We start from the raw sequence: 57,671 nt of genomic DNA on the forward strand, positions 1-57,671 counted from the left end.
ACGCTCATCAGCGCCTATGGTTAATTCTAATGTTGCAAGTAAAGGTTTTTTAACGAAACTTACCCAACCACCTAAACCACCAGGACAAAAAGAGCGGGCAACTTGTAAAGTTTGTTCATAACCTTTAGTCGTTACTAGGCCTACCTTAGCTCCTTTACCTGTTAAAACAGCATTGGTTGCTACTGTAGTACCATGCATAACACGTTTAATATCGGTAGGCGTTACACCTGATTCATCACAAATTCGTGCAATACCATTTAATACACCTACAGAAGAGTCGTGTGGTGTAGAAGGCACTTTAGCAGTGTAAGTTTGGCCGGTCTGTTCATTGATGAGTAGCAAATCGGTAAAAGTGCCCCCAACGTCAACGCCTAAACGATAACTCATAATTCTTTTCCCCTCAATTTTGGCAAATCCAGGTAATAATTGATTAGATAACTGGCATGTCCTCCACGTTTTTTCGATGAGAGAACACTAAAAATCAACCAGTAATGAAAAGGGGTATTTTTATCCACCGCCTCATATTGCTAGCCTCAATGAATAAAACACTGAGTTAGTCTTAATTCATCATAGCTAGGCACTTGAGCAGCGCCATGACAAATGTCAACGGTGGAGCTTTTAGGTTTTATTATAAAAATTCTTCTATTTTTAATTTATGACAATTATCAATGATCTTGGATCTAGGCGAGATTATGGTTAATGAAGTTTAATAAATTATATGAATTGCAATTAAACTATTAACTCTAAGCCGTATGCAATTTCAGCTGAAAACCAGAAGGAGAAATATTAATGCTCAATTGTTTTCAACAAAATCGACACGATATGTTACCTAACATCACTCACGATGATGCATCACGTCAAGAGTTTGCTAAAAGCCTTAAAGGCTATATTCAACAATCTATGTTGCCCGGTTTACAGCCTATTTATGAAAATCGTGTGGCGAAGAATTTTGAACGTGAATATGGTAGACCACCAGAAAATAGACTCGACATTCGTAAAGGCATGTTGCCTGATAATTACTTCCAGCTTTATGCTTCTATTAATCGTATTTCTCAAGAGCTTTTATGGGAATCAGTAAACGTTAGTATTGATAGAGAGTTACCTGAATTAATTGAAAAAGCTAAAGAGTATTCAGCAAGCGCAACGAGTCAGTTAATTATACCTGAAGATTTTGTACCGCCACGTTATGTAAGTGCTTTAGATATTCACTGTATGCCAGGTGGTTATTGCTCTGAGGTTACTAAAGATGATGTTGCTGCAGGTGTTCTTTATGACCGTGGTGTTTATCTATATAGCATGGGGTATACAGGCCCTAATAATGATGATTTAGGTCGTTCTGTTTGTAACTATTTAAAACGTAACAAGCCTGACTTTAAACCACTAAGAATTTTAGATATGGGCTGTACTGTTGGTCATTCAACTTTACCTTATCAAGAGTATTTCCCTGATGCAGAAATTTGGGGAATAGATGTTGGCGCACCTGTTATTCGTTATGCACATGCTCGCGCCAAAGCTATGGGTCACGACATTAACTTCGCACAAATGAACGCAGAAGAAACCACTTTCGAAGATGGATATTTTGACTTAGTTGTCAGCCACATAATGTTGCATGAAACCAGTGCGGTTGCTATGCCTAAAATATTTAAAGAATGTGAAAGACTATTAAAACCAGGCGGCTTAATGATCCATGCTGATTTACCTCCTTTTGACTTAATGGACCCTTTCACTCAATTTATTCTTGATAACGAAACTTGGTACAACAACGAGCCTTTCTGGGGTGCTATGCGTGACATGGATCAAATTGAATTAGCTGAAAAAGCAGGATTTCCACGTAGCGATGTGCGTTTTGATACTGCACCAATGGCAGTAATGGAGTTTGCTGCTGCAGCCGCGGCTGGATATGACATTGATACGGCAGAAGCTGTTGCTGACCGAGACTTTACCGCAGGTGAGTTTGCGCCAGGTGGTGGCTGGGAAGTACTTATTGCACAAAAACCTTTAACTAAAAAGGAGGTAGCGTAATGTCTGATTATACTGCTGACGATCGTCCACACGTAATACAAGATGCCAAAGGCAAACGCCCACAGTTTTCGAACGATAAAGCCACCGATCAATTGATGTCGATGGTAATGGTACTTGCTAGTGAAATTAATGTTCTACACGATAGAATAGATTCGCAAGAACGTGTTGCTAAATTAAATGGCTTAGACCTAAGCGCTGGTATTGAAAAACTAGAGCTTGATGAAGCAGCATTACAAGAACGTGAACAATGGCGTCAAGACTTTATGGGGAGATTGTTTTATGTCTCACGTAAAGAAGCTAATGAAGCTGCTAACAATCAAACAACTCAAGGCTTTCATACAATAATTGAAGATATAGCGAAAAAATAAACGCTTAACTTTATCTATATCTCAATATTAGATTATCACTGAAAATTATGCCTTACCAAGCCAGTTATCTTGATAACTGGCTTTTTTGTGGATGATTATAAACACTAGTGTTTTGATCTTCTGTATAAAGTGCTTAATTTTTGAGAGAATAAGAATATAAGCTATTGAAAAAGGATTTTTATGAAATCTGAAAGTGAAAAGTTAATAAAAAAACACCATGAACTTATTCACACAGATAACCTTAAGGTTATCTCTCATGTTCAAAGAGAAGAAGATGATTGGTTTATTAATACGTTAATGTTTGAAAACATTGATGTGCCTTTTAAATATAAACGCAAACAGCTTTATAAATCGTTAATCAATAATAGAGTTAATGTGACTTATTATGTGAGTAAAGAAGAAGTTGCAGGATTTGAAATTGAGATAATGAACATCGTAAGAATAAAAGTAAGTTAACATGAACAGCTTAAAAGCCTCTAAAACCTATAGATTAAAGCATACTTAAAAGATCTGTTCTTAGATTATTTTATCAACATTTCTTGACCTTTGAGCGTCTATCTTACATAAATAAGAGTGTAAGACTCGATAACAATAAGAACTAAATAACAATAATTAGACAATAATAACTATTTATTCAACATCACTAACCGACATTGAGTTGAGTTATCCTCTGTTCGGCACTGTGGAAGGAGATTACGATGATACTAAATCATATATGGGGCTTGTACGCTCACCCCAAAGAAGAATGGCAGGTAATCGAAAAACGACACGAAAGTTTACTTTATAGCTTAATTCATATTTGCACTATCGCTTTAATTCCAAGTATTTGCGGATACTTTGCAGCAGCTCATATTGGCTGGACTATTGGTGTTGGCGACCCAATAAAATTATCAAATACAAATGCAATTGTTATGGCAGTGATATTTTATTTCACTTTAGTCATTGGTGTTGCAGCTTTAGCATATTTAATACATTGGATGGCAAGAACCTTCGATTCATCTCCTGATTTTACTCAATCATTAGAATTAGCCGCATATACTGCAACGCCATTACTGATGGTTGGTATTGTCGCGTTATATCCTGTTTTATGGTTTGTGGTACTTGCTTGTGTATGTGCCATGGCTTACTCGGTATATCTTTTATATTCAGGTGTACCTATCATGATGAATATTCCTGAAGAAGAAGGTTTTATATACGCTAGTTCCGTTGTCACCTGTGGTTTAGTATTGCTTGTTGGTTTACTTGCCGCAATGATCATTCTTTTTGGCGTTGGTTTAGGACCTGAAGTATTACATATATTTAATTAATTCAAATACGGTGATACTTAATCCCCTCCCCAAGATTAAATATCCTGTAGAATTAAATGAACAAATAATAGATATGAAAAAGGCACCCTGAGGTGCCTTTATTGTTTTTACAAGAAGGTTAATTGCAGACTATTCGTCAGCACCTTCGTTGTACATATCTATTATAGATTCTGCGTTTCGGTCAGAATTCTCTTTGGTTTCATTATTTCTTAAAGCATCTAACTTGTCTAAATAGCTTTGGTTAATATCATTCGTAATATATTGACCATTGAAAACAGAAGTATCAAACATCTTGATTTCAGGGTTAGCTTTGTTAACTGCAGACACTAAGTCATCAATTGATTGGAAAATAAGTTTATCTGCGCCAATAAGGTCACAAATATCATCTAATTCACGGCCATGCGCAATTAATTCGTTAGCACTTGGCATATCAATACCGTAAACGTTAGGGAAACGCACTTCAGGAGCTGCAGAGGCGAAATAAACCTTTTTAGCACCTGATGCTCTAGCCATTTCAATTATCTGGCCAGAAGTCGTCCCACGCACAATAGAGTCATCTACAAGTAAAACATTCTTACCTTTAAATTCTGCTTTAATCGCATTAAGCTTTTGGCGAACAGACTTTTCGCGCTGCTCTTGGCCAGGCATGATAAAAGTTCTACCAATGTATCTGTTTTTAACAAAACCTTGACGGTATGGTATGTTTAACTGGTGCGCGATTTCTAACGCTGAATCGCACGATGTTTCTGGAATAGGTATAACAACATCGATATCAACATCATCCCACTCTCTAACAATCTTCTCACCTAATTTTTTACCCATCTCAACGCGTGATGCGTAAACTGAAACTTTGTCCATTGTTGAATCTGGACGAGCAAAATAAACATATTCAAAAATACATGGGCAATACGTTGGATTTTCAGCACATTGCTTGCTAAAGAGTTCACCTGACTCTGTGAAATAAATAGCTTCACCTGGCGCAACATCTCTTACAAATTCGTAACCACAAGCATCTAGGGCAACAGTTTCTGAAGCAACCATATACTCTGAACCTGTTTCAGTTTCTTTTTTACCAAAAACTAAAGGACGAATACCATTAGGATCGCGAAATGCTAACATGCCGTGTCCAATAACTAAGGCAACAGTTGCATAAGCACCTCTTACTCGTTTATGTACATTGCTAATCGCATTAAACATATCATCAGGAGTAAGCTCTAAGCCTGTTGTACATTGCAGCTCATGCGCTAAGATATTCAATAATAATTCAGAATCAGACGTTGTATTTACATGACGTCTTGCTTGAAGGTTTAACCAGCTTTTTAGTTCATCAGCATTAGTTAGATTACCATTATGAGCTAATGAAATTCCGAATGGTGAATTTGCATAAAATGGTTGAGCTTCTGAAGAACTAGAAGAACCTGCAGTTGGGTATCTGATATGACCGATACCTATGCTTCCTTGTAATCTCAGCATATGGCGAGTATGAAAAACATCTTTCACTAAGCCGTTAGCTTTACGCAATCTAAAGGTGTTGTTATTAATAGTAACAATACCTGCTGCGTCTTGACCTCTATGTTGAAGTACCGTTAATCCATCATAGATTAATTGACTTACGTTACTTTTACCTACTATGCCAACAATGCCACACATGAAACTATTCTCCGCCGAGCTATGATTGTATTAAAAAACTTGATGACTGTTTAAGGTATTCAAAAAACCAAACAACAATCAATTTAAATTCTGGAATAAGTAATGAGTTAATCCACCATTCTGCCGATGCAGATGGGGTAAAAGCGTCTAATAAGAAGAGGATTGCACTAACAATTAAAACACCTCTTAGAGCGCCAAAAGCTAAACCTAAAACGCGATCTGTGCCTGAAAGGCCTGTTTTACTAACAAGTTGACTAATAACATAATTAATTAAAGCGCCAATAATTAGCGTGGAAACAAAAAGAATGGTTATAGCGGCTGCGTTTCGAAGGAATTGATCGGTAATATTTGAAAGATGTACAGCAAGATCCGTATAGAAAGTACTCGCAATAAAGAAAGCACCGATCCAAATAACAACTGATACAGCTTCTTTAACAAAGCCACGGACTAAACTAACTAGCGTTGAAATGCCTATTATTGCCAAAATGGCATAATCTACCCAAATCATCATTCGAATGTTCTCATTGATTAGAGGCGCGCATTCTACCAGATGCGAGCCAAATAAAGCTATTAATTTTGTTATTTAGTAGGATAAAAACGTGTAACTTTACCTTCAACATGAGTTAACTGTTTCAATGGGGTTATTTTGCTTTCTAAGGAAGTCTTATTAATATCAGGGCCTACAAATACTTTCGTTAAGGTGCCGTTCTTAGTTTTTATTGGACGGGTAAAGGTTGTATACCCGTGGTATTTTAATTTTGCAACTAAGTCTGAAACATTCTTTTCATGGCGAAAGCTTCCCAGTTGTATTACCCAAGCTTCTTTAGCGTCAATTTTCTTAGGAATTGTTTTAACTTCAACTTTAGGTTCTGGTTGCTTAACTTCTTCACCTAATTTTTCAGCTTTTGCTAAGGTTTTTACTTTAACAATATCGGTTGTTAATACAGGAGTTGTAAAGTCATCTTCAATAGTTTTAAGTGTATCTTCTTCTGAGGCAAGTTGAAGCAGATTGTCTTGCTCTTCTTCAATAACCTCTTCTGATTTAAGTTCAATATCTTCTAACTTCTCTGAAGGAAAAGGTTTTACAGAAGTATTAAGTTCAACTTTAGGTGATTGAGGAATATTTTCAAATTCTGCGTTATATTTCTTTTTATTTCCATCAAGAAAATCGGGAAGAAATATAATAGCTACGGCGGCTACAATAACAGTTCCAACTATTCGATTTTGAAAAGGTGTAGACAAACTAAACTCCTAAAATTAACAGACTATTAAAGGCTTACTCTTTAACAAGTAAACGCCTTATTTCGGCTACGGTATAAAATGATCCGTAAACTAAAATCAAATCATCTGAATTCGCTACAGAACTCGCCATTTTAAATGCTTGAGTGACATTGTCAAAGCAATTAACTGATTCATTAACGATGTTAAGTTTTTCACAAAGTTGTTGAGCAGTTGCGCCTCTTGCAACATTCAAGCTACCTAAAAACCAGGTATCAACATGTTCAATAAGTGGTGCTAATGCATTCGTTATATCTTTATCAATTAACATACCCGTTACAGCAAAAACTTTATTGTAGTTCATTTGCTTTAATTGGCTTGCTAAATATCGAGCTGCTTGAGGGTTATGCCCAACATCGAGAATAACATCACAGTTTTCAACAAAGCGTTCTGTTCGCCCTGCGACTTTGGTTAACTCAATAACATGATTAATTTTAGCTGAATCTAACTCAATACCTAACAGAGAAATAACCGTTAATGCTGTAGCGACATTATCAATAGGAATATGCGGTTTATTGAGTTGCTCAAAAACCTTACTATGCAATGTAAACGACCAAGCATTATCATCTTGTTTTAAAGAAAACTCTTGTTCTCGATATAATGCTTTTGCATTAATACTTGATGCATGAGTAATGACTGACAATGGCGTATCTAAATCCCCAACAACAGCAAATGTGTTGCTGCACATGATACCGGCTTTTTCAAAACCAATTTTTTCTCTGGTATCACCTAAGAATTTTTGATGATCAAGATCTATGGTGGTTAAAACAGCAATATCACAATCAACCATATTAGTAGCATCTAATCGTCCACCTAGACCTACTTCTAAAATAAGGTAATCTGGTTTGGATTCGCTTACAATAATTAGCGCGGCTAATGTGGTGTATTCATAATAGCTTAACGAAATATCAGCTCGTGCTTGCTCTATTTTCTCAAAAGCATTGATTAAAAGCTGATCTTCTATATCAGTCTTATTAATTCGCAAGCGCTCATTAAACTTTTCAATATGAGGAGAAGAATAAACAGCAACAGAAGCATCTTCATTTAATAAGAAGTTTTCTAAAAATGCGCAAGTTGTACCTTTGCCGTTTGTACCTGCAACCGTCACAACTTTTGAAGCACTTAAGTCGATAGATAAGCGTTCCGCAACTTGCTTAATACGAGTGAGCCCCATATCAATTTCAGTAAAATGAATACTTTCTATATAAGAAAGCCACTCATCAAGAGTGGATCTTAATGAGTGGCTTTTTAAATTTTCTTTCATGTATTTATGCTAAATTCTTAAGAAGCTTTAGGGCTTTCGTATCCCATAAACTTAGCTAACATACGCGATAGAGTAGAACGCATTTCTCTACGATCTACAATTATATCTATCGCACCTTTTTCTTTTAAGAACTCACTACGCTGGAAACCTTCAGGCAATTTCTCACGTACAGTTTGCTCAATAACACGAGGACCAGCAAAACCAATTAAGGCTTTAGGCTCTGCAACATTGATGTCACCTAGCATAGCTAAACTTGCAGATACGCCACCCATTGTAGGGTCAGTAAGTACTGACACATAAGGTAAACCTTTTTCGCTCATCTTAGCTAAAGCAGCACTTGTTTTTGCCATTTGCATAAGTGAAAACAAAGCTTCTTGCATACGAGCTCCACCACTTGCAGAAAAACATACAAACGGTAAGTTATGCTCTAAACAGTATTCAACACCTTTAACAAAACGGGCGCCAACAACTGATGCCATTGAACCACCTAAGAAAGCAAATTCAAATGCAGCAACTACAATAGGAGCACCATTTAATTCGCCTTTCATTACAACTAGGGCGTCTTTTTCACCTGTTGCTTTTTGAGCAGCACTTATACGATCTTTATATTTTTTAGAGTCTTTAAACTTTAAAATGTCTTTTGCTTCAAACTCTTCGCCTAATTCAACTCTGCCATCTGGATCTAAAAAGCCATCAATACGCTTTCTAGCGCTGATTCTCATATGGTGGTCACACTTAGGACACACGAACATTTGACGTTCTAATTCAACTTTATATAGTACTGCATTACATTCAGTACACTTGCTCCATACGCCTTCAGGAACGCCACGTTTTGATGTAGCCTTAGAATTGGCTTTCGGGAGAATTTTTTCTATCCAGCTCATAATTTACATTGCCTATTGCACAAGGAAAGAGGATTAAATTGATTAAAAATAAATCAAAACAATCGAAAATTTTTAAATAATCTTATATAACCCATAATTAAAACATATTTTACACTATTTTTAATACTAAAAGTTACGCTATTAGCGTAGTTTTTTCTTTAAGTTAAAAACAGAGGTCCTAAATGTCGTTTAGGGATATCGAATTCTTCAGGGTAATCTACGTCAACAAAATAAAGCCCAGCAGATGCAGCAGTCATTCCGGCAACACATCTGTTTTGAGCATCAAGCACTTCTTTTATCCAAGAAACGGGACGATCTCCTTGCCCCACTTCCATCAATGAACCAGCAATATTTCTAACCATATGATGAAGAAAGGCATTACCTTTTACATCAATAATCACATAATCGTTTAAACGAGATACATTGATATGATACAAGGTTCTGATGGCAGAATGAGACTGGCAGTGTACAGTACGATATGAAGTAAAATCATGTCGCCCCACAAGAAGTTGCGCTGCTTGATGCATTAAGTTTTCGTTTAACGGTTGATGACAAAAACTAATACCGTGATTTAATATCGCTGAACGCAATCTTGAGTTATAAATAATATAACGATAGTTTCTTGCTGTTGCGCTGAATCTAGCGTGAAATTCATCACTCACAGGTTTAACCCACGACACAGCTATATCTGCAGGTAAATGAGTATTTACACCTAATGTCCAAGCGACATCTTTACGAATTTGGTCGGTATCAAAATGTACAACTTGATTGGTTGCATTTACACCAGTATCAGTTCGCCCAGCACAAATCACTTCAATAGGCTCATTTGCTATTTTAGAGAGTGCCTCTTCAACTCTTTGCTGAACACCAATACCATTATTTTGGCGCTGCCAACCACAGTATCTACTGCCGTCGTATTCTATACCTAAAGCATATCGCATTAATTACTCCAATGTTTCGGGCGCGCATTGTCCTATATTTAAGCTCAAAATATCAATACTATTTTTTTCAGACTCACCATTTTTTTAATCATTTAGGCCTTTCTTGTACCAACGGATCAATTCTTTTTGATCTGCAGGCGGCTCTTGTCCTTGATTAATCATTTCAATGGCTTGTTCAGCTAATAGTGATTCAGCTTTTACTTCTATTTTTTCTAGCATTTCATAAAACAAAATTCTTTCTTGTTCTGTTAATACACTTTCAAGCTCTTGTGAACGCGGCTCTAAAGCAGCTGTCAGTTCACCATAAAGTTTTGCCCCAGCTTCATTGAGGCTTAAATTCTTAATATTTTTGCCAAATTTATCAGCTTCAATATCAATTAACTTTAGGGTCTGAAGTTTTTTTACTGCTCGGCTTACAGTGTAAGAATCTAATCGTGATTGATACGCTATGTCTGCAGACTTTATTGGCATATATGAACCAATATTCAACAACACACGCATCTCTCTTGGTTCTAAATTACATAAACCTCTAATCTTCCAATCACGATTTAATGCCAATAAATTACTCACTACGGCAACTCGAAACGGAAGATGAGTAGTTAAATTTAAAGGGCTGTTAATTTTATTGGAAAGCTTAAAGGCTTTTTTCCTGGCTGAAGATGAAATGCTGATGTTCTCAATAAAAATGAATAATATGACTGTAACATTTATCTATCTCAACTTGTATATAGCTCATCATATTAACCCTTAGAAATACAAACAAACGCAATACACTTATTGCAAATGCAACACTGTATATTTATGCTAAGTTCACTTAAATAATAAACAATATGGATGGAGGTAATTTATGCCTTTAGTTAAACCTTTGGCCTCAGATCATGATGATGAAGTTGCAGAACTTGCTCGATTTTTTAATGAAACATTAGGATTCTGCCCTAACAGTGTTTTAACCATGCAACGCCGCCCAGCAATTGCTAAAGCATTTATTAGTTTGAATATGGCTGTAATGGCCAATGAAGGCCGTGTAACAGCTGAACAAAAGCGCTTAATTGGTTACTTAACCAGTGCAAATACCGGTTGTCGTTACTGTGAGGCTCACACTATTTTGGCCGCTGAACGTTACGGTGGAACTGAAGAGCGTTTAGCAAATATTTGGTCTTTCCGTGAAAGTGACTTATATACTGCAGCTGAAAAAGCGGCATTTGAATTTGCTTTAGCGGCATCAAGTGTTCCTAATGCAGTGAACGATGAGGTTTCTGCTGAAATAAATAAATATTGGGACGAAGGTGAAGTTGTTGAAATCTTAGGTGTTGTAGCCTTATTTGGCTATTTAAACCGTTGGAATGATTCTATGGGGACAACAATGGAAGCTGGTGCAGTAGATGCTGGTGAACGTTTATTATCTGAATCGACTTGGACTCGTGGTAAACACGTTTAATGGCTCACTTATAAATAGAATTGTAGGTAGAGGCTTAATTTTAAAAATCATTAAGGGCCGCTACTTACTTCTATTTCAATTTAAGCGTTTTTCTCTTCTAAAAGCACAGTTTCTTGTATAAATTGTGACTGACGACGACCAATCGTTTTGCTTTTTTGACGATTTAGTTGTCTTCTTCTTTGCATACTTGTTAAACGTTTTCTTGTATTAAATGACATATTAAGTTCTCCTTTTAAGCTGTCATTATGGTGATGATTTATGAACTATTTATGACATTCATAAATTAATTTCTAAAACAGTCAATGTTTTGAAATTAAGAATCGCTAGAGGTGATTGGAGAGGTAATTTCAGTTGAAGTGTCTTCTTCTGTATTTTCATTCGTTTCAATCATTAACGACTCTGTTTCGCTGGTTTCAAGCTCTAGCAACTCTTCTTCATTTTGAGTCTGCTCAACCATCCAATCTAACGTATCATAGTAACGACGAATGTTCTCAACATAATTAACAGGTTCATCGCCACGTGCATAACCATATCGAGTAGTTTTGTAATATTTCTTTTGCTTTAGTAAGGGTAAACGTGATTTTACTTCAACCCAGCGATCAGGATCACCACCTTGGCGTTCAGTAATTATTCGAGCATCGTTCAAATGCCCAAAACCTACATTATATGAAGCTAATGCAAACCATAAACGATCAGGATATTGAATACGATCAGGCATTTTATCTATCATTCTTTTGATATATTTAGCGCCACCACGAATGCTTTGGTCAGGATCTAATCGACTTTCAATTCCCATTTGTTTAGCAGTTGGTAACGTCAGCATCATCAAACCTCTAACACCAGTATGAGAGCGTGCTTTAGGATCCCAATGAGACTCTTGATAACTTATAGCAGCTAATAGTTTCCAATCAACTTCTTGACCATGCTTTTCAAAAATTGGGCGAAATTCAGGTAGCGTATCTTCAATCGCTTTAATAAACATTCGAGTATCAACATAGTTGAATTGTTCGATATGTCCGTAATACTTATCGTCTAAGGCTAATAAAGTGCCGTCATGGTGAATTTCACCAAAAAACTCAACTAAACTGGCTAATATAGACGTATCATTTTCTTTACTTACTAACCAAGACAGTTGCTCTGACTCTTTAATAGTAAAACCGATACTAATTTCAGGATAATAACGACGACTAATTGCTAAGGCATTGCTGTCTATTACAGTGTAATCAATTTCGCCTTCTAAAACTTTAAGTAGTAATTCTTCAGCATCTAGATCTGAACTTTCTTGCCAAGACAAACTGTCGTTAGTCAATTTAAGTTTTGCCAAATTTTCTGCATGACTCGTTCTTGCAGTAACAACCAGCTTTCCAGTAAGTGCATCTAATGTACGTGGTCTTTTATTGCCTTGTTTAAAAACAAGTTTCTGACTAACGGTATCGTAACTTGGGGCGACACTATATTCTTGCAAGCGTTTATTCGTAACAGCCAAACCTGCAGCTACAAAATCAACATCACCAGAATCAAGCTTGGGAAATAAATCATCAATATGGTAGGCAGGAACAACAACCAGCTCAACGCCTAAATAATCGGCGTATTGTTTAGCAAGTTCATATTCAAAGCCAGTAGGTCCTTCAGCTTCAATATAATAGCTTGTTGCTCCATATAAAGTCCCTACTGTCACGTAACCACGATCAATGATCCGTTGAAGGCCAGAGACTTTGTTTACAGGCTGACAGCCAAACAAAAATATTGAACACAATAGAAGAAATGTTATTGGATACAATATATTGTAGGATGATTTTCGTAATTTATTTTTCATATCCCTATATTGTGTCGTTATTTACTCTATTTCGCAAAGATCTTTTTAATAAAATATATCTTTAATAGGTTTTAATTGTTGATTGTATTAGAAGAAAACTTAACTTTACACATTGTATTTATGACTGTTCTCAAATGATAATTAAAGTTCAACACTTGACCAGATTGTGAATTGTTAGCAAGAATAAATCACTAAACAAAATAACAAATAATGACTACATAAAAGAGTCAACAATAAGGTTAAGTATTGAACACCTATAGCCAGAGTAAACCGCAAGAAGCATTTCCTTTGTACTTCATGTTAAACCGCAATAATGAAGTTCTAATCACCTAGCATTAAAACCCATAAAACCTGAGCATTCGGTCAAGTTTCACGTCTTTATTTTTGCCTTTAAAATGGTACTGATTACTGTATCTTAAATTGATTTAAGTATATACTACGCGCGCTTTTTTCCTTATTAATCTAACCCGGTGAAATAGACTATGTCGATGTTGATGCAAACCCTTCGCGGCGCTCCTGCACTCTCTGAATTTAAAGTAAAGAAATTACTTATCCAATGTGCTGAGCTATCACTTCCTGTTACTGATATTTATGCAGAATACACTCACTTTGCTCATGTATCTGAAGAACTGTCCAGCGAAGAATCACACGTTTTACAACAGCTTCTTAAATACGGACCTACCATTGAAACACATGAACCCGTAGGTAACTTTTTATTAGTTACACCTCGTCCTGGCACTATTTCTCCATGGTCTTCCAAATCTACTGATATAGCTCATAATTGTGGATTAAATAAGGTTATTCGTTTAGAGCGTGGGATGGCTTATTACATTACCGCTGAAGAGCTATCAAACGAGCAACAAATTCAATTAAATAACTTAATTCATGACCGCATGATGGAAGTTGTCTATTCAGAAATGGAACAAGCGACCTTATTATTTGCTACGGCAGAACCTGGCGAACTATCTTCAATCGATATTATGAATGGCGGTAAAGGCGCATTAGTTGATGCAAACATTAACTTAGGTTTAGCGCTTGCTGAAGATGAAGTTAACTACTTATTTGAAAACTTCACCAAATTAGGCCGCAACCCTAACGACATCGAACTTTATATGTTTGCTCAAGCAAACTCTGAACATTGTCGTCATAAAATATTCAATGCAGATTGGACAATCGATGGCGTAAAACAGCCAAAATCATTGTTCAAAATGATCCGCAATACTCATGAACTTAATGCTGATTACGTACTAAGCGCTTATAAAGATAACGCTGCAGTTATGGTGGGTAATAAAGGCGGACGTTTCTTCCCTAACCCTGTAACGAATGAATATGGTTATAACCATGAAGACATTCAAATTTTAATGAAGGTTGAAACACACAATCACCCTACCGCTATTTCTCCTTACCCAGGTGCCGCTACTGGTAGTGGTGGTGAAATTCGTGATGAAGGCGCTACCGGTGTTGGTTCAAAACCAAAAGCAGGTTTAGTGGGTTTTTCAGTTTCAAACTTACGTATTCCTAACTTTGAGCAGCCTTGGGAAACAGATTTTGGTAAGCCATCACGTATTGTTTCTGCATTAGACATTATGCTTGAAGGTCCATTAGGTGGCGCTGCATTTAACAACGAATTTGGTCGCCCTGCGATTTTAGGTTACTTCCGTACTTACGAAGAAGAAGTTAATTCTTTTAACGGTAAAGAAGTTCGTGGTTATCACAAACCTATTATGCTTGCGGGTGGTTTAGGTAACATTCGTGACGAACACGTACAAAAAGGTGACATTGTTGTTGGCGCGAACTTAATCGCATTAGGTGGCCCAGCAATGAACATTGGTTTAGGTGGTGGTGCTGCTTCTTCAATGGCTTCAGGTCAGTCAGCTGAAAACTTAGACTTTGCATCAGTTCAACGTGAAAACCCAGAAATGGAACGTCGTTGCCAAGAAGTTATCGATAAATGTTGGCAGTTAGGTGATGCAAATCCAATTTTATTTATTCATGATGTTGGCGCTGGTGGTTTATCTAACGCATTTCCTGAATTAGTTTCTGATGGTGGTCGTGGTGGTGTCTTTGAATTACGTAATGTACCAAACGACGAACGTAGCATGGCGCCTCACGAAATTTGGTGTAATGAATCTCAAGAACGTTATGTACTAGCAGTTTCTGATGAACAATTAGAACAATTCACCAAGATTTGTGAACGTGAGCGTGCTCCTTTTGCTGTTGTTGGTAGAGCAACAAAAGAAGAACATTTAACAGTTACTGATTCACACTTTGCTGATGTTGATAACTTAAAAACTCCTATCGATTTACCACTAGAAGTACTTTTAGGTAAAACACCTAAAATTATTAAAAATGTTAAATCAGCCACTGCTGCTGGTGACGAACTAGCATTAGATAATATTACTCTTGAAGATGCAGCCCAGCGTATTTTAACGTTACCAACGGTTGCTGAAAAAACTTTCCTTATTACCATTGGTGATAGATCAGTAACGGGTATGGTTAACAGAGATCAAATGGTGGGTCCTTGGCAAGTACCTGTGGCTGATTGTGGTGTAACTGCATCTGCTCTTGATTCTTACCACGGTGAAGCTATGTCATTAGGTGAACGTACACCTGTTGCTTTATTAAACTTTGGTGCCTCTGCTCGTTTAGCCGTAGCGGAGTCTTTAACGAACATTGCTTGTGCTGACATTGGCGATTTAAACCGTATTAAACTTTCTGCAAACTGGATGTCGCCAGCGGGTCACCCTGGTGAAGATGCTGGTTTATACGAAGCAGTTAAAGCCATTGGTGAAGAATTATGTCCGGCATTAGGATTAACAATTCCAGTGGGTAAAGACTCTATGTCGATGAAAACTCAATGGGAAAGTAATGGAGAAAAGAAATCAGTAACCTCTCCTCTTTCATTAGTTATCACTGCATTTGGTGTTGTTGAAGATATTCGTAAAACAGTAACCCCACAATTACGTACTGATTTAGGTGAAACAGCCCTTATCGCAATTGATTTATCGCAAGGTAAAAATCGTTTAGGTGGTTCATGTTTAGCACAAGTTTATAAACAACTTGGTACTGAAACACCAGACGTAGATAGCCCAGAAGCATTAAAAGGCTTCTTTAACGCGATTCAAGCATTAGTTGCGCAAGAAAAATTAATCGCTTATCACGATAGATCTGATGGCGGTTTATTTACTACTGTTGCTGAAATGGCATTTGCTGGTCACACTGGTGTAGACATCGATTTATCAGCACTTAAAGGTAATGATTTAGAAATACTATTTAACGAAGAGTTAGGTGCTGTAATTCAAGTACGTGAAAGTGATTTAGACGCTGTTAACGCTGTATTTGCAGAACATAACATTGCCGATTGTTGTAACACTATTGGTAGCTTGAACAACGAAGATACCATTCGCTTTACTCGTAATGGTGAAGAAGTATTAGCTAACTCTCGTACTTATTACCGTACACTTTGGGCACAAACCACATTCAAGATGCAATCATTGCGTGATAACCCTGAATGTGCACAACAAGAACACGACGTTAAATTTGATACTGAAGACCCAGGCTTAAACGCTGAGTTAACATTCGATATTAACGACGATATTGTTGCTAACCTAATTGCTAAAGATGCAACGAATAACACCAACCCTAAGATTGCTATTTTACGTGAGCAAGGTGTTAACTCTCATGTTGAAATGGCAGCTGCATTTGACCGTGCTGGTTTTGTAGCAATTGATGTTCATATGTCTGACATTTTAGCAGGCAGAACAGACTTAGCTGACTTTAATGGCTTAGTGGCTTGTGGCGGTTTCTCTTACGGTGATGTTTTAGGTGCTGGTGAAGGTTGGGCAAAATCAATTTTATTCAACGCCAACGCTCGTGAAATGTTTAAAACATTCTTCCAACGTGAAGACACATTCAGTTTAGGTGTGTGTAATGGTTGTCAGATGCTATCAAACCTTAAAGAAATCATCCCAGGTTCAGAAGCATGGCCACGTTTTGTGCAAAACAAATCAGAGCGTTTCGAAGCACGTTTCAGCCTAGTTGAGATTCAAGAAAGCCCTTCAATCTTCTTTAAAGGCATGGAAGGTTCAAGAATGCCTATCGCTGTTTCACATGGCGAAGGTAGAACAGAATTTAGCTCAGATGAAGCGATTGATGCTGCTAACGCATCAGGTACTGTATCTATTCGTTATGTAGACAACTACGGTCAAGTAACTGAAACATACCCTGCGAACCCTAACGGCTCACCAGATGGGATTACATCACTTACAACAACTGATGGTCGTGTAACGATTATGATGCCGCATCCTGAACGTGTATTTAGAACGGTAGCCAACTCATGGCATCCAGACGAATGGCAAGAAGATTCGCCATGGGTAAGAATGTTCCGTAATGCGCGTAAGTTCATTGGATAATAAGTGATGAAGTGATGAGTAGTTTAGATAACGTTTAAGCTACTTGTTCTTTGATACTCTATTTTCAAATACAAAAAAGGCGTCTTATGTTTTCATAAGACGCCTTTTAAATTCTGAGGATTCTAATCAAATATAATTATTGATTAATACCCAATAATTCCACATCAAATATAAGTGTAGAGCCTGGAGTGATTTGACCCGCAGGTCGATCGCCATAAGCTAAACCTGATGGAATAAAGAAACGAAACTTATCGCCTACTGTCATTAGCTGTACGCCTTCAGTCCACCCCTTTATTACTTGGTTTAAACCAAAACTAATAGGTGTATTCCTATCAACTGAACTATCAAACACAGTACCATCTAATAAAGTCCCATGGTAATGAACTTTTACTTTGTCTGAGCTTGTTGGATGTACAGTTCCTTCACCTTTATTTAACACTAAATATTGTAGCCCTGAAGTGGTTTCAATAACGCCTTCAGCTGTTTTATTTTCAATTAAAAAAGCGCTTCCAGCTAACTTGTTTTTAACAGCCGCGTCTTTATTTGTGTTTGAACGCATATAAAGCAATACAACAACAGCAATAATAATTACCAATACAATAACTTTACCCATAATTTACTTTTATACCTTTTATTTGTTTTTATAAAATTGTCTTTAACGAATGAACTACAAGCTTACTTAACCTCAACTCGGGTTAATAGATTTAATAACTCATTGATTTATTAAAGTATCTTTTAGCTTTATCAAGATTAAGAACATAAAAGGCCTTAATTCTCTCTCAATGATGAAATTTATGTGATTATTAAGGCATTTTTATTCCTAATAAAAACCAAGTACCTGCATCCATGCAGGCAATGCAGATAGGTGCTTAAATAGCATTATTGAGTAAAATAACTTAACCCGAGCTGAGTTTACTTATATAAATCTGCAATATAACGTACAGCTGAATCACTCCATAAAAAGCGAGCTTTACTCGCATTCGTAGCAATGTCTTTAAATTGCTTTGGTTCATTTTTATAAAGCGACAAAGTATCTTTAAAGCATTTAATCATATTAGTAGCTTGATTCAATTGCGTATCGCCAGTAAATAAGAAACCATTGCTCTTATCTTCTATTGTATCAGTTAATCCACCTACGCTGTGAGCAATACAAGGCTGCCCTGCTCGCATCGATAACATTTGGCTAATACCACAAGGTTCAAAAGAACTTGGCATCATAAATAAGTCACCCATGCTATAAATTGCTTCCGAGAGGGCCTCTGAATAACCTTTTAAAAAGATAAAGTTTGAATTTTTCCCTGAAGTTTGAGTAAGAAACTGTTCAAAAGTAGGATCACCACTGCCCAGTAATAAAAAGATCCCTGAATCGCCCAACTCATTTAAAATATGTTGTAAGGCACTTTGCCCATCTGACATTTTTTGTTGTAGTAATAAAACTTTTTGGTTAGTGATACGACCAACAGACGTCATTATAAATGGGCGTTTTACAATCTTCTTAGCAGTTAACTTACCTAAACGAGCACCTGCGATATGATGTGCGCTTGAAAGTGTAGGTTGGTTACCTGCCCACTTTAATACTTCGGTTTCACATAACGAAAAGAAGTTATTGAGTGTTAACGATTTAGGCTTTGAATTGCTATATTCACAGCCATTTAAAATACCAAACAATCGGTTTTCATTTGCTGCATTTTGCAGATCTTTTTCTAAACCTTCACCACCAAAATATCCTTGTTCAATATTACTTGGCTTTAATATTTCTTGTGTGTAATTAGGCGATACAGCATGAACTTTATCACACAAATTTATTGCGGCTCTCATGGGATTAAAACAATGACTATATGTAGGATCGTTAATTGCGCTTGCATCAAAAGTCAACTCAGGAAACCATGAGTTAAGAGAAGAATCATCTCCTGATAAAGGACGTATACCTTGCAAAGCAAGATTATGAATAGTGTAGGCAGTTTTAATATTTTTTAATGCTTGGTATTCAGGTGAAAATGCTCTTAATACCGATAAAACAGCTGTATGCCAGTCATGTAAATGAAGAACATCCAGCTCACCAAATACCTTGTCTAAAATGCCTTTAGCTACAGCTGTATTAAATAATGCAAATTTGGTCGCATCTGTCGCGAATGGACGATTATTAGGATCATCACAATAAACACTGCCAACACCACAACTTGAAAAAATAGCATGATGAGCGATCCACTGCGTAACATGGCTATGGCTATTTTTCACGGTAAAGCGATAAAAGCCGACTTCTTCTTCTCGCCCTGCGAAAGTAATAGTGACGTTTTTTTCAAACTCTGCGTTTTCTAATTCATGTAAAAGCCCATAATTTGGCATAACAACATTAACGTGCTCACCTTGCTCAGCTAATGCTTTAGGCATGTCTCTTACTACATCACCTATACCGCCAACTTTACCACCAGGTAAGGCATCATTTTCAGCCGAGACCATTAATATATTCATGAATCACCTTTTTAAAACAATAAATAATAGCTAAATATACCAATAACTATTCTTAAATTTATTTGGGAATGTACTTCGAGCATATCTTTACTCGCTTTAAACCACGTTACAATAATTGATCTAAAAGAAGAACACATTTTAGGTTTATTTAGTGTGAAATGAAAACCTAAAACGTGTGTACAGGAGCGTAATGGTTATGCTTTTTGAATATCAAAAATAACAGTAGATAAAGGAGGAACAGAAATTTCTATCAGGTTCTTCTGACCATTATAAAGACCTTTTTGAGACCCAATAATAGGCGCATTTTTAACATGACTACCACCATATTTAGCATCATCTGTATTTAAACATTCCATATAACTACCAGCAATTGGCACACCTACTTTATAACTTTCATAAGTAGATGGCGTCATATTCACCACAACTAAAGCTTGGCCTTTTGCACTTTTACGAAGATAGATAAGTATTGATTCAGCGGCATTATCCGAAAGTAACCACTCAAAACCATTACCATCGCAGTCTAACTCATGCAAAGCAGCTGTGCTCTTATACACTGTATTCAAATCTTTAACTAAGGTTTGAATACCTTTGTGTGAGTCGTGTTCGAGTAAATGCCAATCTAAACTTTGATCGTGATTCCACTCATCACGTTGCGCGAACTCACCGCCCATAAAGAGTAGTTTTTTACCTGGGTGTGTCCACATGAAACCGTAATATGCACGTAAATTAGCAAATTTTTGCCAATCGTCTCCAGGCATTTTCTCTAATAAAGAGCGTTTACCATGAACGACTTCATCATGACTTAACGGTAATATAAAGTTTTCGCTAAAACCATAAACAAGACCAAAAGTGAGTTCATTGTGATGATGTTGACGATAAAGAGGATCTCTTTCCATATATTTAAGGGTGTCGTTCATCCATCCCATGTTCCATTTAAAGCCAAAACCTAAACCATCTTCACTAACAGGTTTTGATACTCCAGGCCAGGCGGTAGACTCTTCAGCCACCATCATAACGCCAGGGTAATTAAAATAGGCCCTGCTGTTAACTTGCCTTAATAGCTCAATGGCTTCCAAGTTTTCTCGACCACCATAAATATTAGGTATCCACTCACCTTCTTCACGGCTGTAGTCGAGATAAAGCATAGACGCAACAGCATCGACACGTAGCCCGTCAATATGAAACTTATCTAACCAGTACAGCGCATTACTTATGAGGTAACTAACAACTTCTGCCCTGCCGTAGTTATAAATAAGGGTTTTCCAGTCTGGATGAAAACCTTTACGTAAATCTTCATGTTCATAAAGACAACTACCATCAAGCTTTCCTAAGCCATGAATGTCTGTTGGGAAATGCCCGGGTACCCAATCAAGCAGTACGCCGATATTTTTTTCATGACAACAATCAACAAAATATTTGAAGTCTTCTGGTGAACCAAATCGACAGGTAGGAGCAAACATACCAATTGGTTGATATCCCCAAGAGCCATCAAATGGAAATTCACTTACTGGCATCATTTGAATATGAGTAAAGCCCATGTAGGCAACATAAGGAACTAATTGCTCGGCTAATTCTCGATAATTAAGGTAGTCGTTATATTCACCACCTTTACGACGCCAAGAACCTAAGTGCACCTCATAAATAGAGACTGGACCGTGATATTGATTACTATCTGCGGCTCTTTCCTCCATCCATTTTTTGTCTTGCCATTCATATTCGCTTTTATTAACGGTAACTGAGGCATTTTGAGGAGCCAATTGCATTTTATAAGCATAAGGATCGGCTTTTAACGGCAATGTATCCCCGTCTTTACCTCTAATTTCATACTTATAGTTAACATCGCCAGCAACGTTAGGAATAAAAATATCCCAAACGCCACCACCAGGATGTTTACGCATCATATGACAACGTCCATCCCAAAAGTTGAAATCACCAACCACCGATATACGACGAGCATCAGGTGCCCAAATAACAAAGTTAACCCCTTTTATACCATCAACTTCAGCAACATGAGCCCCCATCCATTGATAAGCCTGTTCATGTGTACCTTCACCAAAAAGATAAAGATCATCATTTTGTAATAACGATGGAAAGCGATATACATCTTCAACAATTAATTCAGATGATGGATATTTAACAAGTAGTTGGTAATCAATAGTCGACTCTTTGGTTTCAATAAAGCCTTCAAATAAGCCAGAAGCTTCTACTTGTACTAATGAGCACAGCTTTTCCTGAGTCTCCCTATCAATAACAGTAATCGCCTTAGCGGCAGGTAAAAAACTCCTTATGATTAGTCCAGTTTTTACAGGGTGAGGATGTATTCCTAAAACCGAAAACACATCTTCATGCTTAGCTGAAACTATGGCGTTAATAGCTTTTTCATTTAGAATACTCAACGCTTCTTTATTCATTTAGCTTACCCCTGATGTTTTAGTCATTACTTATTGCTGCAATCATATCTCGTGTCACTAATACTACACCTTTTTCAGTCACTCTAAATCCATTAGCTCTGTCAGCCTCATGGTCGATACCTATTTCCATCCCCTCAGGAATTTCACAACTACGGTCAATAATCGCTTTCGATATTTTACAATAGCGACCAATAATAGCGCCTGGAAGTATGACTGCACCATTAATTTCACAGAAAGAATTCACTCTAACCTTTGAAAATAACAAGGATTTTTTAACGGTAGAACCAGACACAATAACACCGCCAGATACGGTAGAGTCTACCGTCATTCCTCTTCTGCCATCTTCATCAAATACGAATTTAGCAGGTGCCGTTTGTTCTTGGTATGTCCAAATTGGCCAACTTTCATCATACATATCAAGCTGAGGTTCAGGGCTAACTAATTCCATATTAGCTTCCCAGAAAGAATCTAAGGTACCTACATCGCGCCAATAAGGTTGTTTCTCATTATTTGGGTCGCGAAATGGGAATGCAAATACCTTATGAGACTCTATAATTCTAGGAATTATATCATTACCAAAATCGCCACTTGAAGCGTCAATTGCATGATCTTTATCTAATTCATCAAATAGGAATTGTGTATTAAAAACATAATTCCCCATAGAAGCGAGTGTTATGCCTGGCTTACCAGGAACTTCTGAAGGATGTGCCGGCTTCTCATCAAAACGACAAACTTTATTATTTTCATCAACCGTCATCACACCAAAAGAACCAGCAGCTTCTTCAACTGGAACTTCTACACAACAAACGGTCATATCGGCACCGTTTTCAACATGTTTAGCTAATAAGTCACCGTAATCCATTCGATAAACATGGTCACCTGATAAGATCATCACATACTTAGGAAGTTCATGACGAATAATATCTATATTTTGAAAAACTGCATCAGCGGTACCGGCATACCAACCATCACCTTGACGCTGTGATGCTGGTAAAATTTCAACAGATTCACCGAGTTCTTTTTTGAAATGACTCCATGCTCTGTTGACATGGCGAATAAGAGAATGCGATTTATATTGAGTGGCAATACCAACTCGACGAATACCTGAATTGATACAGTTTGATAACGGAAAATCTATAATGCGGAATTTACCGCCAAAAAATGTGGCTGGCTTAGCACGCCAATCTGTAAGCTCGTGTAATCTTGAACCTCTCCCCCCAGCTAAAATTAATGCATATGTTTCTCGAGTTAAATTACTAATATAGCGTTTTTCTTGTACAGGCATAAAGCCTCCTTATATCGTATTAATTAACGTAAGCTGTTTTATATTTTTTATAATTAAAGCTTCCAAATCTCATCTCGATACTGCTTGATCGTGCGATCACTCGAAAATTTACCGCTTGCTGTTGTATTGATGATACTCATTTGAGTCCATTGTTTTTCGTTCTTAAAAACGCAATCTACTTGGCGCTGAGCTTCATAATATGAATCAAAATCGTAAGCGGTTAACCACATATCATCATGACTACGAATTGAATTAATGATGGAATCAAATATGCCAGGTTCAAATAAATTGAAATGTCCGCTCTCTAGTAGCTTCATAACAGCAGACAAATGGGGGGAATTATTAATAATTTTGTTTGGATTATAATCTTTTCGTATACTTTCTATTTCATGGGCTTGCGCACCAAATAAAAAGAAGTTGTCTTCACCAACTTCTTCTCTTATTTCTATATTCGCGCCATCTAATGTGCCAATAGTTAATGCTCCGTTCATCATGAACTTCATGTTACCAGTACCTGATGCTTCTTTACCTGCTGTTGATATTTGTTCAGATAAATCAGTTGCAGGGCAAATAACTTCCATTGCCGTTACGTTATAATTAGGTACAAAAGCTACGCGTAGGTATTGTGACACTTTAGGATCTAAATTGATGGTGTCTGCAACATTATTGATAAGCTTAATGATCTGCTTTGCCATAACATAACCTGGCGCTGCTTTACCGCCAATAAGTACACATCTTGGTGCTAAGTTATCTATATCACCTTTTCTGATTTGATCATATAAACCAATAATATGTAATACATTTAATAGCTGACGTTTATATTCGTGTATGCGTTTAACCTGAACATCAAACATCATATTAACGTCAAAGGTCACACCCGCACTTTTCTCTACAAACTCAACAAGTGCTTGTTTATTTTTAGTTTTACAGTCTTGCCATTGTTGCTGAAATCTTTGATCGTCGGCATATTCTTTAAGTTGATTAATCTGTGAAAAATCAGCTATCCATGCATCGCCAATTTTACTAGTAATAAGTGATGACAGACCTTTATTGCAATGAGACAACCATCTTCTAGGTGTTACGCCATTAGTTTTATTATTAAATTTTTCAGGCCAAAGTTGGTAAAACTGATTAAATAAACCTTCTTTCAAAAGCTGAGTATGTAATGCTGCGACACCATTAACCGAGTAGCTTCCTACTATGGCTAAATGAGCCATTCTTATTTGTGGTTCATAACCTTCTTCAACTAATGACAAAGATCTTTGTTTTTCAATATCACCAGGCCAAGCGACGGAAACCTGCTGTAAAAAGCGCGCATTAATCTCATAAATGATTTCTAAAATACGTGGTAATAAATGAGAAAAAATACGCACAGGCCACTTTTCTAAAGCCTCAGGTAACAAGGTATGATTTGTATAAGCCATGGTATGTGTAGTGATATGCCAGGCTTTATCCCAAGGCAAAGCGTAATCGTCTATTAAAATACGCATCAGCTCAGCAATAGCAATACTTGGATGAGTGTCGTTCAGTTGAAAAGATTGGTTGTCTATAAAGTGTTCGAAGCTATCATCAAATAGTTCAACATAGTTATTTATCGTATCTTGTAACGATGCACTCGACAGAAAATACTGTTGGCGAAGCCTTAATTCTTTACCATTTTCACTGCTATCATTAGGGTAAAGCACCATAGTTATTTGTTCAGCTAAATTTTTAGTGGCTACCGCTTCAGTGTAACTGCCTGCATTAAATTCATTTAAATCGAACTCATCAGTCGCTTCAGACTTCCATAACCTTAATGTATTTACGATACCGTTTTTATAGCCGGGAATAGGCATATCATAAGGAACAGCAAGAACATCTTGAGTATTATTCCATTGTCGATGCTGAGTACCATCTCGGTGAGATACAACATCAACTTGCCCAAAAAACTTCACTCTAATCGCTTTATCAGGTACGGCAATTTCCCATGGGTTACCTTCGCGCAACCAGCTATCAGGGTGCTCAACTTGTTCGCCATTTTTAATTTGTTGATTAAACATGCCATATTCATAGCGAATACCATAACCAATAACAGGTAAAGCTAAGCTAGCACAGCTATCTAAAAAGCAAGCGGCAAGTCGCCCTAAACCGCCATTGCCTAAACCTGCATCATGCTCTGCTGTTTCTACTTCTTCTAACTCGCAACAATAGCCTTTTAACGATTCACGCACGGTTTCATCTAAATCTAAGTTTAATACCGTATTGTTAAGCGCTCTCCCCATAAGAAACTCTAATGAGATGTAAGCCACAGAGCGTTCTTTAATTCTGTTTAAACGCGTTTCACGCCATTGTGCAACAAGCCTGTCTCGAATGGTAATAGCTAATGCATTGTATAAATAATGATGTGAGTCGTTAACTTTATCGCGCCCAAGAGTGAAATAGAAATGACGAGATAAATCATCCGCAAAGGTATTATTATCCATTACTACATCGTCATCTAACGACGTCACTTCGCAAAAGCTTTCAACTTTACTCACTAGGCATTATTTCCTTATTTATATTTAATAGCTTATTCACTGAGTCTTTTCATTTACCAAGACAGTGGTTGAATAAGGCTGCAGAGTAATCACTCTTTCGGCTGGTAATTTAGCGATTTCATTTTTAGCACTGGTTGAAGTATCAACAACGACATCCCAAGATTTAACAGCATCTAATTCAGGTAAAGTAAACTCTGTAGAAAACTCACTAGCATGAAAAATACAAAGTACTGAATCTGATACCCGCTCAGTGCCTTGAACTAAATAACCGACAGTTGAAGTATTATGTGAATGCCAATTATCTTTTTGCATTGGATGACCAGTGTTGTGCAACCAAGTAATTTTAACTTTAGATTTAGGATCGTTATTATGAATAAACCTATCGTATGACAATATAGGAAAACGTTTTCTTAAATCAGTTAAAGCTGCTAGAAATGTCGGTAATTCATCTGCGTATAAAGCATCTTCACTCCAATCAAGCCAATTAATCTCATTATCTTGGCAGTAAGCATTATTATTGCCCTGCTGAGTACGACCTATTTCATCACCTGCTAATATCATAGGTACACCCTGCGATAGCATTATAGTGGCAAGCATATTTTTGATTTGTCTCAAACGTAACGCAATGATCTCAGCTTGCTCAGTTTCTCCTTCTTCGCCATAATTCTTAGAAATGTTATCTGAATGCCCATCTCTATTATTTTCACCATTAGGTTCATTATGACGTTTCTCATAACTCACTAGATCACGTAATGTAAAACCATCATGACTGGTTAAGAAGTTAACACTTGCGTAAGGCTTGCGTCCGCTATGCTCAAAAACATCGCTTGAGCCATGAATTCGTCGAGCAAATTCAGGTAATAAGCCATTGTCACCACGCCAAAAACGTCTTATAGAATCACGGTATTTATCATTCCATTCAGACCATGGTGCAGGAAACCCACCTAACTGATAACCACCAGGACCTATATCCCATGGTTCAGCAATCAATTTAACTGTACTCAGTAAAGGATCTTGCAATATGGCATCTAAAAAGCCGCTATGCTTGTCAAAACCATGAGGTTCACGACCTAAAATAGTCGCTAAGTCGAATCTAAAACCGTCAACGCCCATAATGTCTACCCAGTAACGTAAACTATCCATTACCATTTGTAGCACTCTAGGGTGACTTAAATTAACAGTGTTCCCACAACCCGTATCATTAATATAATAGCGTTGCTCTGATGGATTTAAACGGTAATAAGATTTGTTATCTATACCTCTAAAACTTAACGTTGGCCCTAAACAATTACCTTCTGCCGTATGGTTATATACAACATCAATTAATACTTCAAAGCCCGCTTGATGCAACTCGTCAACCATGCGTTGAAATTCGAAAACTTGTTCAGTGTTCATGTAGTCTGAATGAGGAACAAAGAAAGAAATGCTGTTATATCCCCAATAGTTACTCAGCTTTTTATCATCTAAAAACTTTTCAGATAGAAATTGATGTACTGGTAACAACTCTATCGTTGTAATGCCTATTGCACGATAGTGAGCAATCATCGCAGGATGACTTATACCAAGAAAAGAGCCCTGAAGTTCTGCTGGTACTTTATTATTTAATTGTGTGAGACCTTTAACATGACCTTCATAAATGACAGTGTTTTGCCAAGGAACAGGTACACGTTTAATTTGAGGTTTAGTTGGATCAATAACAACAGATTTAAGCATTACATCGGCATTATCTCTATCATCAAAAGACAGATCTTGTTCTGGTGAACCAGCTTGATAACCTAAGTGACGATCAGACCAAGAAAACTTACCTTTTAAGGCTCGAGCATAAGGATCTAAAAGTAACTTGTGATGATTAAAACGATGGCCCGCTTCAGGATGATAAGGTCCGTAAACTCTATATCCATAAACTAAACCTGCTTTAGCACCTTTTAAATAGCCATGCCAAACATGATGTTCGTAAGAAGGTAATACAAATCGCGCTAATTCTTTCTGACCTGATTCATCAAAAACACACAATTCAACTTTCTCTGCATGTGCTGAAAAGAGTGAGAAATTCACACCAAATTCGTCAACATCTGTACCCAGAGGATAGGAACGCCCAGGTTCCACACTATATTTTATCATTAATCACCTTTAACACTTTTTTACTTTCTCGAAACAACAATGGAAACACGAGGTAATTAATATAAACATTATCAAATTCAATACTCTGTATACTTTTAACCATATACCTATTACAAAATAGCTACAATTTATAAATTGCCTAAAAACGATAAACGTCTAAAAACTTTTCCGTATATAAATATGAGGAATAAACAAATATGCTCTACCTTCAAAAATAAAGAGAGAGAAAAACACCTAAACATTTGATTTTCAGGTGTAATATAGAAAAGACTTAACAGCTTAATAACTTAACTAATAACAGTGTTAAGCATGTGTAGAAACAACGCTGTCTTCAGTTCCTGCAATATTAGGTATGTATTTATCGGCTTGGTAATCATTTTCCCATTCATCTTCATTCAATAAATACTTAAATTGGAATTCACCACCTTTTGGAAGCCTAACTTTCGTGCGGAATACTTTTTCTTTTTTGTTGAATTTCATAGCCAAGGGTTGCCAATCGTTAAATTCACCAGCTAAAGCAACAGATGTAACATCTTCCCTACTGAACTCAAATGTTACTTCTACTTCATCTTTTGTTTTAAAAAATTTCTTAGTTAACATAGTATTCTCCATAATCAAATTTGTATCATCTAACTGATTATTATCTTGCTTAAGCATGACAATCTCATGACGAGCATTCATTTAATTAAACGAACAACTACATTAATTAAACAGTCTACTCGTTTGCTTTCATATGTAATGAAAACCTTAGCTACAATATTATTTATACGCATAAATATAAATTCTCGCAAATAAGATATACGTTAAAAGACCACAAGTGAAAAAGTATCATCTATAACCTAATGTTAACTTTGCCTTAACGCATTTTTATTGATTTTTAACTTCTAACTAACAAATTATCTAAATATTTAAATACATAACTATCAAGTAATTAAATTAAATAATAATTTAAAAACAAAAAATGTATTGAAATATGTCAAATAATAACCTAACTTAAAATGTAAGCGCTTACAAAACTGTTTTATTTATTACAAATGTAGTAATTTTAAACTTAGTAAAAGATATAAAAATGTAAGCGGTTACAAAAATAAAACATAACTTATTTCTTGGGGGGAATAATGAAACATAATAAATTTTATAAAACCAAGCTAGCAACCAGTTTATCTATTGCATTAAGTGCAACAGCCATATCACCTATATCTTTTGTTCAAGCTGAAGAAACGGCTGACAAAACAGAAGTTATACAAGTAACGGGCATCCGTTCAAGTATTCAAGAATCTACACGTCTAAAACGTGATGCTTCTGGAGTTGTAGATGCTATATCAGCTGAAGATATTGGTAAGTTTCCAGATACAAACCTTGCTGAATCACTGCAACGTATTACGGGTGTATCAATCGATCGCTCTAATGGTGAAGGTAGTAAAGTAACCGTCCGTGGCTTTGGTCCCGATTTCAATATGGTTACACTAAATGGTCGTACAATGCCAGGGGCTGACTTAGGTGATTCAAGTACGAGAGCATTCGACTTTGCTAATTTATCTTCTGATGCAATAAAGTCAGTATCTGTATATAAAACAGGTCGTGCAGATATTGCAACCGGCGGTATAGGTGCTGCCATTGATATCGTAACAGGTAAGCCTTTAGATAATCCTGGTATGCATGCAAGTTTTGGCGCTAAAGCATTAATGGATACAACAAACCGCGTTGGTAACGATGTAACTCCTGAGCTTTCTGGTTTATTAAGTTGGACTGACGAAGAAGAAGTTTTTGGTGCCTCTATAACTGCAAGTTTTCAACGCAGAGACAGTTCTGCTGCTGGGGCTTTTGTTAATCAATGGCGAACCGATGTTTATCAGGATATTTCAAGTATCCCACAACAACAAGAAGGCATTCCGGTTGAATTAACGAATGCACCTACAGAAGGTCAATTATTCTCTTTACCTTCAGATTTACGTTACTTTGTTCAAGATAACGAGCGTGAACGTACAAATGCACAGGTTACTTTACAATATCGCCCAGTAGATAATCTAACGGCGACATTAGATTACACCTACTCTAAACAAGACATTCACGCTAATCGCGCTGAACAATCTATTTGGATGGACAACTACAAGTCAGCTATAACATTTGACGACAATATAGTTGCTACTCCTCTTAACTATAACGAAGAGCGAAGAGAACAAGCGCCTCGTGATTTAGGTTTAGCTCAGCAAGAGTTAAATCAAGTTAATGAAAATAAATCAATTGGTTTAAATTTAGTTTATGAAGTAAACGATCAATTTACCTTAACATTTGATGGCCATAGCTCTTCTGCTGAGAGTAGTCCTGGCGCTCAATACGGTAGTTGGGTAAATGCCGGTTTAGGTGCAAACGTAACTTCGGCTCAGGGCGTAAACTTTAATAATGGTTTGCCTGAGTTATTAATGACTTTTGATGACTGTTCAGCTAGCCGTGGCTTAAATTGTAATAACACATTAGATAATGCTGATATTGGTACATCAATATTAGATAAAACACGTGCGTCACAAAGAACAGACATTGATCAAGTTAGACTGAGTGGTCTTTATGAATTTGATGAAGGTAGCATCGAGTTTGGTATAGAATCTCGTTCGATGGAAAGTCTTGCACTTCAATCAGACACACGCCATACAATGGGCAACTGGGGTATTGAAAATCCAGGTGAGTTACCTGAAGACTTTTTAACACTCGTTAACATACCAAGCTTAATTGATGATTATGATACTTCAAATGTTTATAGCGACGGTGTAACAGGTAGCGCATCTCAAATTGGCGCTTGGGCAGGAGATGTATATGGGTTTGATTTTTTAGCTCACGATGCTTATCACACAAACCGTACAATTAAAGAAGATGTTACCTCTGCATTTTTCCAATTTGAACTTCAAGGCGAATTGGGTGGCATGCCATACAATTTAAATGCGGGTTTACGTTATGCAACGACTGATGTGGATTCAATTGATGATATTACTTTACCTAATGCAGTTGTTTGGGAAGGTAATAACGATTTTAACGTTCAAGTGGGTAGCGAAGCACAGGTATTCTCTGGCTCAACAAGCTATGATCACTTATTACCTAGCTTTGACTTTGATCTTGAAGTTGTTGAAGACATCAAAGTTCGCTTTTCATATAGTAAAACAATCGCCCGTCCACGCCTTGATCAATTAAGCGCGGCTCCTAGTGGCGTTAGCGGACCAAGTGATCCAACAATATTAGTTGGCGCGCAATTGGGTACAGCATCAAGTGGTAATACTAGCTTGGTACCACTGGAGTCAGATAATATTGATATTTCTGCTGAATGGTATTTTGCTGAAACAAGCTATGCTTCTATTGGTTTTTACGATAAACGAGTAAGTAATTTTACAGGACGTGAGCCTGTTACTGAAAATGTTTATGGATTACGTGATGCAACTTCAGGACCTCGTGCTTTAGCAGCACAAGAAGCTTTAATTGCTCAAGGTATAGAAGTTACCAATAGTAATTTATTTTCAATGGTTGCAGCAATGGAGAATGGAGTAGATTTCGACTCATTAACTGCAGAACAATTTGAAAACGCCTACGATATTGTTGCAAACTCTGACGATCCATTAATGGATTTCACTGTAACAAAATTTATTAACAACAAGGAAGCTAATATTTACGGTATGGAATTAGCTGTACAGCACTTCTTAGGTGATACTGGTTTTGGCTTCCAAGCTAATTACACAACAGTAAACGGTGATATTGGTTTCGATGTTAACGGTGACCCAACAGTTACGCAGTTTGCACTAGTTGGGTTAAGTGATACGGCTAACCTTGTTCTTATGTACGAGAAAGATGATTTTCAGGCACGTATTGCTTATAACTGGCGTGATAAGTTCTTAAACACTCAAGCTCAATATATTAACGAGCCTGGTTTTACAGAATCATACTCTCAAATTGATTTTAATATCGCCTACCAAGCCACTGAGCAAATATCAGTGTTTTTTGAAGGGATTAACATCACAGGAGAAGACTCTAGAACACACGGTCGTACTGAAGCACAACTATGGCGTTTAGAAGATCTAGGTGCTCGCTTCGCTTTAGGCGCACGTTATACTTTCTAAATCATCCGAGTAACTGAACTCGAGTAAGAAGTAAAGATTACAAATGCCGTATTTTCATACGGCATTTGTTGTATTATAACCTTCAAAAAATCAATAATTGAATAGCCAAAACCTGAATTTAAGGGGTTTCATGAATTCACCTATAAAGAAAATAGTCATTGTTGGTGGTGGTAGCGCAGGTTGGTTAACTGCAGGAATTATTGCTGCTGAACACAAAAATTCCACACAAAAATCACTCAATATTACCTTAATAGAATCTCCAGATGTCAAAACCATTGGTGTTGGCGAAGGTACTTGGCCATCAATGCGTAATACTTTGGATAAGATAGGTATAACAGAGTTTGAATTTATTCAACAGTGCGACGCTTCATTCAAACAGGGTTCAAAGTTCATTGCTTGGCAAACAGGCAGTAGCGATGAATTTTACTATCACCCTTTTATGACTCCTGATGGCTACACCCATACGAACTTGCAAGAACATTGGCAAACATCACATGCTCAACGATCATTTGCAGATACAGTAAATGTTCAATCTTATGTATGCGAAGCTGGCTTAGCGCCAAAGCAATTTGCTACACCACCTTATGCCAGTGTTACCAATTATGGTTATCATTTAAATGCGGGTAAGTTTGCCGCCATATTACAAAAACACGGCACCCAAAAACTTGGTATAAACCATGTTATAGCTCATATAGATGAAGTTATCTCTGGTCCATCAGGCGACATTGAAAAGTTATCAACAAAAGACGGACAAATGATTGATGGGGATTTATTTATCGACTGCTCCGGAAGTACTGGCTTATTGATAAATAAACATTTCAAAATTCCATTTATCAAACAAGATCATGTTTTATTCAATAACTCAGCCTTAGCAACACAAGTCCCCTATACAGTTCAACAAGATATAGCTTCAACGACATTATCCACCGCACAAACTTGCGGCTGGATTTGGGATATAGGTCTGCCCTCCAGAAGAGGTGTTGGACATACCTATTCAAGTGCACACATCAACGATGATGAAGCAGAAAAACAATTAAGAAGCTATATTGCTAACACTATTGGCGATGAAGAAAGTGAGAAGCTAACAGTAAAAAAACTTTCATTTACGCCAGGTTACAGAGAGAAGTTTTGGCATAAGAACTGTGTTGCTGTTGGTATGTCTGCTGGCTTTATTGAACCTTTAGAAGCCTCAGCACTTGCCATGATTGAACTTTCGATCACAATGATCAGTGAACAACTCCCTCAAACCCGTTCTCAAATGAATATATTAGCTGAGCGCTTTAATAAAAGATTCAGTTATCGTTGGGAGCGAGTCATAGAGTTTTTAAAGCTCCATTACACTCTTAGCCAAAGACGTGATAGTGATTACTGGTGCGATAATCAGTTATCCTCAAGCATTCCAGTTAGACTCGCCGAGTTGCTAGAACTATGGAAGTATCAGCCTCCTAGTCGTTATGACTTTACTGAAAATGAAGAAATATTTCCTTCAGCAAGCTACCAATATATTCTTTACGGAATGAGTCAGCATACTCAAGCACGCGAACATCAAACGTTATTTGAGAACCAGGCTATTGCAGAACAATTGTTTAATAAAGTTCAACAACAAAAACAACAATTCTTACAAGGCTTACCTACAAATAGAGCATTAATAAATCATTATTTCCAACAACAGAATTAGAGAAACATTATGACGGGATCATCAATCAAACATGTGGTTATCGCTGGTGGAGGCACTGCTGGATGGATGACGGCAGCCGCGCTCTCAAAGTTACTTAGTAGCAATATCAAAGTGACTTTAATAGAGTCAGACGCTATAGCTACTGTCGGTGTTGGAGAAGCAACCATTCCACCGATTAAAAACTTTCATAAACTTTTAGGTATTAATGAACAAGAAGTTATGAGAGCAACAAGAGCGACATTCAAACTAGGCATTAGCTTTGAAAACTGGGGACAAGTAAACGACAAATATATTCATTCTTTTGGCGCAACAGGTAAAGAATGCTGGGCTGGCGAATTTCATCATTTCTGGTTACACGGAAAAAGCAAAGGTCATACTGATGAATTTGGTGAATACTGTTTCGAGTTACAGGCGGCTAAACAAAATAAGTTTGCTATAACAAACGATGCTCCCATTAATTATGCCTACCATTTAGATGCGACGCTTTACGCTAAATTTTTACGAGGCTTTAGTGAAAAGTTAGGAACAAAGCGTATTGAGGGCAAAATATCAAAAGTCGATAAATGTCCAACTACAGGCAACATTAGTGCAATACAATTAGAATCAGGTGAAACAGTAGAGGCTGATTTATTTATTGATTGCACAGGCTTTAGAGGATTATTAATAGAGCAAGCTTTGCACACAGGATATGACGACTGGTCACATTGGCTCCCTTGCGATAGCGCCGTTGCAGTACAAACTAAATCAGTTTCAGAGCCTTTACCTTATACTCGTTCAATTGCTCATGATGGTGGTTGGCAATGGAAAATACCGCTACAACACAGAGTTGGCAATGGTTTAGTGTTTTGTAGTAAATACCTAGATGATGATGCAGCTAAAACCTTACTACTGAATAATATTGAAGGTAAAACAATTACTGAACCACGAGTGATCAAATTCAAAACAGGTCGTCGTCGCAAAGGTTGGAACAAAAACTGTATCGCTATTGGCTTATCAAGTGGCTTTATCGAACCATTAGAATCCACCAGTATTCATTTAATTATGACCGCAATTGTACGTTTATTAAGGCTATTCCCTTATAACGGTGTAACAACGTCAGCTATTGATGAGTACAACAACAAGCTCACATCAGAGTTAAATGCTGTTCGTGACTTTATCATTTTGCACTATAACGTAAATCAACGTAATGATAGTGAGTTTTGGCAGCATTGTAGAAATATGGAAGTACCAAAACCTTTGGCTCATAAAATACGTTTATTCAAAGAAACCGGAAGAGTATTTTTAGATGACGGTGATATTTTCCGTGTAGATTCGTGGACCCAAGTCATGTTGGGACAAGGTTTAATGCCAATGCAATATCATCATATTGCAGACATCATGTCTGATGACGAATTAAAGAAATTCATGGGAAGTTTAAAGCAGTCTATTGATATTTCAGTAAATAACCTGCCCTCACATCAAGACTTTATTAATCAGTACTGTAAATCAAATATTGATTAACTAAAAACACAAAAGGAGACATCAGTCTCCTTTTTAAATTTTCAAATTAATGAGCTAAGCTCATTAACCTCAATTCTAGTTAATTAACTCAAACAGAATAATTAACCTGGGAATATTCTATTCTTCTGCCATAAATTACTAAATACACGATCTACAGACATAGAAGCTGCTTTAGAAAACTTCTCAGCCAAGCCTTTCTTAACAACATATTTAATTGAGATAACTTTTTTAGATTTGTTCGATTGCTGTAAGTAATCATCACTTGTTTGAATATCATCAACTAAGCCTAATTCTTTAGCTTTAATACCAAACCAATGCTCACCTGTAGCTACCTTGCTTATATCAAGACTAGGTCGATGATCTGAAACAAAGCCTTTAAATAGTTGATGGGTTTCTTCTAACTCTTCATTAAACTTTTCACGGCCTTTATCTGTATTTTCACCAAACATAGTTACCGTACGTTTAAATTCACCTGCAGTAAATTGTTCGTAATCAATATCGTTTTTCTTTAATAGTTTATTAAAGTTAGGTACTTGAGCAATAACACCAATTGAGCCCACAATAGCAAATGGCGCTGAAATAATTTTATTTGCTACACAAGCCATCATGTAACCGCCGCTAGCTGCCACTTTATCTACAGACACCGTTAGAGGGATATTACCTTGACGAATACGATCTAGTTGAGAAGACGCTAAACCATAGCCATGTACCATACCGCCACCACTTTCTAAACGAACAAAAACTTCATCATCAGGAGTAGCCACAGTAAGTACTGCACTAATTTCTTCTCGTAAAGACGAAACTTCTTTTGCGTCTATACTGCCATTAAAGTCGAGAACAAATACGCGAGACTCTTGTTCAATATCACCACTTTTAGCTGACTTTTTATCAGCTTTAGCTGCTTCTTTAGCTTGTTTCTTATCAGCTTTTTCTTTTTGTTTAATTTGTTCTTTAGTAAGTAAATGATGCATAACTTCATCTTCAACATCATCAAAATGTTCCGACAAATCAGTTATCTCTAACTCACCTTTTTTACTTCCTTGCTTAATAGCCGACGATGCAATTACGGCAACAATAGCAATAACAGCTAAAACAAATGTAATTGTTTTAGCGAAAAATAGTCCGTACTCGTACAAAAATTCCAAGCCTTTCTCCTAAGGGTAGTTCAATGTAATTCTATGTTTATGAAATATAATCATATAAATATGGGGATAAAAACACAAAAAAAAAGTCCTAATAAAAGGACTTTTTCTCTTATAGCTCTTTGTTATGTTATTACAGCATAAATTTACTGATTAACAAACAAGAACAGTGTACATCTCTTTATTACAACTTATTGTACAACAGCTGTATTGGTAACATTAATGACTGTGCCTTTAGTGGCAAAGAAACCCGTTACTTGAGATTGCATTTCTTGTGTTGCAGCTCCAGTTAAAGCGACATCTGGCGCTTCATCACGTACATCTGGTGATAATATTGAAGCATGATGACCATTTAAGAAACGCACAGCTCCTGAACCTGCTGCAGTAGTGCTTACGCTAGGTAAACCTAATAAGGCGATAGCACCTTCAGTTCCACCTAATGGTGAAGTTGAAATACTATTAGGTATTACTTGGTCAGATAGATTAGTTCCACCATCACCCACCACTTCAATTAAATGCGTTGGTGTTTGTGTTGTTGCCATTTGAACTGCGTAATTAACAGGATCTCCAGAATCTGTCACTGTTTGTGCAGCAAAAATGAATTGAGAGAAAACACTATCTAAAGATGCTTGTTGTTCTTCAGTCAGATTTGCATAAAACAAGGTATAAGCTTGTGCAAGCTCAGCTTCCGTAGCATCAGGAAAGTTTGCTGATACAAAACTTTGGAAATCTGTTGATTGCGCCATAGTTAATGTAGCTTTTATCAAGTCTCCAAATGCAGGTGATTCTAATAAGAAGTTTGCTACCATAGTACCCGGCATTGCAAGAGAGTTAGACGTCACTTTAAACATATCATCTAAAGCAGGGTTAATAGAAGTATTAGCCAGAGCAACAAAGTTAACACCTGTTATAGCACCTAAAGAATGTCCTAAATAATGAACTTCAGAAGTATCAATATTTGCTCCCACAACTGCATTCAATCCTAAACGTAAACCTAAGGTATCAATAGTACTCTGACGTAAATTGTCACGTGTTGTTAATAAACTCGCTAAATTCATGTAATGAGTAGCAGAAACCGTTGATGCATTAATTTCATCACCATCTTGAGTAGGATCTAAGTCAAAACCTCGGCTACCATGCAATGGATGATCTATTGCTATCGTAGCAAAGCCAAACGTTGATAATAAACCTGATATCGCAAGCATATCTTCTTTTTTAGAGGTAATACCATGTTGCAACATAACAACAGGCCAACCATCAGCAGGTGCTACTAAAGCAGGTAAACCAAAGCTAGCACGAACAGCATCAGTTACAGGTGAGACAACAGGCGTTGTCATTTGCACATCAATATTCATCTCAGCTTGAGCTATAGGGATAGGATTAAATTTAGTTAAATGACGTTGAGTATCAACAGGAAATGCACTACTCAAATCTCTTAGACCAACAGCCATACAAAAGCCGTCGTTAGCATCTAATGCATCTGCAGGTATCGCATCTGGATTTACAGCAGCTAAACCAAGTAATGTTGCTCCTGAATCACAACGCGCTTCCCACCAAGAATTAACTGGTGCTTGAGGATTATCTGCACTGGGAACCCCCAAGTAATAAGGTAATTCTACTGAACCAGTATGATAGTTAGCTGTCGAATATAGTGCTTGTAAATCTGCAGATAGACTTAGACCTTGTGATAAAAACACTTGGTTTACTGTAGCCCCAGAAGGATCAATAGTAATAACAGGAGGTGTTCCACCAGCAGCCAAATTAGCAGCCATTAAGCCTTTCAGTGTATCTAATACTCTAGTGGTTGATTGAGTAGTCATCGCCATGGTGTAAATCAATGAATCAGCGTCAATACCTTCATTTACAATAACCTTTTCAAAGCTATTGATAACAGCCTGTAAACCTAACTGGGCTTCTGTAGCTAAGGGATGAGTCGCAATATCTTGGCGCACGAGTTCATAAGTTGATGAACCAGCAATCGCTTGACCGTTGCTATCTTTCAAAGCATCAGTTAAGGCAACTAAATAAGTTGTTTCTGCTTTTAAAGGCTTCAAAGGAACTATTGCAACACTATCACCAGACTTTTGTGTAAAATAATCCACACCAAAAGTAAGTTGTGCAACTATTTTACAAGCTAAGCCTCTTGTTACACTTGTACAGTCAGCATCATTTGCGTCACCGCCCATGATCGCTTCAAAAACTTGAACGCCTCCAACAACAGAATCAGCATCTAAAGATGTCCCTGTAGGAAAATCAATACTTAGAACAAATGGATTAACTGTAGACCACCCATCTAAAGCGCCTAGAGTTGTAGATGGATCATAGTAGTTTGGTGATTCAAGAAGGTTTCCATCTTCATCACTTTCTGTTGGCATATTTAAAGTGCCATCTGTTGTCTCTGAAAATAATAAATCGTTAGGAACAGATAAATCACCATTGGTGGGGTCAAAAACAACACGTGCAGAAGCTTTAATACCTGAGTTATTGCTTTCGACGCTTTGTTGGACGTCTTTGATTGATTCGCTATCGCAGCCAGCTAAACCCAAAACACCGGCGATAGTGACACTTAATAATAATTTTTTCATTAATTCTCCCCAGAACAATTCTTTCGTATATAAAGTTGTAGTAAACTTAGCCATTTTTTGATAGTTTTTGTGGCTAAAATATAACTTGTTCGACCAGTTAAACTTAACCTAAGAAATGTCTTTGTGCTAGTTGTTTCTTAAAATAACACTTAGTTTATCATTTTTAATTCAACTTTTACTCGTTTGTTTGCTCTGCTCAGAGTAGAATTCACACTCTATTTCTACTACCTTCTAATTGATTATGTTTGATTTTAAATTTGATGCTAATGCTCTAGCGAATAAAGTTATTTTAGTTACTGGCGCCGGAGACGGTATTGGTAAAAAAGCAGCTCTTACTTATGCGAGCTTAGGCGCTACAGTTATTTTACTGGGTAAAACAACCCAAAAGTTAGAAGCTGTATACGATGCAATAGTAGAACAAGGTTCCCCTGAACCTGCAATTATTCCTTTAGACTTAAAAGGCGCAACCAAACAAAACTATCTAGATATGGTGTCAACCATTAAAAGTCAGTTTGGTCGACTTAATGGTGCCTTGTTGAATGCTGCCATGTTGGGTGAGCTATCACCTTTTGCACAAATTCATGAACAAATATGGAATGATGTAATGCAAGTGAATGTAAATTCACAATACTTACTTGCACAAGCCCTACTTCCTCTGCTTCAAACAACCCCTGATTCATCTTTAGTTTTTACATCATCTGGTGTTGGTAATAAAGGTAAAGCTTACTGGGGTGCATATAGCGTATCTAAGTTTGCTATTGAAGGAATGATGCAAGTCATTGCTGATGAGTACGATACAACTTCAGTTCGCACCAATGCTATTAATCCTGGAGCTACAAATACAAAGATGAGATCTGTTGCTTACCCTGGTGAAGACGCAAAAACTGTTGCTTATCCTGCTGATATTATGCCTGCTTACGTTTATTTAATGTGTAATGACAGTGTTGATGTTAATGGGCAAGTTATTAACGCTCAATAAAACTCAGTTATTGTCAAAACAACGAGTATTAAGAATGTTTACTTTCCACCCTATTACGCCCTTTGCTTTTGGCTTGATAGAGTGCTTGGTCTGCTTCACAGAGTAACTGGCTTTCTTTATTGGCTCTATAAGGTGTAGCCTCTGCTACACCTATACTTAATGTTAAATAATCATCTACGGGAGAGCTTTTATTTGCAATATGTAAAGCAGCAATTCTTTTTAATAACTTATTTAATAATTGCTCAGCTTGTTGAATTGAAGTGTCTCCTAAAACTAATACAAATTCATCTCCACCATAGCGAGCGCAAAGGTCTCCAGGTCGATTAGAAAACTCCTTAAGAATTTCACCTATTTTCACTAAACATGAATCGCCAGCTTGATGCCCAGATGTATCATTTAGTAATTTGAAATAGTCTAAATCAATAATAGCCAAACATAATTTCTTTTTTAATCTTCCACATCGCCGCCACTCATTATGCAGGAACTCATCAAAGGTTCTCCGATTGGGGATCCCCGTCAATCCATCTATTCGAGCTAAATTACTGACCTCCTCTTCAGCTAACTTTCTTTCTGTAATATTTTGATGAGAAACAACAAAGTAGGAGTTCATCTCTAATTGAAAAGGGGTTACACGCATCATAAACCATCTTTCTTCGGATGGACTATGACAGGGATATTCAAAATAAAAAAGTGTAGTTTCTCTATTTATTAGACTTCTTATACCTTTTGCTGCTTGTAAGCCAAAACTATCTCCCATTTTAGATGCTTTATCACATTCAGCTAAATAATTAACCCCAACCCAGTTAGAGCTAGAATTACAATTGTTATCACTTCCAAAGTTTGACCAGCTTTTATTAACGTATTGGATTTCTCCTGCTGAATCGATAACCACAATATGGTCAGTAACGGAATCAAGAATATGTTTTAAGAATTTTTTAAGGTTTGCCAATTAAATTCCTTTTTCTATAGAAAAGATAAATAGTCATAATAATCAACTTCGTGGTGAGAAACATAAAACTAAAGTAAAGTCGTTAGGGGAACTTTTAGCAAGTTTTACTCAATATTTGCGACAAATATTCAAAGATGGATTCTAATAAAAGCCAGAGTTAAGATTATGTAAAATACAATATTGTTTAACTATTAATTTTAGCAATAAAAAAGCCCTAATACTTTTAAACATTAGGGCCTCATAACAACTTAAAAGAGTATAACTAGCGTAATTCTCTTCGTAATATTTTACCTACATTGGTTTTAGGTAAATCATCCCTAAACTCAACTAATTTAGGAACTTTGTAGTTAGTTAGATTTTCACGGCAATGTGCAACAAGTTCTTTCTCTGTAACTTTCTTGTCTTTTAACACAACAAATATTTTTACTCTCTCATCACCATCAGCATCACTAACGCCTACAGCAGCAACTTCAAGTACACCTGGATGCATCATCACAACTTCTTCAATTTCATTAGGAAAAACGTTGAAACCAGAAACAATAATCATGTCTTTTTTACGATCTACAATTTTGAAATATCCATTTTCGTCCATACAGGCAATATCACCTGTTGCGAGCCAACCATCTTTTAATATTTCAGCCGTTGCTTCTGGACGGTTATAATAACCCGCCATCACCTGTGGTCCTTTTACCCACATTTCTCCCGGCTCACCTATTGCAACTTCTTGACCTTGTTCATCCATTACTTTTACATCTGTAGATGAAGCAGGTAAACCTATAGTGCCATCATATTCTTTTTGAGTGTAAGGGCTTAAGGTCACCATAGGAGCACATTCAGTTAATCCGTAACCTTCAAGTAATAATACCGAAGTTACTTGTTGCCATTTTTCAGCAACAGGTCGTTGTACTGCCATACCACCACCCATCGACATTTTTAAATGACTAAAGTCTAAATCTTTAAAACCAGGAGTGTTCAGTAAGCCATTAAATAAGGTATTTACCCCTGTAATAGCACTAAACTTATGTTTGCCCAATTCTTTTACAAACGCAGGCATATCTCTCGGATTTGTGATCAGTAAGTTAGTGCCTCCTAAGGTTACAAATGTAAGGCAGTTAGCTGTTAAGGCGAAGATATGATAAAGAGGTAAAGCAGTAACAATAATTTCTTCAGTTCCGGTGAACAATGGCTTAATCGCAGCTTTGGCTTGTTCTAAATTAGCAACCATATTGCGATGTGTAAGCATAGCGCCTTTAGATACACCAGTTGTTCCACCGGTATATTGTAATAAAGCGAGATCTTGACCGTTAATTTCAACAGGTTTAAATGTTCTTTTGGCGCCTTCAGCTAATACTTTATTAAAACGTAATGTATTTGAAAGCTTGAAAGGTGGCACCATTTTCTTAACATACTTAACAGCAAAATTAACTACAGCACCTTTCACTAGACCTAATCGATCACCTAATGACGTTAAAATTACGTGTTTAACATTTGTTTTATCAACAACATCCGCTAATGTGCCAGCAAAGTTTTCAATAATTAAAATGGCTTTAGTGTCTGAATCTTTTAACTGATGTTCTAGCTCTCGAGCGGTATATAAAGGGTTAACATTTACTATGGTTAATCCAGCCATTAATGCACCAAATAGTGCAATGGGATACTGCAAACAATTAGGTGTCATAATGGCAAATTTGTCGCCTTTTACTAAACCTAAGTCTTGCTGTAAATATGCAGCAAAAGCTTCAGATTGTTCAGCTAATTCTTTGTAGCTGATTTTTGCACCCATATTAATAAAAGCGGTACGATCATGATAAAGACCACAGTATTTATTAAACATTTGAACGAGAGAAGAATATTTATCGGGATCGATTTCAAATGGAAGTTTTGGAGGATAACTTTTTTCAAGCCAAATTTTACTCACAACGCGCACCCTATTTTTGTAATATTTATATTGGAGGTTTGATATGTTTTACGTTTTATCAAATTTCAACTGGTCATTCCAGTTAATTCATACCTAATTAGTATATTTTATGCCAAATTAGAGTATTTCGCCGCTTTTACTCTAATTTATAGAGATAAAATGAACTCATTAATTAGCTTAGCTGTTTCTGCTGGTTTTTCCATATGAACATGGTGACCACCTTCAAGTTCAACTATTTTTTTGCAAGGCATTAAAGAGGAATATACGTCAATTCCTTTTCTAATAAAAACCAATCCTTTGCTACCGTATATTAGTTGTACAGGTGCTTTGATATCTGACACTAACTGTTTACATTGCGCTAAGGTAAAACGATAAGGAGAAACACGATTCAGTTTCCGGTCAGAGCGCCATTGATGTAAATCGCCCTCTACAGAAATATTTCGAGAAATAATTATTTCTGCATGTTTATACTCAAGATCAGATATTAGCATGCGCGCTTTAGTTGCTCGTTCTATCGATAGCTTAGTTTTACTCTCTGAAGTTTTCTTTAACCGATTTAACATACCTTTACGTAACAATGACGTACTGTCTTTTTCATCAGAGTAAATCATACCAATAGAATCAATTAACGTTAAAGACTTTACCTTTTCAGGAAACGCTGAGGCGAAAGCCGAGCCAATCATTCCACCCATTGAATGCCCAACAATATGAACATCAGTCCAATCATTAGCTTCAAACAGTATTAGTATATCGTAAACCCAATCGACAAAATGATAATGAGCGTCAGCACTTTTGTGGGACGAAGCTCCATGACCGGGTAAATCTATGGCAACAATTTGACACCCATTACCATCATCAACTTTTAAGTGTTCAAAAAGAGGTATAAAACTCGCTGCATTATCTAACCAGCCATGTAAAAAAAGTATAATGTTTTTCGGATTTTTAATGTTTGGATTTTGATTAAAGGTAAGCGCACTAATGTTAGAAGTGGCTGTATTATAAACCACTTCTTGTACGTTAAGTTCTGAATGAGCCATAAGTTTTATGTAACTATGCCTAGAATTATTTCAGCTTAAAGTTAACTATTAATACTAAATATAGTTACTTCTTGCTAGAAGATACCTGTGATTTACTAGAAGATTTACTTACTGAACTAGAAGAACGAATAATCACTGGTCGATTATAGTTATAACGCGAACTTCCCCAAAAATACGGATCATTATGAAACCAGTATGGTTGACGAATTGCCGTTACATTAACATTCTGTATTTTTTTCCATAAGTGAACGCTAGCATCCTTGAGTACTGGAAAGCTGTATTCATGCTCACCTATCTTACCATTTTCGAATTCAGATATTGTACCCACAGCCGTAATACTTCTACCAGCCTTATAAATAACAGGATCTAATAAACCGTTAAAATACACTCTAAAACGCCCTAAAGTTTCATCACCTTTTTTAGGTTTTAAATTCCCAGTTAAAGGAAAGTTAACAATTTCTAACATCGTGGTTTCGGCATTGTTTTGGATAGAAGCAATAACTCCACCCCAACGTGCTTTTTCACCTACAAAATTAGTTTCTGGTGATTGTGCTTTTGAAAACTCTACTGAATTTGTATTTTCAGGTAACTCTAATTTTTCAGGTATTGAAGAACATGCAGTTAAGAATAAAACGCACGATATAAGCAAATATTTTGTCATGATAAATTCTCTCTATGTCTGTTACTTAACTAATCTATTTAAGTCGATGGTGGTTATTTAAAGGATGTTCAAGATTTTTTGCTTAATAAAAACAAGCTGAACACAGCCATAATAGACCAGATTATCACCCAAACAATTTCAGGTATAAAGGTTATTTCAGCTAAACGAGCCCCATCACCAATAGAGCGTCCATCAAGTAAATAAAGCGGACTTAACAGACTGTTCAATAACACCATAATACCTGTAAATTTCAATAATTTTTGCAAATAACCTATTTTAGGTAGCTTAAATTGTAAGAAAAAAATACACAAGACAACCAAAAGAATAAGTACAGTTAATAAATCTCTTACCCAAAAAACTAAAGAGCTAAAAATAAGCGTAATAATAAGTCCTGATGCAACCTTAGCTATTTTTTGATTAATTGAAGCAATAGAATAAATTAAATATCCCCACATAATTGCGCCAGCATACCCCATAAAACTAATGAATAAGCTAAAACCGCCACGAGTGGTACACAAGCCAGAACCGTTAGGAAACAATTCAATTTGAACAACAGTGCCGCCAGTTAACAATGCTGCAATACCATGGCTTATTTCATGAAAATAGCTTTCTAACCATTTAAAAGGTACAGAAATAATAGGAAGTTGTATGAATATAATAGCCACCAGAATAAACACCCAGAATTGATATTTATTCAAAAAGCCAGGAGAACTTTTTAGAGTATTAGGCAAATAGATTAACGCCGAAGAATTGTTTTATATTTTCTCTTTGAGCAATGTTATCAACAGACTCATAAGCCGCTACAGCAGATAAGTTTTGTTGTGATGGTTGATCATATTGAGCATTACCATTTGATTGCTCGCCTTGAACATAACCACTATTAGCAGAAGAATTGGAATTATCACGAAGCGCAATAACCGAGCCTGATGACTCAGATTGTGCTGCGTTTTGCTCTTCCAGAAACGCAATAGCTTGTTCACTTACTTCAAAACGTGTCTTGTTTTGACCTAAGTTTTCACTTTGATTACTTGAATTATTTTCATCAACAGCAGGCGCAACAGGCTTAACAAAGGCCTGTTGATTAGCTTTACTAACACCTTGCGTACCTTGTGCAGATCGCAATGTTAGATTTGAATATGTTGAGTCATTAATGTTCATAGGTTCTAATTTAACAAATATTAACCAAGTATAAAACTAAATTTAATTTAGTTTCTGATTAACCAAGTAATAAATACTATAGTCTATTTTCCAGGAAGTTTCTTCCAAGACACAGTGTCGCGCACGTAAACTGGTTGTGCATGCTCAGCTTCGACACCTTTATTTTGTTCAAAAGCATGTTGCCCAATAAATAACATAGCTTGTGCATGAGGGAATAATATTTCTGGCTCGCCAGTATTCGACTTTAAATCAGCAAGATCATTTTTATAAGCTTCCCAGCCCGTACCAACACCATAAGGCAAGTCGGCAAGATCTAAGTTTACCTTATCGATATAGTGTTGTTTAACAAGCTCAGGCGCTAATACACTCTCTGCTGTTTTAGGTTGCATAATGTTATTACTATCCGCTTCATAATAACCGGTATAAACTTCACTCATGCGAGCATCTATTGCTGACACAACACGAGTTTCACCATGTTCATTCAATGCTTGCTGAGCCATAGCTTGTAAAGTTGAAACACCAACCACAGGCAAGTTAGCTGAAAAAGCTAAACCTTGAGTTACACCAATCCCTATTCTTACACCTGTAAAACTTCCTGGACCTTGCCCAAAAATAATACCGTCTAAGTTTTGTAACTTACAATCGGCAGTTGTTAATAACTCATCTATCATAGGCAATAAGCGCAAACTATGAGATTGTGGACATAACTCATACAAACTTGAAGTTTTACCTTGATACAGTAAAGCCACTGAACAAGCTTCTGTTGAAGCATCAATGACTAAATAATTTTTTTCACTCATTTCATTTCTCTATTAACAATCTTATTAAGCGCTAAGCTTTATGATTTAAGCTTTTCAAAAAGTCGGCGGCTTGTTCTATATTTCTTGTACGTTTCATTGCTGGCAAGCTATTTAAAAACACTTCACCGTAAGGTTTATTAACTAATCGATTATCACAAATAACCAAAACACCTTTATCACTTACATCACGTATTAAACGACCAACGCCTTGCTTTAAAGCGATCACCGCTTGTGGCAGCTGTATTTGCGAGAATGGTTCACCACCTCTACGTTTTGTATCTTCATTCCTGGCTTGTAATAAAGGATCATCAGGCGAAGCAAAAGGTAACTTGTCGATAATAACACAAGTTAAGCTATTTCCTCTGACATCAACACCTTCCCAGAAACTTGCCGTAGCTAAGAGCACCGCACGTTTTTGTTCAACGAATTCTTCAAGTAACTTTCTTTTACCCATCTGTCCTTGAACTAACAAAGGGTTTTCTATCAATTCAGAAAGTAATTCTGCCACTTGGTGCATCACGCGATAACTTGTAAACAACATAAAACAAGCGCCTTCACTTGCTTCAATTAAAGGTAATGCAATTTGAGCCAACACCTTAGATCGGTTTTTATCGTTCGCTTCAGGCAGGTATCTGGGTACTACAAGCTGTGATTGCTCTTGGTAATCAAAAGGGCTTTCAAGTAATAAGTGACGAGCTTTATTCAATCCTAAGTGTTGAGAAAAATGTTCAAACTTACCATCAACAGCTAAGGTTGCAGAAGTAAAAATCCAACCGGCTCCCGACTCTTCCACATAAGCACTAAATTTATCAGCAACTGAAAGCGGTGTTTTATGAAGTACCACATGCCTTGGTGTTGTTTCATACCAAAAGCTCATCCCTAAAGCATCAACATCAACCATAATGTCGTATTGCGCTAACAGGGTAACCGCACGTTCAAAACAATGATCGATAGCTTCATTACGAGAAGCACATAACTTAATCACTTGATAAAGAAAGTCTAAATCAACTTTTAATGACGCAAATGCCTGACCAAAACGTTGTTGATGATGCTTCTCACGCCAATTGCCTCGTTCGGGGTCATAATTAAATAACAGCCGAAATTCTTGACTGGTTTTTAAAAGCTTTTCAGCAGCTTTACCTAATTGTTTAACGTCGGTGAGTGTTGTTTTATATATTTGCAAAACGTCTGTACACAAGTCTAACAACTGGCGAGTTGAAAAAGCTTCACCAAAATATTCACTGGCAATATCCGCTATTTGATGTGCTTCATCAAAAATCATAATGTCAGCTTTTGGTATCAACTCACCAAAGCCTGTATCTTTTAATGCCATATCAGCAAAAAACAAATGATGATTCACAACAACTAAGTCGGCATCAATAGCGTTTTGTCTAGCTTTAACTAAATAACAATCCTCAATGTTTGGACAGTCTTTCGCTAAACAGTTATCAACCGTGCTTGTAACAAAAGGAAAAACAGGCGAATTTTCAATAACATTAACTAACTCACCAATGTCACCGCTATGAGTAACATTTGCCCATTCTCTTACTTTTACAAAGTCAGCTAAACTTTCAGCATCTAACTGCCCTCTTGATTCTTTGTATTGATCAAGTCGGTAAATACATAAATAGTTAGAGCGCCCTTTTAACAAAGCAACTTGCGCTTTAGTCGCCAGCGATTTCTTAATTAACGGTAAGTCTTTATGAAAGAGTTGTTCTTGTAAGTTTTTTGTTCCTGTTGAAACAATAATCTTTTTTTGCTGCTCATCATTTTCAGCCGCTTCTTTATTCGCGATTAGTGCAGGAATTAAATAAGCAAAGGTTTTACCTGTACCGGTTCCTGCTTCTACAATTAATGAAGATTTACCTTTAATAGAGTTCGCCACTTCAATTGCCATGTCAGTTTGTGCTTGTCGAGGACTAAAGCCATCAATAGCATTCGCTAGGGCACCATTTTGTGAGAAAGCAAGTTCAACTGAATTCATGAAAAGAGGAAGAATTGAAGTAAGGGGAATATTAATTTTATTATAAGGGAGAAACTAAAGGGTTAAAACAAAAAGCTATAAAACACGTCAATAAGTTAGACCATAAATGTATAACAAGATATAAGATAATTCTTGCCCTGAAAGTAAATAAACAGTATTGTACTCCGCATTAAACAGATCGAAATTATTTCTGTACTGAAGTTTCTACGCAATGATTATTAAACAGAAAACACTATGTTTTCAAAAAAGAGAAAATAATGATTTTAAACCTGAACTTACATCATCATCACCATATCGATTAGCTGCTCAGGTTTATTCGCTGGGGGGCTATAGACCTTTCAGTGGTGAGCGAAACAAATAAAGTTTCTAAAACCCCCGAAAGAGTCTTCTCTCTCGGGGGTTTTTACGTTTAGCTCTTATCCAAAAAGAGCTAAAAAACAAGATTAAAAAATTAAATATTAATAGGACTTAAGCATGACAACTGAAACACGTTTACGCATCGCAATGCAAAAATCAGGTCGTCTTAGCGACGATACACAAGCTTTATTCAAACGTTGTGGATTAAAGATCAACGTATCTGACCGAAGATTACTTGCGCATGTAGCTAATATGCCTATTGATATCATGCGAGTTAGAAGTAGCGACATTCCAGGCTTAATTATGGATGGCGTTTGTGATTTAGGTATTGTTGGTGACAACACACTTGAAGAAGAAGAATTATCACGTGGACTTATCGGTAGTAAAAATGATTACATTCGTACTACTGCCTTAAACTTTGGTGGCTGTCGCTTTTCAATTGCCATGCCTGAAGAGTTTGAATACACAGGTTTAAAATGTTTAGACGGCTTACGCTTTGCTACAACTTATCCTCAACTATTAAAACGCTTTGCTAAAGAAAACGGCATTAACGTTGAGTTTTGTTTGTTAAAAGGTTCTGTTGAAGTTGCACCACGTGTTGGCCTAGCTGACGGTATTTGTGATTTAGTTTCTACAGGTGCTACGTTAGAAGCGAACGGTTTAAAAGAAGTTGCTGAAGTATTCCGCTCTAAAGCATCTTTAATTCAACGTGCTGAAACGTTGAACCCAGAAAAACAAGCGATTTTAGATACTTTACTACCTCGTATACACGGCGTAATGAAAGCGAAAGAAAGCAAATACATTATGCTTCACGCACCAAAAGATAAAATTGCTGAAGTAAGTACATTAATGCCAGGTACTGAAACACCAACAATTTTACCTTTAGCAAGTAGTGAAGAAATGGTTGCTGTTCACGTTGTAGCTACAGAAACATTTTTCTGGGAAACAATGGAAGATCTGAAAGCATTAGGCTGTCGTTCTATTCTTGTAATGCCAATTGAAAAGATGATGGGCTAAATCATGAAATACCCAATAGTTAACTGGTCTTCACTTGACAAAAAAGCACAGCTAGAAGCTTTGGCTCGTCCAGCAATTGCTGACAGTGCAACCTTGTCGGCTCAGGTTGCTAGCATCCTTGATTTAGTTAAAACTCAAGGAGATAAAGCGTTATACGACTTAACTGAAAAGTTTGACGGTATCGCACTAAACACTTTAGCTGTATCACAAAAGCAAGTACTAGAAGCTAAACAAGCGCTTTCACCAAAGCGCTTAAAAGCGATTGAAACAGCTTATGGTCAAATTAAACGTTTTCATGAAGCGCAAAAACATCAAGATGTTGCGGTAGAAACAACACCAGGTGTTAAATGTGTTTTAAAATCGGAAGCGATTGAAAGTGTTGGTTTATACATTCCGGCAGGAAGTGCACCTTTGCCTTCTACCGTATTAATGTTGGGTGTTCCATCACAAATCGCAGGTTGTAAAAGAACGGTTTTAGTTTGTCCTCCAGATAAAAACGGAAAATTAGCTAATGAAATATTAGCTGCAGCCAACTTATGTGGAATTACTGAAATTTACACTGTAGGTGGCGCACAAGCTTGTGCAGCATTAGCTTTCGGTACTGAAAGTATTAAACCTGTAAATAAAGTATTTGGTCCGGGTAATAAGTTTGTAACTGAAGCTAAAAAACAGCTTTCACAACAAGTACCAGGTTTCGCAATTGATATGCCAGCAGGCCCATCAGAAGTATTAGTGATAGGTGATGAAAACAGTAACCCTGCTTTTATCGCTTCAGACCTTTTATCACAAGCTGAACATGGTCCAGATAGCCAAGTAATTGTAGTTTCAAACAGCAAAACCTTATTAACAGCAGTTGATGGCGAACTTCAAAAACAAGTTGCACTATTAAGCCGCAGTTCTATTGCAACTGTTGCTCTTGAACAAAGCCGCTTAATTTTAACTGACACAATTGAACAAGCAGTTGAAGTATCAAATGAATATGGTCCAGAGCATTTAATTGTTCAAACGGATAATGCTTCATCATTACTTTCAATTTTACGTAATGCGGGTTCTATATTTGTTGGTGCTTACACCCCTGAATCTGCAGGTGATTATGCAAGTGGCACCAACCATGTACTACCCACTTATGGTTATTCAAAGGTGATCAGCAGCTTGTCTTTAGCTGACTTTTCTCGACGCTTTACAGTGCAAGAAATAACGCGCTCTGGTTTAGCTAGTTTAGCCGAATGTATTATTGAATTAACAGACGCTGAAGGTTTAGATGCTCATCAACGTGCTGTAACGATTCGTTTAGAAGCTGATAGTGATATTAATAGTGAGAGTGGACAATAAATAATGACTGACTCAATTGTAAACAAACTCGCTAGAGATGAACTGGTTAGTATGATCCCATACGAGTCAGCACGTCGTTTACATGCGGGCAATGGTGAATTTAACAATAAAACCTGGTTAAACGCTAATGAAGCTTCTGGCTTAGGTGAGTATGAACTCAGTGCTGATTGTGTAAATCGATACCCTGATTTTCAACCTGTATCACTTATTAGTGCATATAGTGAATATAGCCAACAGCCTAAAGAAAACATATTAGCGACACGTGGCGCAGACGAAGGTATTGAATTAATTATTCGTACCTTTTGTAAAGCTTATGAAGATAGCATCCTCATTTGCCCACCCACTTATGGTATGTACGCTATTAGTGCTGAAAATCATGGCGCTGGCATTATTCGAGTTCCGTTAATTAATAACGAACTTGATATGAAAAATATTGAGCAAGAAGTTGGTAATGCTAAAGTTGTGTTTTTATGTTCTCCAGGTAACCCTACGGGGAATATTTTACCCCAAGAGCAAATAGAGCAAGCATTAAACCTATTTAAAGATTCAGCTATGGTTGTAGTTGATGAAGCCTACATTGAGTTTTGTAAAGATACTTCAGTATCAAGCTGGATAGCTAAATACGATAACTTAATTATTTTAAGAACCTTATCTAAAGCTTTTGCTTTGGCGGGTTTACGCTGTGGGTTTACGCTAGCGAATAGCGATGTAATTGCTATGTTAAGTAAAGTTATTGCTCCATACCCAATTTCAGCTCCTGTTGCTGAACTTGCAAGTAAAGCATTACAAAATAAAAACTTAGCACGCGTAGCTAAAAGAGTTGAAAGCACTAATGCACTAGCGGTAGATTTATCAGCATGGTTATCTCAGCAGTCGTGGTGTAGCAAGGTATTCCCTACAAACGCTAACTTTGTGTTATTTAAAACCACACATAAAGATTTTATTTTTAATCTTTTAGTAGAAAAAAACATTTTAATTAGAGATCAATCTAAGCAACCGCAATTAGCTGATTGCTTACGTATTAGTATTGGTAGCCCAGAAGAATTAATGGCTCTTAGACAAGTCATAGAAGCAGGCTTTGCAGCCTTATCTTCAAATTCTAGCTTAACGAACGAGTCACAAGAGGTTTCAGAGAAATAACATGGCAAAACAAAACATATTATTTATTGATCGCGATGGTACATTAATAGAAGAACCTATTACTGATAAACAAGTAGATACTTTAGAAAAATTGGTATTCGAACCCAATGTAATTCCTGTGTTATTAAAATTACAAAGTAAAGGCTACCGTTTAGTTATGGTATCAAACCAAGATGGTTTAGGTACCGACAGCTACCCACAAAGCGACTTTGATTTACCTCATAACAAAATGATGGATATTTTCTCTTCTCAAGGTGTTGTTTTTGATGACGTTTTATTATGCCCTCATTTTGATGAAGACAACTGTTCATGCCGTAAGCCTAAGTTAGGTATGGTAAGTGAATACTTAAAAGAAGGTAAAGTTAATTTTGCTGACTCTTATGTTATTGGCGACCGTATTACTGATATTCAATTAGCCGAAAACATGGGTATTACTGGCATTCAGTACAACCCTAAAACATTAAATTGGAACGACATTGCTGAACAATTATTAGTTAAACCTCGTAAAGCAAATGTAACTCGTACCACTAAAGAAACTGATATTAACATTGAAGTAAATTTAGATACGCCAGTTGGCACTAAAATCGAAACAGGCTTAGGATTTTTCGATCATATGTTAGAGCAAATTTCAGCTCACGGTGGCTTCTCTTTACAAGTAAGTGTTGATGGCGATTATCACATTGATGAACATCATAGCGTAGAAGATACCGCTTTAGCTCTAGGCCAAGCACTAAAAGAAGCTTTAGGTGACAAACGCGGTATTGGTCGATTTGGTTTCGTACTTCCTATGGATGAATGCAGAGCTGAATGTTCTATCGATTTATCAGGTCGTCCTTGGTTAGCTTTTGATGCTAACTTTACTGATGATCGTGTTGGCACTATGTCAACTCAAATGGTTTCTCACTTTTTCCGTTCGTTAGCTGATGCAATGGCAATTACTCTTCACTTATCAACCACTGAAGGTAACTGTCATCATCAAGTAGAAAGCTTATTTAAAGTATTTGGCCGCGCATTACGTCAAGCAATTGAAGTTAAAGGCGATGTATTACCAAGTACTAAAGGAGCTTTATAGTGACTTCAGAACTAAACAGCCAATTAAACGTTATTGTAGATACTGGCTGTGCCAACTTATCTTCAGTAAAGTTTGCTGTTGAACGTATAGGCTTAAAGGCATTAATTACTGACGATATCGACATTATAAAGTCAGCCGACAAAGTTATTTTACCCGGTGTAGGTAATGCTAAACATGCCATGGCTAATATTCATCAGAAAAACTTAGCGCCAACAATTCAAAGCTTAACTCAACCTGTTTTAGGTTTTTGTTTAGGTATGCAATTAATGACTGAAAGCTCACATGAAGGTAACTTTTCTGGCGAGTTAGAAATCATTGATTGTTTAAATCTGATCCCTACACAAGTAAAACCACTTCAAGCTGCGGGTCTGCGTTTGCCACATATGGGTTGGAACACACTAACTTCAGTTATCGACCATCCTGTTTTTCAGGATATTAGCAAAGGCGACTATTTTTACTTTGTTCATAGCTTCGCTGTTCCTGTCGGTGAATTTACAGCTGCAGTTTGTGAATATGGTACTGAATTTTCAGCAGCTATAGCGAAAGACAACTTCATTGGCTGTCAATTTCATCCTGAACGTTCAGGTAATGCTGGTAGTAAAATTATTAAAAATTTCTTGGAGATGAAGGCATGATGATCCCCGCAATAGACCTTATTGATGGTCAAGTCGTTCGTCTTTACCAAGGCGATTACCAACAAAAAACAAATTACGTTTATACAGCTAAAGAGCGTCAAGACTTATACGCACAAGCAGGTGCAACGGTTATGCACTTTGTTGATTTAGACGGCGCTAAAGATTCAACTAAACGTCAATTAACTTTACTTAAAACTTTAGTAAACCACGAAACCATGACGATTCAAGTAGGTGGTGGTGTTCGTTGTAAAGAAGATGTAGAGCAATTATTAGCTGTTGGCGCTGATCGTGTTGTTATTGGCTCTTTAGCGATAAAACAACCTGAATTAGTCGCGGATTGGATCAAAGAGTTTGGCGGTGAAAAAATTGTTTTAGCGTTAGACGTTAAAATTGATGAGAAAGGTAATAAAACTTTACCTACTCATGGCTGGATAAAAGACAGTGGTGTTAATCTAGAAGATTTATTAGAACACTATCAAGACGCTGGCTTAAAGCACGTACTTTGTACAGACATCAGCAAAGACGGTACTTTATCAGGCTCAAACGTAACTATGTACTCCGAGTTATGCGCACAATATCCTGAACTTGATTGGCAAGCATCAGGAGGCATTGGTTCATTAGACGATATTAAAGCCTTAATTCCAACAGGTGTGAGCGGCGTTATTTTAGGTCGTTCATTACTTGAAGGTAAATTTACTTTAGAAGAGGCAATCGCATGCTGGCCTGCAAAATAAAACCTTTATTAGCCAATGTATTTGTTAGAAGGAGTTACTGATGCTCGCTAAAAGAATAATCCCTTGTCTTGATGTTAAAGACGGTAAAGTTGTTAAAGGTGTTAAATTTCGCAACCATGAAATTATTGGTGACATCGTTCCTTTAGCTGAACAGTATGCAAAAGCAGGTGCTGACGAATTAGTTTTTTACGATATTACAGCAAGTGCTGATGGTCGTGTTGTAGACAAAAGCTGGGTTACACGAATCGCACAAGTAATCGATATACCGTTTTGTGTGGCTGGTGGTATTAAAACTGAAGCAGATGCACAACAGATATTAAAAATGGGTGCTGACAAGATTAGCATCAACTCCCCTGCTTTAATGGATCCTACATTAATTTCACGCCTTGCAGATCAATTTGGTCAGCAATGTGTTGTGGTAGGTATCGATAGTTTCTTTAATGAAGAAACAGGTGAATATCAAGTTTATCAATTTACAGGCGATGAATCACGTACACAAAAAACATCATGGACTACTTTTGAGTGGATCAAAAAAGTTCAAGAATTAGGTGCCGGTGAAATTGTTTTAAACTGTATGAACCAAGATGGTGTTCGAAAAGGTTACGACATTAAACAACTTGAGCAAGCGCGCGCTGTTTGTAACGTACCTTTAATTGCTTCAGGTGGTGCCGGTGAAATGGATCATTTTAGTGATGTATTTCAGCAAGCCGATGTAGACGGAGCTTTAGCTGCCAGTGTTTTTCATAAAGGCATCATCCCTATCTCTGATTTAAAAGAGATGCTCAAACAAAACAAAGTTGAGATCAGAATATGTTAGTTACATTAGAAAATAGCCAAGAACTCGCTTGGGACAAAATGGACAACCTATTACCTGCCATTATTCAAGATGCCGCAACAGGCGCTGTATTAATGCAAGGTTTTATGAATCAAGAAGCATTAAAGGCTACATTAGAGTCAGGTAAAGCCACTTTCTTTAGTCGTTCTAAGCAACGTTTATGGATGAAAGGCGAAAGCTCAAATAACACATTAGATGTGCAACAAGTATTAGCTGACTGTGATAAAGACTGTTTATTAATTGCTGCTAATCCTAATGGTCCTACTTGTCATTTAAATACAACTTCATGTTTTCCTGAAGAAAAACTTAGCCAGCAAAACTTTTTAAGTCATTTAGAACGTTTTGTTGATAAACGTGCTAATGATCCAGTAGAAGAAAGCTACACAGCAAAGTTATTATCTCGCGGCACTAACAAAGTTGCTCAAAAAGTCGGTGAAGAAGGTGTTGAAGTCGTTATTGCAGCACTTGCTGAAACCAAAGAAGACTTTTTAGGTGAATGTGCTGATTTGTTTTATCACACACTTGTACTCTTAAAAGATCAGAATGTTGAGCTTTCAGAAGTTATGGAAGTATTACAAAAGCGACATAATAAATAACCTCATTTCGCTATGATCATCAAAGGCACTTTTTAGTGCCTTTTTTTATTATCTATTATTTAACCTGAACTCGGCTTAATATATTCTTCTCTAACAGCTACTTTTACTTGCTTCATCGTTAAATTTACTTGCAATAGGCTAGAGTATATTGCTAAAACCCTGATGCTAACAAAAATTAGTCGACCACTGTCGTTTAACGCTGTATTTATAAAATCACTACCTTTATGATAATCTCAATTTAATTAACCTCAACTCGGGTTAATGGATTTAATAACTCATTGATTTATTGTAGTATCTTTTAGCTTTATCAAGATTAAAAACATAAGAGGCCTTAATTCTCTCTCAATGATGAAATTTATGTGATTATCAAGGCGTTTTTATAAACCAATAGCTGGCTATTGGGCGTAAAAATAACGTAGATAGGCGCTTAAATAGCATTATTGAGTAAAATAGCTTAACCCGAGCTGAGGTTAATTAATATCTTAAATGGAAAATTGCATGCAAACAGCTTTAACATGGTGTACTAAACCTTTTTCTGAATTATCTACAAACGAACTTTTCGATATATTAAAACTTCGTGTTGATGTTTTTGTGGTAGAGCAAGCTTGTTATTACCCTGAACTTGATGAACATGACAGACATCCAGAAACCTTGCACTTTTTTGCTTATAATAAAGAAGAGTGTAATAAATCAGATTCAAGTCATAAGATAGCCGCATATCTCCGCATTTTACCTAAAGGTACAAGCTACAATGATTATATTAGTATGGGGAGGGTTGTAGTTTCCCCTAATTCTCGTGGTTCTAAACTTGGTCACTCTTTATTGGATAAAGCGTTAAAAGTTTGCGCAACTAGCTTTCCAGGGCAAGACATAAAAATTTCGGCTCAGGAGCATTTAGAAGCTTATTACCAACAATATGACTTTGTGACAGCATCAGATATGTATTTAGAAGATAATATCCCACATATATCTATGATACGTAAGAGTAATGAATAATAGTTACCTACTCTGCTCAAACAATACTTATGTAATAAACTATGCTTGGTTAAATAGGCTTATTAAAAAGAACTAAACCAAATTTAAGTTAAATCATATTAATAAAATAACTCGGCTATTGTTATTTAAAGTAAAGTTACGACTAAACGAGCAGTAAATACTGTTTACGTTCAATAATTAACCTATTAGATTTTGAAGCCATTTTATAAGGTCTATAACGGACAGTTTAACAACAAATCGAACACAGTTTGTTCAAACAGTTAAAAAGTGTGTTTTTTTAT

General features: G+C 36.7%; 46 protein-coding genes and 1 other annotated feature (1 of these 47 only partly in view). Of the genes, 19 read left to right on the top strand and 27 right to left on the bottom strand.

Annotated elements, in window-relative coordinates:
* On the bottom strand, positions 1-387 hold the start of the coding sequence (locus Q5N69_RS10815; protein WP_304368931.1) for a hydantoinase/oxoprolinase family protein. It extends 1,674 nt beyond the left edge of the window; the window shows 387 of its 2,061 coding nt (coding positions 1-387); its start codon is at positions 385-387; its stop codon lies off the left edge, out of view.
* 402 nt (positions 388-789) lie between these two features.
* Here Q5N69_RS10815 and Q5N69_RS10820 point away from each other — a divergent pair, with 402 nt between their 5' ends.
* The 4 genes from Q5N69_RS10820 (at position 790) to Q5N69_RS10835 (ending at position 3,697) form a co-directional block, all read left to right on the top strand.
* Positions 790-2,022 (top strand): class I SAM-dependent methyltransferase, encoded by a 1,233-nt coding sequence (locus tag Q5N69_RS10820; RefSeq protein WP_304368932.1) that lies wholly within the window; start codon positions 790-792, stop codon positions 2,020-2,022.
* Entirely contained in the window at positions 2,022-2,390 is a 369-nt protein-coding gene (locus Q5N69_RS10825) for a hypothetical protein (RefSeq protein ID WP_304368933.1), read from the top strand. The genes Q5N69_RS10820 and Q5N69_RS10825 overlap by 1 nt, the downstream gene beginning before the upstream one ends.
* 180 nt (positions 2,391-2,570) lie before the next feature.
* Positions 2,571-2,846, top strand: coding sequence for a hypothetical protein (locus Q5N69_RS10830; protein ID WP_304368934.1), 276 nt, complete (start codon positions 2,571-2,573; stop codon positions 2,844-2,846).
* A gap of 242 nt (positions 2,847-3,088) precedes the next feature.
* Positions 3,089-3,697, top strand: coding sequence for a Yip1 family protein (locus tag Q5N69_RS10835; protein WP_304368935.1), 609 nt, complete (start codon positions 3,089-3,091; stop codon positions 3,695-3,697).
* Between the two features lie 129 nt (positions 3,698-3,826).
* On the opposite strand, the gene purF is transcribed toward Q5N69_RS10835, so the two are convergent.
* The 7 genes from purF to Q5N69_RS10870 all read right to left on the bottom strand — a co-directional run bounded on the left by purF (position 3,827) and on the right by Q5N69_RS10870 (position 10,284).
* Positions 3,827-5,347, bottom strand: coding sequence for an amidophosphoribosyltransferase (gene purF, locus Q5N69_RS10840; RefSeq protein WP_304368936.1), 1,521 nt, complete (start codon positions 5,345-5,347; stop codon positions 3,827-3,829).
* Positions 5,348-5,366: 19 nt separating this feature from the next.
* A complete protein-coding gene (locus Q5N69_RS10845) occupies positions 5,367-5,855 on the bottom strand; it encodes a CvpA family protein (protein WP_304368976.1) in 489 nt (162 codons plus the stop codon).
* Positions 5,856-5,926: 71 nt separating this feature from the next.
* On the bottom strand, positions 5,927-6,589 hold the full coding sequence (locus tag Q5N69_RS10850) for an SPOR domain-containing protein (protein WP_304368937.1): 663 nt from the start codon (positions 6,587-6,589) through the stop codon (positions 5,927-5,929).
* 34 nt (positions 6,590-6,623) lie between these two features.
* A complete protein-coding gene (folC, locus tag Q5N69_RS10855; RefSeq protein WP_304368938.1) occupies positions 6,624-7,889 on the bottom strand; it encodes a bifunctional tetrahydrofolate synthase/dihydrofolate synthase in 1,266 nt (421 codons plus the stop codon).
* Between the two features lie 17 nt (positions 7,890-7,906).
* Positions 7,907-8,773 carry an acetyl-CoA carboxylase, carboxyltransferase subunit beta gene (gene accD / locus Q5N69_RS10860; protein WP_304368939.1) on the bottom strand — a complete coding sequence of 289 codons (867 nt, stop codon included), beginning with the start codon at positions 8,771-8,773 and terminating at the stop codon, positions 7,907-7,909.
* 158 nt (positions 8,774-8,931) lie between these two features.
* Positions 8,932-9,714: a tRNA pseudouridine(38-40) synthase TruA gene (truA, locus tag Q5N69_RS10865; protein ID WP_304368940.1), complete on the bottom strand. Its 783-nt coding sequence runs from the start codon at positions 9,712-9,714 to the stop codon at positions 8,932-8,934.
* A gap of 84 nt (positions 9,715-9,798) precedes the next feature.
* Positions 9,799-10,284: a MarR family winged helix-turn-helix transcriptional regulator gene (locus Q5N69_RS10870; RefSeq protein ID WP_304368941.1), complete on the bottom strand. Its 486-nt coding sequence runs from the start codon at positions 10,282-10,284 to the stop codon at positions 9,799-9,801.
* 277 nt (positions 10,285-10,561) lie between these two features.
* On the opposite strand from Q5N69_RS10870, the gene Q5N69_RS10875 reads away from it, so the two are divergent.
* The gene (locus tag Q5N69_RS10875) at positions 10,562-11,152 is read left to right on the top strand and encodes a carboxymuconolactone decarboxylase family protein (RefSeq protein ID WP_304368942.1); all 591 of its coding nucleotides are present in this window, start codon (positions 10,562-10,564) and stop codon (positions 11,150-11,152) included.
* 80 nt (positions 11,153-11,232) lie between these two features.
* On the opposite strand, the gene Q5N69_RS10880 is transcribed toward Q5N69_RS10875, so the two are convergent.
* Both Q5N69_RS10880 and mltF read right to left on the bottom strand, forming a co-directional pair.
* Entirely contained in the window at positions 11,233-11,370 is a 138-nt protein-coding gene (locus Q5N69_RS10880) for a hypothetical protein (RefSeq protein ID WP_304368943.1), read from the bottom strand.
* 95 nt (positions 11,371-11,465) lie between these two features.
* Positions 11,466-12,968 carry a membrane-bound lytic murein transglycosylase MltF gene (gene mltF, locus Q5N69_RS10885; protein ID WP_304368944.1) on the bottom strand — a complete coding sequence of 501 codons (1,503 nt, stop codon included), beginning with the start codon at positions 12,966-12,968 and terminating at the stop codon, positions 11,466-11,468.
* 494 nt (positions 12,969-13,462) lie between these two features.
* Here mltF and purL point away from each other — a divergent pair, with 494 nt between their 5' ends.
* Complete coding sequence (gene purL, locus Q5N69_RS10890) at positions 13,463-17,380, top strand: phosphoribosylformylglycinamidine synthase (RefSeq protein ID WP_304368946.1); 3,918 nt, start codon at positions 13,463-13,465, stop codon at positions 17,378-17,380.
* Between the two features lie 136 nt (positions 17,381-17,516).
* Here the strand turns inward: purL and Q5N69_RS10895 are convergent, their stop codons facing one another.
* The 7 genes from Q5N69_RS10895 to Q5N69_RS10925 all read right to left on the bottom strand — a co-directional run bounded on the left by Q5N69_RS10895 (position 17,517) and on the right by Q5N69_RS10925 (position 28,785).
* Positions 17,517-17,993: an FKBP-type peptidyl-prolyl cis-trans isomerase gene (locus Q5N69_RS10895; RefSeq protein ID WP_304368947.1), complete on the bottom strand. Its 477-nt coding sequence runs from the start codon at positions 17,991-17,993 to the stop codon at positions 17,517-17,519.
* Positions 17,994-18,292: 299 nt separating this feature from the next.
* The gene (locus tag Q5N69_RS10900; protein ID WP_304368948.1) at positions 18,293-19,852 is read right to left on the bottom strand and encodes a glycogen synthase; all 1,560 of its coding nucleotides are present in this window, start codon (positions 19,850-19,852) and stop codon (positions 18,293-18,295) included.
* 194 nt (positions 19,853-20,046) lie between these two features.
* A complete protein-coding gene (glgB, locus tag Q5N69_RS10905) occupies positions 20,047-22,263 on the bottom strand; it encodes a 1,4-alpha-glucan branching protein GlgB (protein WP_304368949.1) in 2,217 nt (738 codons plus the stop codon).
* Positions 22,264-22,282: 19 nt separating this feature from the next.
* Positions 22,283-23,548 (bottom strand): glucose-1-phosphate adenylyltransferase, encoded by a 1,266-nt coding sequence (glgC, locus tag Q5N69_RS10910; RefSeq protein WP_304368950.1) that lies wholly within the window; start codon positions 23,546-23,548, stop codon positions 22,283-22,285.
* Positions 23,549-23,601: 53 nt separating this feature from the next.
* Positions 23,602-26,010 (bottom strand): glycogen/starch/alpha-glucan phosphorylase, encoded by a 2,409-nt coding sequence (locus tag Q5N69_RS10915; protein ID WP_304368977.1) that lies wholly within the window; start codon positions 26,008-26,010, stop codon positions 23,602-23,604.
* A gap of 90 nt (positions 26,011-26,100) precedes the next feature.
* Positions 26,101-28,185, bottom strand: coding sequence for a glycogen debranching protein GlgX (gene glgX / locus Q5N69_RS10920; protein ID WP_304368951.1), 2,085 nt, complete (start codon positions 28,183-28,185; stop codon positions 26,101-26,103).
* 303 nt (positions 28,186-28,488) lie between these two features.
* Positions 28,489-28,785, bottom strand: coding sequence for an isoamylase early set domain-containing protein (locus tag Q5N69_RS10925; RefSeq protein WP_304368952.1), 297 nt, complete (start codon positions 28,783-28,785; stop codon positions 28,489-28,491).
* Positions 28,786-29,303: 518 nt separating this feature from the next.
* Between Q5N69_RS10925 and Q5N69_RS10930 the strand changes: the two genes are divergently transcribed.
* The 3 genes from Q5N69_RS10930 (at position 29,304) to Q5N69_RS10940 (ending at position 35,463) form a co-directional block, all read left to right on the top strand.
* Positions 29,304-32,285 carry a TonB-dependent receptor gene (locus Q5N69_RS10930; protein ID WP_304368953.1) on the top strand — a complete coding sequence of 994 codons (2,982 nt, stop codon included), beginning with the start codon at positions 29,304-29,306 and terminating at the stop codon, positions 32,283-32,285.
* Positions 32,286-32,415: 130 nt separating this feature from the next.
* Complete coding sequence (locus Q5N69_RS10935) at positions 32,416-33,963, top strand: tryptophan halogenase family protein (RefSeq protein ID WP_304368954.1); 1,548 nt, start codon at positions 32,416-32,418, stop codon at positions 33,961-33,963.
* 9 nt (positions 33,964-33,972) lie between these two features.
* Complete coding sequence (locus Q5N69_RS10940; protein ID WP_304368955.1) at positions 33,973-35,463, top strand: tryptophan halogenase family protein; 1,491 nt, start codon at positions 33,973-33,975, stop codon at positions 35,461-35,463.
* Positions 35,464-35,564: 101 nt separating this feature from the next.
* On the opposite strand, the gene sohB is transcribed toward Q5N69_RS10940, so the two are convergent.
* Entirely contained in the window at positions 35,565-36,608 is a 1,044-nt protein-coding gene (gene sohB, locus Q5N69_RS10945) for a protease SohB (RefSeq protein WP_304368956.1), read from the bottom strand.
* A gap of 188 nt (positions 36,609-36,796) precedes the next feature.
* Positions 36,797-39,190 (bottom strand): VolA/Pla-1 family phospholipase, encoded by a 2,394-nt coding sequence (locus Q5N69_RS10950; RefSeq protein ID WP_304368957.1) that lies wholly within the window; start codon positions 39,188-39,190, stop codon positions 36,797-36,799.
* 241 nt (positions 39,191-39,431) lie between these two features.
* Between Q5N69_RS10950 and Q5N69_RS10955 the strand changes: the two genes are divergently transcribed.
* Complete coding sequence (locus tag Q5N69_RS10955) at positions 39,432-40,169, top strand: YciK family oxidoreductase (protein WP_304368958.1); 738 nt, start codon at positions 39,432-39,434, stop codon at positions 40,167-40,169.
* 28 nt (positions 40,170-40,197) lie between these two features.
* Here the strand turns inward: Q5N69_RS10955 and Q5N69_RS10960 are convergent, their stop codons facing one another.
* The 8 genes from Q5N69_RS10960 to Q5N69_RS10995 form a co-directional block, all read right to left on the bottom strand.
* Positions 40,198-41,118, bottom strand: a complete 921-nt coding sequence (locus Q5N69_RS10960) for a sensor domain-containing diguanylate cyclase (RefSeq protein ID WP_304368959.1) — start codon at positions 41,116-41,118, stop codon at positions 40,198-40,200.
* A 262-nt stretch (positions 41,119-41,380) separates the two neighbouring features.
* A complete protein-coding gene (gene fadD / locus Q5N69_RS10965) occupies positions 41,381-43,036 on the bottom strand; it encodes a long-chain-fatty-acid--CoA ligase FadD (RefSeq protein ID WP_304368960.1) in 1,656 nt (551 codons plus the stop codon).
* 146 nt (positions 43,037-43,182) lie between these two features.
* On the bottom strand, positions 43,183-44,073 hold the full coding sequence (locus Q5N69_RS10970) for an alpha/beta fold hydrolase (RefSeq protein WP_304368961.1): 891 nt from the start codon (positions 44,071-44,073) through the stop codon (positions 43,183-43,185).
* Between the two features lie 64 nt (positions 44,074-44,137).
* Positions 44,138-44,734, bottom strand: a complete 597-nt coding sequence (locus Q5N69_RS10975) for a Slp family lipoprotein (RefSeq protein ID WP_304368962.1) — start codon at positions 44,732-44,734, stop codon at positions 44,138-44,140.
* A 68-nt stretch (positions 44,735-44,802) separates the two neighbouring features.
* A complete protein-coding gene (locus tag Q5N69_RS10980) occupies positions 44,803-45,399 on the bottom strand; it encodes a M50 family metallopeptidase (protein ID WP_304368963.1) in 597 nt (198 codons plus the stop codon).
* Between the two features lie 58 nt (positions 45,400-45,457).
* Complete coding sequence (locus Q5N69_RS10985; protein ID WP_304368964.1) at positions 45,458-45,892, bottom strand: hypothetical protein; 435 nt, start codon at positions 45,890-45,892, stop codon at positions 45,458-45,460.
* An 83-nt stretch (positions 45,893-45,975) separates the two neighbouring features.
* Positions 45,976-46,692, bottom strand: coding sequence for a tRNA (adenosine(37)-N6)-threonylcarbamoyltransferase complex dimerization subunit type 1 TsaB (gene tsaB / locus Q5N69_RS10990; RefSeq protein WP_304368965.1), 717 nt, complete (start codon positions 46,690-46,692; stop codon positions 45,976-45,978).
* A 31-nt stretch (positions 46,693-46,723) separates the two neighbouring features.
* Complete coding sequence (locus Q5N69_RS10995; RefSeq protein WP_304368966.1) at positions 46,724-48,676, bottom strand: ATP-dependent DNA helicase; 1,953 nt, start codon at positions 48,674-48,676, stop codon at positions 46,724-46,726.
* Positions 48,677-48,953: 277 nt separating this feature from the next.
* Positions 48,954-49,085, top strand: a sequence feature (His leader region).
* Between the two features lie 65 nt (positions 49,086-49,150).
* On the opposite strand from Q5N69_RS10995, the gene hisG reads away from it, so the two are divergent.
* The 9 genes from hisG (at position 49,151) to Q5N69_RS11040 (ending at position 57,390) form a co-directional block, all read left to right on the top strand.
* Positions 49,151-50,050, top strand: coding sequence for an ATP phosphoribosyltransferase (gene hisG, locus Q5N69_RS11000; protein WP_304368967.1), 900 nt, complete (start codon positions 49,151-49,153; stop codon positions 50,048-50,050).
* A gap of 3 nt (positions 50,051-50,053) precedes the next feature.
* Complete coding sequence (gene hisD / locus Q5N69_RS11005; RefSeq protein ID WP_304368968.1) at positions 50,054-51,382, top strand: histidinol dehydrogenase; 1,329 nt, start codon at positions 50,054-50,056, stop codon at positions 51,380-51,382.
* 3 nt (positions 51,383-51,385) lie between these two features.
* The gene (hisC, locus tag Q5N69_RS11010; protein WP_304368969.1) at positions 51,386-52,522 is read left to right on the top strand and encodes a histidinol-phosphate transaminase; all 1,137 of its coding nucleotides are present in this window, start codon (positions 51,386-51,388) and stop codon (positions 52,520-52,522) included.
* 1 nt (position 52,523) lies between these two features.
* Positions 52,524-53,594 carry a bifunctional histidinol-phosphatase/imidazoleglycerol-phosphate dehydratase HisB gene (hisB, locus tag Q5N69_RS11015; protein WP_304368970.1) on the top strand — a complete coding sequence of 357 codons (1,071 nt, stop codon included), beginning with the start codon at positions 52,524-52,526 and terminating at the stop codon, positions 53,592-53,594.
* Complete coding sequence (hisH, locus tag Q5N69_RS11020; RefSeq protein ID WP_304368971.1) at positions 53,594-54,229, top strand: imidazole glycerol phosphate synthase subunit HisH; 636 nt, start codon at positions 53,594-53,596, stop codon at positions 54,227-54,229. The genes hisB and hisH overlap by 1 nt, the downstream gene beginning before the upstream one ends.
* Positions 54,226-54,963: a 1-(5-phosphoribosyl)-5-[(5-phosphoribosylamino)methylideneamino]imidazole-4-carboxamide isomerase gene (hisA, locus tag Q5N69_RS11025; protein ID WP_304368972.1), complete on the top strand. Its 738-nt coding sequence runs from the start codon at positions 54,226-54,228 to the stop codon at positions 54,961-54,963. The genes hisH and hisA overlap by 4 nt, the downstream gene beginning before the upstream one ends.
* A gap of 40 nt (positions 54,964-55,003) precedes the next feature.
* Entirely contained in the window at positions 55,004-55,780 is a 777-nt protein-coding gene (gene hisF, locus Q5N69_RS11030; protein ID WP_304368973.1) for an imidazole glycerol phosphate synthase subunit HisF, read from the top strand.
* The gene (gene hisIE / locus Q5N69_RS11035; protein WP_304368974.1) at positions 55,774-56,394 is read left to right on the top strand and encodes a bifunctional phosphoribosyl-AMP cyclohydrolase/phosphoribosyl-ATP diphosphatase HisIE; all 621 of its coding nucleotides are present in this window, start codon (positions 55,774-55,776) and stop codon (positions 56,392-56,394) included. The genes hisF and hisIE overlap by 7 nt, the downstream gene beginning before the upstream one ends.
* Before the next feature lie 498 nt (positions 56,395-56,892).
* The gene (locus Q5N69_RS11040; RefSeq protein WP_304368975.1) at positions 56,893-57,390 is read left to right on the top strand and encodes a GNAT family N-acetyltransferase; all 498 of its coding nucleotides are present in this window, start codon (positions 56,893-56,895) and stop codon (positions 57,388-57,390) included.
* The last annotated feature ends 281 nt before the right edge of the window (positions 57,391-57,671 follow it).

It is taken from the genome of Pseudocolwellia sp. AS88, assembly GCF_030551755.1.
Taxonomy (GTDB): Bacteria; Pseudomonadota; Gammaproteobacteria; order Enterobacterales; family Alteromonadaceae; genus Pseudocolwellia.

Coding starts and splice junctions, on each gene's coding strand:
- Q5N69_RS10820 (WP_304368932.1), top strand. CDS start 790: ATGCTCAATTGTTTTCAACAAAATCGACACGATATGTTACCTAACATC.
- Q5N69_RS10825 (WP_304368933.1), top strand. CDS start 2,022: ATGTCTGATTATACTGCTGACGATCGTCCACACGTAATACAAGATGCC.
- Q5N69_RS10830 (WP_304368934.1), top strand. CDS start 2,571: ATGAAATCTGAAAGTGAAAAGTTAATAAAAAAACACCATGAACTTATT.
- Q5N69_RS10835 (WP_304368935.1), top strand. CDS start 3,089: ATGATACTAAATCATATATGGGGCTTGTACGCTCACCCCAAAGAAGAA.
- purF (WP_304368936.1), bottom strand. CDS start 5,347: ATGTGTGGCATTGTTGGCATAGTAGGTAAAAGTAACGTAAGTCAATTA.
- Q5N69_RS10845 (WP_304368976.1), bottom strand. CDS start 5,855: ATGATTTGGGTAGATTATGCCATTTTGGCAATAATAGGCATTTCAACG.
- folC (WP_304368938.1), bottom strand. CDS start 7,889: ATGAAAGAAAATTTAAAAAGCCACTCATTAAGATCCACTCTTGATGAG.
- accD (WP_304368939.1), bottom strand. CDS start 8,773: ATGAGCTGGATAGAAAAAATTCTCCCGAAAGCCAATTCTAAGGCTACA.
- truA (WP_304368940.1), bottom strand. CDS start 9,714: ATGCGATATGCTTTAGGTATAGAATACGACGGCAGTAGATACTGTGGT.
- Q5N69_RS10875 (WP_304368942.1), top strand. CDS start 10,562: ATGCCTTTAGTTAAACCTTTGGCCTCAGATCATGATGATGAAGTTGCA.
- Q5N69_RS10880 (WP_304368943.1), bottom strand. CDS start 11,370: ATGTCATTTAATACAAGAAAACGTTTAACAAGTATGCAAAGAAGAAGA.
- mltF (WP_304368944.1), bottom strand. CDS start 12,968: ATGAAAAATAAATTACGAAAATCATCCTACAATATATTGTATCCAATA.
- purL (WP_304368946.1), top strand. CDS start 13,463: ATGCAAACCCTTCGCGGCGCTCCTGCACTCTCTGAATTTAAAGTAAAG.
- Q5N69_RS10895 (WP_304368947.1), bottom strand. CDS start 17,993: ATGGGTAAAGTTATTGTATTGGTAATTATTATTGCTGTTGTTGTATTG.
- Q5N69_RS10900 (WP_304368948.1), bottom strand. CDS start 19,852: ATGAATATATTAATGGTCTCGGCTGAAAATGATGCCTTACCTGGTGGT.
- glgB (WP_304368949.1), bottom strand. CDS start 22,263: ATGAATAAAGAAGCGTTGAGTATTCTAAATGAAAAAGCTATTAACGCC.
- glgC (WP_304368950.1), bottom strand. CDS start 23,548: ATGCCTGTACAAGAAAAACGCTATATTAGTAATTTAACTCGAGAAACA.
- Q5N69_RS10915 (WP_304368977.1), bottom strand. CDS start 26,010: ATGGATAATAATACCTTTGCGGATGATTTATCTCGTCATTTCTATTTC.
- glgX (WP_304368951.1), bottom strand. CDS start 28,185: ATGATAAAATATAGTGTGGAACCTGGGCGTTCCTATCCTCTGGGTACA.
- Q5N69_RS10925 (WP_304368952.1), bottom strand. CDS start 28,785: ATGTTAACTAAGAAATTTTTTAAAACAAAAGATGAAGTAGAAGTAACA.
- Q5N69_RS10930 (WP_304368953.1), top strand. CDS start 29,304: ATGAAACATAATAAATTTTATAAAACCAAGCTAGCAACCAGTTTATCT.
- Q5N69_RS10935 (WP_304368954.1), top strand. CDS start 32,416: ATGAATTCACCTATAAAGAAAATAGTCATTGTTGGTGGTGGTAGCGCA.
- Q5N69_RS10940 (WP_304368955.1), top strand. CDS start 33,973: ATGACGGGATCATCAATCAAACATGTGGTTATCGCTGGTGGAGGCACT.
- Q5N69_RS10950 (WP_304368957.1), bottom strand. CDS start 39,190: ATGAAAAAATTATTATTAAGTGTCACTATCGCCGGTGTTTTGGGTTTA.
- Q5N69_RS10955 (WP_304368958.1), top strand. CDS start 39,432: ATGTTTGATTTTAAATTTGATGCTAATGCTCTAGCGAATAAAGTTATT.
- Q5N69_RS10970 (WP_304368961.1), bottom strand. CDS start 44,073: ATGGCTCATTCAGAACTTAACGTACAAGAAGTGGTTTATAATACAGCC.
- Q5N69_RS10975 (WP_304368962.1), bottom strand. CDS start 44,734: ATGACAAAATATTTGCTTATATCGTGCGTTTTATTCTTAACTGCATGT.
- Q5N69_RS10985 (WP_304368964.1), bottom strand. CDS start 45,892: ATGAACATTAATGACTCAACATATTCAAATCTAACATTGCGATCTGCA.
- tsaB (WP_304368965.1), bottom strand. CDS start 46,692: ATGAGTGAAAAAAATTATTTAGTCATTGATGCTTCAACAGAAGCTTGT.
- Q5N69_RS10995 (WP_304368966.1), bottom strand. CDS start 48,676: ATGAATTCAGTTGAACTTGCTTTCTCACAAAATGGTGCCCTAGCGAAT.
- hisG (WP_304368967.1), top strand. CDS start 49,151: ATGACAACTGAAACACGTTTACGCATCGCAATGCAAAAATCAGGTCGT.
- hisD (WP_304368968.1), top strand. CDS start 50,054: ATGAAATACCCAATAGTTAACTGGTCTTCACTTGACAAAAAAGCACAG.
- hisC (WP_304368969.1), top strand. CDS start 51,386: ATGACTGACTCAATTGTAAACAAACTCGCTAGAGATGAACTGGTTAGT.
- hisB (WP_304368970.1), top strand. CDS start 52,524: ATGGCAAAACAAAACATATTATTTATTGATCGCGATGGTACATTAATA.
- hisA (WP_304368972.1), top strand. CDS start 54,226: ATGATGATCCCCGCAATAGACCTTATTGATGGTCAAGTCGTTCGTCTT.
- hisF (WP_304368973.1), top strand. CDS start 55,004: ATGCTCGCTAAAAGAATAATCCCTTGTCTTGATGTTAAAGACGGTAAA.
- hisIE (WP_304368974.1), top strand. CDS start 55,774: ATGTTAGTTACATTAGAAAATAGCCAAGAACTCGCTTGGGACAAAATG.
- Q5N69_RS11040 (WP_304368975.1), top strand. CDS start 56,893: ATGCAAACAGCTTTAACATGGTGTACTAAACCTTTTTCTGAATTATCT.